Annotated in this window: 46 protein-coding genes, 1 tRNA gene and 3 pseudogenes (1 of these 50 running past the window's edge); 16 read left to right on the top strand and 34 right to left on the bottom strand. The window is 63.8% G+C overall.

All coding sequences use genetic code 11. The annotated features are described in order from the left end of the window. The 7 genes from tssM to ACJJVR_RS04730 all read right to left on the bottom strand — a co-directional run. On the bottom strand, positions 1-362 hold the 5' end (the start) of the coding sequence (tssM, locus tag ACJJVR_RS04760; RefSeq protein WP_405402653.1) for a type VI secretion system membrane subunit TssM. Its footprint begins 3,271 nt before the window's first position; 362 of the gene's 3,633 nt are visible here — the first part of the coding sequence; its start codon is at positions 360-362; its stop codon lies beyond the left edge, outside the window. Continuing rightward, positions 359-2,053, bottom strand: a complete 1,695-nt coding sequence (gene icmH, locus ACJJVR_RS04755) for a type IVB secretion system protein IcmH/DotU (RefSeq protein ID WP_405402651.1) — start codon at positions 2,051-2,053, stop codon at positions 359-361. The genes tssM and icmH overlap by 4 nt, the downstream gene beginning before the upstream one ends. Beyond that, positions 2,053-3,387: a type VI secretion system baseplate subunit TssK gene (gene tssK, locus ACJJVR_RS04750; protein ID WP_405402650.1), complete on the bottom strand. Its 1,335-nt coding sequence runs from the start codon at positions 3,385-3,387 to the stop codon at positions 2,053-2,055. The genes icmH and tssK overlap by 1 nt, the downstream gene beginning before the upstream one ends. A gap of 109 nt (positions 3,388-3,496) precedes the next feature. Next, complete coding sequence (locus ACJJVR_RS04745; RefSeq protein ID WP_405402649.1) at positions 3,497-12,550, bottom strand: hypothetical protein; 9,054 nt, start codon at positions 12,548-12,550, stop codon at positions 3,497-3,499. A gap of 135 nt (positions 12,551-12,685) precedes the next feature. Further along, on the bottom strand, positions 12,686-14,893 hold the full coding sequence (locus ACJJVR_RS04740; protein WP_405402647.1) for a peptidoglycan DD-metalloendopeptidase family protein: 2,208 nt from the start codon (positions 14,891-14,893) through the stop codon (positions 12,686-12,688). Further along, a complete protein-coding gene (locus tag ACJJVR_RS04735; protein ID WP_405402645.1) occupies positions 14,893-15,711 on the bottom strand; it encodes a hypothetical protein in 819 nt (272 codons plus the stop codon). The genes ACJJVR_RS04740 and ACJJVR_RS04735 overlap by 1 nt, the downstream gene beginning before the upstream one ends. Positions 15,712-15,719: 8 nt before the next feature. After that, positions 15,720-16,136 (bottom strand): DUF1036 domain-containing protein, encoded by a 417-nt coding sequence (locus tag ACJJVR_RS04730; RefSeq protein WP_405402643.1) that lies wholly within the window; start codon positions 16,134-16,136, stop codon positions 15,720-15,722. A gap of 176 nt (positions 16,137-16,312) precedes the next feature. Here ACJJVR_RS04730 and ACJJVR_RS04725 point away from each other — a divergent pair, with 176 nt between their 5' ends. Genes ACJJVR_RS04725 through ACJJVR_RS04700 form a run of 6 tightly spaced genes read left to right on the top strand, consistent with a single transcriptional unit; the run spans position 16,313 to position 19,756 of the window. Further along, positions 16,313-16,651: a hypothetical protein gene (locus ACJJVR_RS04725; RefSeq protein ID WP_405402641.1), complete on the top strand. Its 339-nt coding sequence runs from the start codon at positions 16,313-16,315 to the stop codon at positions 16,649-16,651. A 20-nt stretch (positions 16,652-16,671) separates the two neighbouring features. Next, a complete protein-coding gene (locus ACJJVR_RS04720; RefSeq protein WP_405402640.1) occupies positions 16,672-17,187 on the top strand; it encodes a hypothetical protein in 516 nt (171 codons plus the stop codon). Positions 17,188-17,191: 4 nt separating this feature from the next. Next, on the top strand, positions 17,192-17,833 hold the full coding sequence (locus ACJJVR_RS04715; RefSeq protein WP_405402639.1) for a MotA/TolQ/ExbB proton channel family protein: 642 nt from the start codon (positions 17,192-17,194) through the stop codon (positions 17,831-17,833). A 5-nt stretch (positions 17,834-17,838) separates the two neighbouring features. Further along, on the top strand, positions 17,839-18,306 hold the full coding sequence (locus tag ACJJVR_RS04710; RefSeq protein WP_405402637.1) for an ExbD/TolR family protein: 468 nt from the start codon (positions 17,839-17,841) through the stop codon (positions 18,304-18,306). Beyond that, positions 18,303-18,695 (top strand): ExbD/TolR family protein, encoded by a 393-nt coding sequence (locus ACJJVR_RS04705; RefSeq protein ID WP_405402636.1) that lies wholly within the window; start codon positions 18,303-18,305, stop codon positions 18,693-18,695. The genes ACJJVR_RS04710 and ACJJVR_RS04705 overlap by 4 nt, the downstream gene beginning before the upstream one ends. Then, the gene (locus tag ACJJVR_RS04700) at positions 18,692-19,756 is read left to right on the top strand and encodes a hypothetical protein (protein WP_405402635.1); all 1,065 of its coding nucleotides are present in this window, start codon (positions 18,692-18,694) and stop codon (positions 19,754-19,756) included. Before ACJJVR_RS04705 ends, ACJJVR_RS04700 begins: the two co-directional genes overlap by 4 nt. A gap of 39 nt (positions 19,757-19,795) precedes the next feature. Here ACJJVR_RS04700 and tssH read toward each other — a convergent pair whose 3' ends face one another. The 20 genes and pseudogenes from tssH to ACJJVR_RS04600 all read right to left on the bottom strand — a co-directional run bounded on the left by tssH (position 19,796) and on the right by ACJJVR_RS04600 (position 41,710). Next, entirely contained in the window at positions 19,796-22,429 is a 2,634-nt protein-coding gene (gene tssH / locus ACJJVR_RS04695; RefSeq protein ID WP_405402633.1) for a type VI secretion system ATPase TssH, read from the bottom strand. Continuing rightward, a complete protein-coding gene (gene tssG, locus ACJJVR_RS04690) occupies positions 22,426-23,409 on the bottom strand; it encodes a type VI secretion system baseplate subunit TssG (RefSeq protein WP_405402631.1) in 984 nt (327 codons plus the stop codon). The genes tssH and tssG overlap by 4 nt, the downstream gene beginning before the upstream one ends. Further along, positions 23,406-25,316 (bottom strand): type VI secretion system baseplate subunit TssF, encoded by a 1,911-nt coding sequence (gene tssF / locus ACJJVR_RS04685; RefSeq protein ID WP_405402630.1) that lies wholly within the window; start codon positions 25,314-25,316, stop codon positions 23,406-23,408. Before tssF ends, tssG begins: the two co-directional genes overlap by 4 nt. Continuing rightward, on the bottom strand, positions 25,313-25,837 hold the full coding sequence (locus ACJJVR_RS04680; protein WP_405402628.1) for a GPW/gp25 family protein: 525 nt from the start codon (positions 25,835-25,837) through the stop codon (positions 25,313-25,315). The genes tssF and ACJJVR_RS04680 overlap by 4 nt, the downstream gene beginning before the upstream one ends. Positions 25,838-26,036: 199 nt before the next feature. Then, positions 26,037-26,534: an Hcp family type VI secretion system effector gene (locus ACJJVR_RS04675; RefSeq protein WP_405402627.1), complete on the bottom strand. Its 498-nt coding sequence runs from the start codon at positions 26,532-26,534 to the stop codon at positions 26,037-26,039. 34 nt (positions 26,535-26,568) lie between these two features. Beyond that, the gene (gene tssC, locus ACJJVR_RS04670) at positions 26,569-28,062 is read right to left on the bottom strand and encodes a type VI secretion system contractile sheath large subunit (RefSeq protein ID WP_405402626.1); all 1,494 of its coding nucleotides are present in this window, start codon (positions 28,060-28,062) and stop codon (positions 26,569-26,571) included. A 2-nt stretch (positions 28,063-28,064) separates the two neighbouring features. Beyond that, on the bottom strand, positions 28,065-28,589 hold the full coding sequence (gene tssB, locus ACJJVR_RS04665; protein WP_405402625.1) for a type VI secretion system contractile sheath small subunit: 525 nt from the start codon (positions 28,587-28,589) through the stop codon (positions 28,065-28,067). Positions 28,590-28,656: 67 nt separating this feature from the next. Further along, positions 28,657-29,985, bottom strand: a complete 1,329-nt coding sequence (locus tag ACJJVR_RS04660; RefSeq protein WP_405402624.1) for an ImpA family type VI secretion system protein — start codon at positions 29,983-29,985, stop codon at positions 28,657-28,659. Then, positions 29,982-31,244, bottom strand: a complete 1,263-nt coding sequence (gene tagH / locus ACJJVR_RS04655) for a type VI secretion system-associated FHA domain protein TagH (protein WP_405402622.1) — start codon at positions 31,242-31,244, stop codon at positions 29,982-29,984. The genes ACJJVR_RS04660 and tagH overlap by 4 nt, the downstream gene beginning before the upstream one ends. Before the next feature lie 9 nt (positions 31,245-31,253). Next, positions 31,254-31,841 (bottom strand): DUF6931 family protein, encoded by a 588-nt coding sequence (locus ACJJVR_RS04650; protein WP_405402621.1) that lies wholly within the window; start codon positions 31,839-31,841, stop codon positions 31,254-31,256. 297 nt (positions 31,842-32,138) lie between these two features. Beyond that, a pseudogene (locus ACJJVR_RS04645) lies at positions 32,139-32,321 on the bottom strand (transposase); the annotation flags it as partial. A gap of 60 nt (positions 32,322-32,381) precedes the next feature. Then, positions 32,382-33,368, bottom strand: a complete 987-nt coding sequence (locus tag ACJJVR_RS04640) for a type VI immunity family protein (protein WP_405402619.1) — start codon at positions 33,366-33,368, stop codon at positions 32,382-32,384. Positions 33,369-33,395: 27 nt separating this feature from the next. Further along, entirely contained in the window at positions 33,396-34,358 is a 963-nt protein-coding gene (locus tag ACJJVR_RS04635) for a PAAR-like domain-containing protein (protein WP_405402618.1), read from the bottom strand. 4 nt (positions 34,359-34,362) lie between these two features. Next, complete coding sequence (locus tag ACJJVR_RS04630; RefSeq protein WP_405402616.1) at positions 34,363-35,346, bottom strand: hypothetical protein; 984 nt, start codon at positions 35,344-35,346, stop codon at positions 34,363-34,365. Next, complete coding sequence (locus ACJJVR_RS04625) at positions 35,343-36,368, bottom strand: DUF2169 domain-containing protein (RefSeq protein WP_405402615.1); 1,026 nt, start codon at positions 36,366-36,368, stop codon at positions 35,343-35,345. Before ACJJVR_RS04625 ends, ACJJVR_RS04630 begins: the two co-directional genes overlap by 4 nt. Positions 36,369-36,379: 11 nt before the next feature. Next, positions 36,380-36,631, bottom strand: coding sequence for a hypothetical protein (locus ACJJVR_RS04620; RefSeq protein WP_405402614.1), 252 nt, complete (start codon positions 36,629-36,631; stop codon positions 36,380-36,382). 33 nt (positions 36,632-36,664) lie between these two features. Next, entirely contained in the window at positions 36,665-37,849 is a 1,185-nt protein-coding gene (locus ACJJVR_RS04615; RefSeq protein WP_405402613.1) for a hypothetical protein, read from the bottom strand. Continuing rightward, positions 37,840-38,931, bottom strand: coding sequence for a hypothetical protein (locus ACJJVR_RS04610; RefSeq protein ID WP_405402612.1), 1,092 nt, complete (start codon positions 38,929-38,931; stop codon positions 37,840-37,842). Before ACJJVR_RS04610 ends, ACJJVR_RS04615 begins: the two co-directional genes overlap by 10 nt. A gap of 122 nt (positions 38,932-39,053) precedes the next feature. Further along, positions 39,054-41,120 carry a type VI secretion system Vgr family protein gene (locus ACJJVR_RS04605; protein ID WP_405402611.1) on the bottom strand — a complete coding sequence of 689 codons (2,067 nt, stop codon included), beginning with the start codon at positions 41,118-41,120 and terminating at the stop codon, positions 39,054-39,056. Between the two features lie 242 nt (positions 41,121-41,362). Beyond that, the gene (locus tag ACJJVR_RS04600) at positions 41,363-41,710 is read right to left on the bottom strand and encodes a transposase domain-containing protein (RefSeq protein WP_405402669.1); all 348 of its coding nucleotides are present in this window, start codon (positions 41,708-41,710) and stop codon (positions 41,363-41,365) included. A 151-nt stretch (positions 41,711-41,861) separates the two neighbouring features. Between ACJJVR_RS04600 and ACJJVR_RS04595 the strand changes: the two are divergent. After that, a pseudogene (locus tag ACJJVR_RS04595) lies at positions 41,862-43,048 on the top strand (IS110 family transposase). Here ACJJVR_RS04595 and tnpC read toward each other — a convergent pair. Then, positions 42,952-43,935, bottom strand: coding sequence for an IS66 family transposase (gene tnpC / locus ACJJVR_RS04590; protein WP_405402610.1), 984 nt, complete (start codon positions 43,933-43,935; stop codon positions 42,952-42,954). The pseudogene ACJJVR_RS04595 and the gene tnpC overlap by 97 nt on opposite strands. Positions 43,936-43,954: 19 nt before the next feature. On the opposite strand from tnpC, the pseudogene dnaE2 reads away from it, so the two are divergent. Continuing rightward, positions 43,955-44,703: pseudogene (dnaE2, locus tag ACJJVR_RS04585) on the top strand (error-prone DNA polymerase); the annotation flags it as partial. 59 nt (positions 44,704-44,762) lie between these two features. Here the strand turns inward: dnaE2 and ACJJVR_RS04580 are convergent. Further along, positions 44,763-45,248 (bottom strand): hypothetical protein, encoded by a 486-nt coding sequence (locus ACJJVR_RS04580; RefSeq protein WP_405402670.1) that lies wholly within the window; start codon positions 45,246-45,248, stop codon positions 44,763-44,765. Positions 45,249-45,332: 84 nt separating this feature from the next. On the opposite strand from ACJJVR_RS04580, the gene ACJJVR_RS04575 reads away from it, so the two are divergent. Beyond that, on the top strand, positions 45,333-45,611 hold the full coding sequence (locus tag ACJJVR_RS04575; RefSeq protein ID WP_405402609.1) for a helix-turn-helix transcriptional regulator: 279 nt from the start codon (positions 45,333-45,335) through the stop codon (positions 45,609-45,611). Between the two features lie 31 nt (positions 45,612-45,642). Here ACJJVR_RS04575 and ACJJVR_RS04570 read toward each other — a convergent pair whose 3' ends face one another. Then, entirely contained in the window at positions 45,643-45,876 is a 234-nt protein-coding gene (locus ACJJVR_RS04570; RefSeq protein WP_405402608.1) for a hypothetical protein, read from the bottom strand. A 59-nt stretch (positions 45,877-45,935) separates the two neighbouring features. On the opposite strand from ACJJVR_RS04570, the gene ACJJVR_RS04565 reads away from it, so the two are divergent. From ACJJVR_RS04565 to ACJJVR_RS04550, 4 genes are all read left to right on the top strand, one after another. Continuing rightward, positions 45,936-46,547 carry a hypothetical protein gene (locus ACJJVR_RS04565; protein WP_405402606.1) on the top strand — a complete coding sequence of 204 codons (612 nt, stop codon included), beginning with the start codon at positions 45,936-45,938 and terminating at the stop codon, positions 46,545-46,547. 410 nt (positions 46,548-46,957) lie between these two features. Then, complete coding sequence (locus ACJJVR_RS04560; protein ID WP_405402604.1) at positions 46,958-48,103, top strand: hypothetical protein; 1,146 nt, start codon at positions 46,958-46,960, stop codon at positions 48,101-48,103. 56 nt (positions 48,104-48,159) lie between these two features. Then, entirely contained in the window at positions 48,160-48,387 is a 228-nt protein-coding gene (locus ACJJVR_RS04555) for a hypothetical protein (RefSeq protein WP_405402603.1), read from the top strand. Positions 48,388-49,046: 659 nt separating this feature from the next. Further along, positions 49,047-50,216, top strand: a complete 1,170-nt coding sequence (locus tag ACJJVR_RS04550; protein WP_405402602.1) for an AAA family ATPase — start codon at positions 49,047-49,049, stop codon at positions 50,214-50,216. Between the two features lie 463 nt (positions 50,217-50,679). Here the strand turns inward: ACJJVR_RS04550 and ACJJVR_RS04545 are convergent, their stop codons facing one another. The 3 genes from ACJJVR_RS04545 to ACJJVR_RS04535 are packed head-to-tail and all read right to left on the bottom strand — an operon-like array spanning position 50,680 to position 53,371. Then, a complete protein-coding gene (locus ACJJVR_RS04545) occupies positions 50,680-50,844 on the bottom strand; it encodes a hypothetical protein (RefSeq protein WP_405402601.1) in 165 nt (54 codons plus the stop codon). Further along, positions 50,841-52,985, bottom strand: a complete 2,145-nt coding sequence (locus ACJJVR_RS04540) for an LPD7 domain-containing protein (protein ID WP_405402600.1) — start codon at positions 52,983-52,985, stop codon at positions 50,841-50,843. The genes ACJJVR_RS04545 and ACJJVR_RS04540 overlap by 4 nt, the downstream gene beginning before the upstream one ends. After that, complete coding sequence (locus tag ACJJVR_RS04535; protein ID WP_405402599.1) at positions 52,985-53,371, bottom strand: plasmid mobilization protein; 387 nt, start codon at positions 53,369-53,371, stop codon at positions 52,985-52,987. The genes ACJJVR_RS04540 and ACJJVR_RS04535 overlap by 1 nt, the downstream gene beginning before the upstream one ends. Positions 53,372-53,784: 413 nt before the next feature. Here ACJJVR_RS04535 and ACJJVR_RS04530 point away from each other — a divergent pair, with 413 nt between their 5' ends. The 3 genes from ACJJVR_RS04530 to ACJJVR_RS04520 all read left to right on the top strand — a co-directional run bounded on the left by ACJJVR_RS04530 (position 53,785) and on the right by ACJJVR_RS04520 (position 57,589). Next, entirely contained in the window at positions 53,785-54,114 is a 330-nt protein-coding gene (locus ACJJVR_RS04530) for a hypothetical protein (RefSeq protein WP_405402598.1), read from the top strand. Between the two features lie 27 nt (positions 54,115-54,141). Beyond that, a complete protein-coding gene (locus ACJJVR_RS04525; RefSeq protein ID WP_405402595.1) occupies positions 54,142-55,128 on the top strand; it encodes a thermonuclease family protein in 987 nt (328 codons plus the stop codon). 730 nt (positions 55,129-55,858) lie between these two features. Continuing rightward, positions 55,859-57,589 carry a recombinase family protein gene (locus ACJJVR_RS04520; protein WP_405402667.1) on the top strand — a complete coding sequence of 577 codons (1,731 nt, stop codon included), beginning with the start codon at positions 55,859-55,861 and terminating at the stop codon, positions 57,587-57,589. On the opposite strand, the gene ACJJVR_RS04515 is transcribed toward ACJJVR_RS04520, so the two are convergent. Then, a tRNA-Met gene (locus tag ACJJVR_RS04515) sits at positions 57,546-57,622 on the bottom strand. The genes ACJJVR_RS04520 and ACJJVR_RS04515 overlap by 44 nt on opposite strands. Positions 57,623-57,671 lie beyond the last annotated feature (49 nt).

The raw sequence follows: 57,671 nt of genomic DNA, 5'->3' as shown, positions 1-57,671 counted from the left end.
AGGTCATAAAGCGATGAGGCGCCGCCTGATTTCTTCAGCACCGCCAGCGCCCCGGCCATCTTCTCGGCCAGAACGGCGCCGTCGCCGGTGGGCTCGGTCGGGACCAGCGCCTCCTCGATCCGGCGTGCCGCGCGCACGCGGCGACGCCAGCGGATCAGCAGAACCGTGGCAAACATCGCGAGGACGCCCACGATGATCCACACCCGCACCGTGACGCGGGCCAGCGGCGGCCATCCGGTCATCGGACCGCCGAACCAGATCGCCGCGCATAACGCGCCCAGCCCCAGCAGCGTGAAAAGCCAGCGCATCCAACCGGAATTGCGCAGGCGGGGCGTCGGGACATAGAGGCCAAACAGGTTCAATTCGCCGTCTCCGTCGGTTCTTGGGGCGCCACGTTTTCGCCGTCCGGGGACGCGGGTGCAGGGTCATAGCTGCCTTCGCGGGCCAGCAGGATCTCGACCCGGCGATTGGCCGACTGGCCCTCTTCAGTGGCATTGTCCGCGACCGGATCATCCTCGCCGCGCCCTTCGACGCGCATCCGGGCGGGGTCGGACAAAAGCGGCCCCAGAACCTCGGCCACGCCCTCGGCCCGGGCGGTGGACAGCTGATAATTGTCCTTGAACTGGCCACGTCCGGTCAGGGGCACGCTGTCGGTATGCCCCTCGATCAGGATGGGGCCACCTTCGGCATTGAGAACCTCGGCGATACGCGCGGCCAGATCGGCAAAGCCCGGCTTGACCTCCACCTGACCCAGATCGAACAGCTGCAGGTTGCCGACCCGGATCGCGATGTAATCGCCCTTGACCTCGACCCCCACCCGGCCATCGGCGATCTCGGACTGAAAGGCGGTGCGGATTCGGTCCAGTTGCGGGACCTCGGCGACGAAGGCGGGACCGGGATCGGTGCGGTCGATCTGCAAAGCCGGGGCGCCGCGATGAATGGCGCGCATCGTCTCGGCGGCGGCGGCACCATCGCGATTGATCAGCGTGGCGAACACCGCGAACAGGGCGACCAGCGCCGCCACCCCGACCCCCAACACCGCCGGCAGGGGGATGGCCGCGAACCGCCGCCCGCGATCCTGAACGACCGGCGTCCACATGACCGAGATATCCTCGTCCGGTCGCGGATTGACGCGGCGCAGGCTTTCATAGATGGCGCTGCGGATCCGCGACAGTTCGGCGGCCCCGTTCGGCATGGTGCGGAACTGCCCCTCGAATCCCAGCGACAGGCAGACCAGCATCAGTTCCAGCAGATTGTATTGCTGGGCGGGGGCGTGCATGGCCTTTTCGGCCTCCTGGAAAAAGCCCACGCCGGAATCGCGCTTGTGAAAGAACCGGGCGACCATCGAATATTGTTGCCAGTTGCCGCGATCGCTGCCGGGCAGGTTCTGCACGATGTCGTCGGCGGTGCCGGACAGCGCATATTTGGCCACCAGAGCCTCGTGCGGCGAGACGCCTGCAGCGACGGCATTGCGTTCGAAGCGGTCGATCTCGCGTGTCACATGCTCCATCAGCGGTGCGACCTGCAACTCCACCATGCCGGTGCGCAGCCGTCCCAGCAGGATCAGAAGGCTGGCCGCAGACGCAAGGATCGGGTTCGAGGATGACCCCGCCCCCAGATCGCGGACCTGCAACGCCTCGAACAGTGGAATGCGCGGAGCCTCGCGCGTCGGGGTCGACTGCGGCGCGGCGATGTCGGGGAAAAAGCCGCGATCCGGACCAGCCGCGCGACCGATCTGCCCCGCGTTGCTGCCCGGGACCGGCGCAGGGGCGGGACGGCCCAGCCAGGTTTGGCCCGGGCCAGCCGCGCCCATGCCCGGCCCCCCGAAGGGAGAGGCGCCATCGCCCTGCGGCGCGCTTGATCCCGGTGCGGGATACGGCGGAGAAAAGGGTGCCAGCGGTTGAGCCGAGGCAGGACTGCCATGTCCCCCGCCGCCCGGCACAGGCGGGCGGCCCCAGCCATCGGATGCCGGTCGCGGCCCCGGCTCGCGCGCCGGGTTGCTGCCCGGCAGCGGGCCGCCAAATACGGTTTTGTCGTCGTCCTCGCCTGCCATCAGCCCCTCTCAGGAACAGCCCAAAGGTCCAGCTTGAGATGCGGCCAGTCGCCCGCAAAATGCATGCCGATCGCCGGCGCGGTCGAAAACTCCCGCCACAGGGGCGAGGTTTTCTCCAGCTGGAAATAGACGTTCGTCGACAGCACCCTGATCTGGCGCGGCGGATTGGGCAGATGCTGCAACCCGATCCCCGGCAGGTTGTTGTTCACGATTTCGGACATGCGGGTGTTGGGGCCGACCTTGCACAATTCGGGGAACTGGCTTTGCACCTGTGTCAGCGGCTTGGCGCTTTCGACCTCGATCACGAACGTCGCCTCGCGGAACAGATTGCGGTCGGCCACCTCGGCCAGATACGAATTCTGGCGCACCTCGCGCAGCGGCAGACGGATCGCCCGGCCCACATCGCGCGACAGCAGCCGCTGGATATCGGCGACAAGGGGGCCGAAAGCCTCTTTCGGATTGTCGTGGTCATAGGCCGGATAATCGGGCGCATGGCGGCTGCCGATATCGAATGTCGCCAATTCGCCCGCCAAAGACAGCAGCGCGCAGTAAAGCCGTTCGGGATGGATGGCGAAGGCGCGAGACAGGTGGCGCAAGGGTCCGATACTGCGGTTCAGCGTCATCAGCATCAGATAATCGCTGGCCTGCAGCCCGCCCCCCGCCGAGGGATCGGTGGCATAGCGCGCCAGACTTTCCAGGCGCGCCTCGATCCAGCCGATGACCCGGGTCAGATAGCCCAGAATCTGCGGATGAGCGGCGATGACCAGCGCAGGGGGCGGAGAGGTCTCGTCCAGGGTCACGACACCGTCGCGCACTTCGGTGATGCGTGCCAGACGCAGGTTCTGATAGCCCGGACGCGGGGTCTTGCGGATTGCCACCTCAAGCCGGGGCACGGCAAGTTCCAGAACCTGTTCGGTGCGCATCGACGACGCGCTGTCGCTGACCGTTTCGGTCACGATCCCCCACCGTGTCGTCGCGCCTTCGTCTTCATAGGGCGACGCGTCCCGCATGTTGGGCGACACATCCGGCAATGTCAGCCAGACGAACTGGCCCGCTGCATCTTCGGGAACAGGCACCGCCAACGGCAGCGGACCCGTTCCCGGCGCGTCAAAGGGCGTCCCGTCGGGCAGGATGCCCGCCACGGCGCGCAGGGCCAGCATCCCTTGCTGTGCCTGATCGCGATCGATCGACAGCTCTGACAGACCCCATGGATAGGGCGTGATCAGACGCGTGCGCGCGTGGATGAGATTTTCGTGATATCGGTCGCCCTGTTGCAGATGCTGGGGTTGCAGAAACAACCCTTCTTTCCAGGCGACTTTGCTGAACCAGGACATGCGCGCGGTCTTCCTTTGGCGTTCGATTCCGTTTGGGGCAACAGGCCCCCTAAAGGCTATTGGCCGGCCTATGACCGGCCGCTCAGGTGGCGCCGGTCATGGTAACGGCTCAGAATTGCCAGCGAACCTGCCCCGTCACGCCAATGCTGTCCAGCGAATTGCCGTAGCGGACATCGAGGCGGGAACTGGTGCTGAACTGGCGCGCCCGATACCCCTCGCCTATGATCTTGATATAGTTCGCCCCCAGACTGAACTCGCCATAAGAGCCCAGATTGTCCGAGACCAGCCGTTGCGCATCGAACGTCGGGTCGCTTTCGTTCGAAAAGACGGACACGGTCGGATCGGCAAAATCCTTGTAGAATGTCGTCGTAGCGAACGCGTAGAGCGCCGTGTTCTGGTCCGGCTGCACATAGGTCCTTGCCAGCGTTCCGCCGATAAAGCCGATCTGACGTTCGCTGTCGTCGAAGCTGAGGCGATAATCATCGTCAAAGCGCACCGGGTCGGTAGACAGTCTGGACCAGGCAAAACCTGCGGTCGGCACAAAGCTCCAGCCGCTGTCCTGTCCAAGCGGAACGACATAGCTGAACGAGCCCGAAAGCGTATTTGCCGCACTGCTGAATTCGGCATTGTCCAGACCCAACCCGCTGCCGGTCGCAGCCACCGCACGGTTGCTGATGTCGAAATCGGTCAGCTCGTGGCGCAGCTGCAGGTCGGCCTGCATCCGCCCTCGGGTCGCTGTGGCATAGACCCCGGCATAGCCTTGCGTGAAATCGGCGGTCGTCACGCTGCTGAGGGTCGTCGAAAGGTTCTGGGAATTACGTCCATCGATGGCATAAATGGGTTGGGTGGTGCTGCCCTGGTTGACGCCGCCCAGCACGCCGAAAGCGGTATTCCAGCCTGCGAAGCGGCCGTCGAAACAAGCCAGATCACTGCCGACCTGAAGGCCATAATAAGTGGCGCTGATCTTGCTGTCGACGCTGCTGACGCCATTGTCGGTGGCGCCCTCTGCGGTGGCTGTCCCGCCCGTCATCCGGCCCCAGGCCCCCGCGCCACACGGCTTTTCTGGGTCCTCGAATGCCAGTCCGGTCACGAAGGGGCTGGTCGGTCGGTTGACGACCGACCCGATCAGGGACTGCGTCAGAGCGACATTGCCGAACAGCGCCCCGATGGCCGGGTTCGTCTGGCTGACCAAGGTCAGATCGCCGTTATTCGCAAGCTGTTCGACCGAAAAGACGATCCGCTCGGACGCCGCGAAATCGGTATTCGCAGAATAGCTGAACGTGTTTTCAGCCGCAAAACGTTCGTCCACGTCCAGCAGCGTCACCCGCCGACCGGGCTGCGAGACGGTCCCAGGTGTGGCCTGATTGAACTCCAGTCGCACGAAACCGTCCGCAGCCCCGCCGCGCACCTCGATCCGGTCCGCCGTCACCTGAGAAAGATCGACGTCCAGACTTACCGTCCCGTCGCCGCTCAGCCCGCCGACCTGCAGCACGTCGCCAACCCGGTTGCCGCCGGTCAGATCCAACTCACCGTTATTGGTCACCGTGCCTGTCACCGATGCCTGATCGCCCGAGACCGCCACGGTGCCTGCATTCGACAACGCGCCGTCCAGCCTGCCGCCAAGCGACAGGGTCGTGTCATCGGCTATGATCGTCCGCCCGGCCTCAAGTGTGCGCCCCGCGTCCACGGCATAATCCTGGCGAAGCGTCAGATCACCGCCGATCCGCACGTCATCGGCCAGGGTCAGTTGGCCCGAGACATAGTCCAGATTGCCGGTGACGCTGCCGAGGATCTGCGCTTGCCCGCGCGTCACAACCGATCCCTGCAGGACACCTGATTGCAGATAATATCCGCGATTGTCCAAGTCTCCAACAATGCGCCCGTCATTGATCAAGGTCGCGCCCGTCTCATTGGCGATCCCGCCATCGGCGGTCAGGACAGTGCCCTGGCTTACGGCCAGCGCAGCGCCATCGCCTTCGGCTGCGATGCCGACGTTCGCCGCGCTCGCGGCCCCTGCCGCGTTTATGAGGGTGCCACCAACGGACAGATCGCCGGTGGTGGTCATGCGGCCCTCGTTACGGACATTGCCGCCGACGGTGCCCGACAACCGCGCCACATCGGTGCTGAGCAGTCCGCCACCGATGCTGCCGGTCCAGATCAGCTGGCCGCGGCTTTCGACGCTGCCTGTGATCTGGCCGCTGCCCCCCAGAGTGCCGCTGCTGGCCACCGATCCGTCCAGCATCCCCGCCACCGACATCGTGCCGCTGCTTATGACAGGGCTGTCCGATGTCAGCCGGTCACCCGCATTGATGCTGGTCTGACTAGAGTTGACCAGCCCCGCGACCGCAAGATCGCCAGCCGTCTGCAGGCTGCCGCTGTTGTCCACGGCCACCGCGTTGCCTTGGATGATCGCGGTGCCGGTATTGACAAGGCTGCCGACGATGCTGCCGTCGCCCGACAGCAGACCGTCATTGCGGATGTTGCCGCCGATGGTCCCGCCGGTCAGGCCGATCTGCGCCCCGACGGCATTCTGCACATTGCCGCCCAGACTTCCGGCGACGGTGATCGTACCGCCCTGATTGTTCTGCGTGTTCACGGCGGCGACGGTGCTGCCCGCGCCGATCTGCACATCGCCCTCATTCACCAAGGAACCCAGGCCCGTTACGCTGCCGGTGACGCCGGATTGACCGACGATCAGGCTACCATTGTTGACGATGTCGTTGCCCGCGCCGTCCAGATCGGCCAGCACGCCAACCGAACCTTCGGTGCCGTTGCGCAGATCGCCGTCCAGAGCCGCATCGCGCCGATAGACTAGATCGCCGTCATTCGAGACGGCGCCGACCAGATCGACCCGGCTGTTATCCACCTGCGAGCCGTCCTCCAGCACAATCTCGTCAGCCTCGATGGTCAGGAAACCGCTGCCGCTGACCTGCACCACACCCGAGTTGGTAAAGGTCCCGTTCTGCACGCTCAGCGTGACATCGGGCGCGGTGCCGGTCAGATCGATCATGCCGCGATTGGTCAGATCACCCGCGATGCTACTGTCGCTGACGATCTGGATTAATCCGTCCGCCGCATTGGTCACGTCCGCCACGACAGTCGCGCCGTCCAGCGCAATCGTGCCGCCCGCATCGTTGCGCACGCCGTCCCCGGCAGTCAGCCTGCCGTCCAGCGCAATCGTGCCGGCATTGGTCACCGCGCCCTGAACATTCAGCGCCTGCCCAGCGCCGACCTGCACCGTGCCGCCATTTGCCAGCGAGTCGACCGCGAGCGCCCCGCTCATCGCAAGCGTGCCGATGTTGGTGACAGCGCCCACCGACCCCGAGATTTGCGCCGTGCCGCTGTTGGAAAGCGGCCCGGCCACAGTCGTGGACCCGCGCAGCGTTCCCGCATTCTGGACCGCGCCATCGATCCGGCTGCCGGTGGTCAGGGTGGTCGTGCCCCCTGCCCGGTTGCGCAGATCCCCCGCCAACGTTCCGCCAAGCGCCAGATCGCCGGTATTGGTGACCCCGTCCGACGCGGTCAGGACGTGACCCGCGGCCACGCGCGCCTCGGCGCTGTTATCCAGCCCATCCACGCTCAGATTGCCGGTGGTGGTCAGCCGACCGCTGTTGGACAGCCCGCCACCGATCGTGCCGCGCAACCGAGCCTCGGCCGCGTTCTGCACATTGCCGGTGATGGTGCCGTTCGTCAGATCCAGACGGCCCGTCGCGCCGTTGGTCAGATCGCCCTGCAAGGTGCCGCCGATGCTGGCCTGACCCCGGTTCTGAACGGCGCTGTCCACTTGCAGCGTCGTGCCCGAACCGACCACCAGATTTCCGCCCGAGATCAACGATCCGACATCCAGCCGACCCTGTGTGCTGAGAGTGCCGGAGTTGGTGACCACCCCGGCCTGCCCGCCCAGGGTGGCCGTTCCACTGTTCGACAGTGCCCCGGTGATCGTTCCGGTTCCGGACAGCGCGCCCGCATTGGTTACCGGGCCCTCGATGGTGCCGCCGCTCAGGCTGATCTCCCCACCCTCACCGTTGCTGAGCGACCCGGTCAGCGTTCCACCGACGGCGATCTCGCCCCCCGTCGCGTTGCTTGTCTGGGTGGCCTCCACACGGCTGCCTTGGGCGATGGTCAGACGACCACGGTTGGTCAACGTCGCGACATCACGCAATTGCCCGTCGCGCGCCGCATCGCCCACCTCGATCAACCCGTCATTCGTCACGTCGAAACCTGCGGCATCAAGATCGGCATAGATGCCGATGGATCCACCCTCGCCGTTGTTCAGTTCGGCCGTCAGACTGGAATCCTGATCGAAATCCAAACGCGTCACGTTCAGGACGCGTCCGATCAGTTCGACGAACCTGTTGCTGATCGGGCTTTCCAGAATGATGTCCTGTGCGATGATCGTCAGCCTTCCGCGGTTGATCGATTGCACCAGACCGCGATTGGTAAAGCTGCCCCCCTCGACCTCAAGGCTGGCTGTGCCGCCCTCGGTCATCTGGATGGTCCCGGAATTGACCACGTTGCCGCTGACGCTGGACGTGCCGCTGACCGTGACGACGCCGTCCTGATCATTCAGCAACGTGCCTTCGACCCGTCCACCGGAGAGATTCAGTTGCGCATCCGCCAGGTTGCGGAACTGCCCCGCAGCCGAGGTGACCTGCATCGTGCCGGACAGATCGACCCGTCCGGCATTGGCGATGTCGCTGGCCGATCGCAGCGTCGCATCAGCCTCGACCACTGTCAGGCCAGAGGCCGTGTTTTCCAGACCCGCGAGGTCCAGCAAGCCGGTGGCACGAACCTGACCGGTATTGACGACAAGACCCTGGACGAGTCCCGCGCCGCGCAGCACACCATCATTCTCAATGTCGCCCGAGACCGTGCCGCCCGCCATCACCGCAGTGCCGCCCTGATCAATGCGCAAGCCGCTGTCCAGGCCACCACCGACCGACAGGTCGCCGCCATCCGCAACCCGGCTGGACTGCGCCTGCAGGCGCGTCCCGGCTGTGATCACCGTGGACCCGGACGAGACGAAATCGCCGACATTGACGACCTCGGCCGGAACGCCCGTCGCGGGACCCGTCGCGATGGTCAGCGTGCCGTCATTCGTGATGTCCTGATCTGACGCATCGAGTTGCGCCGACACCTGAATGGTCCCACCGTCGAGGTTGATCAACCCATCGCTGAGGCGTGTCGCCGCGGTGACCAGAAACTGACCCGCATTGTCGATCCGCCCGACCAGTTCGATCAGGGCCGTATCGATGACCGAGCCCTGCTGAAGCTGGAACAGGTCAGCAAGGATACGCGCCGTCCCGTCCCCCCGCCGGATGATCTGGCCCGAATTGCGGAAGGTAAAGCCGGTCAGATCCAGCTCGGTTTCGTCGTCTGCTGCGATGGCTAGCATGGCGCGATTGTCCAGATCGCCCGCGATGCGGCTGCTGGCCGCGATGGTCAGTTGGTCGTCGTTGACGACATCGCCATTGATCTGCGCGTTTGTCAGCGTCAACGCACCGCGATTGGTAAGGACCGACCCGGAGCCCTGCAAAGTGGCCGTCCCGGCAATCTGCATGACAGCTTCGTTGAAGATCTGACCGGTTGCGGTCAGCGCGTCCCCCGTTCCCACCGTCACGCGACCCACGCCCGTGTTGGTCAGATCGCCAAGCTGCAACTGCCCGTTGACGTCCAGCGTCCCCAGATTGGAGATATCGCCAGCCATACCGGCCAAGACCGCATTCCCGCTATTGCTCAGCGTGCCGTCGATCCGGCTGGCCGGGTCCATGGTCAGGCGGGCATTCAGCGTGTTGCTGACATCGCCGTCGATAACGCCCCCTTGCAGCGTAACGACCCCGTCGCCCAGGTTGCTCAGCGTCTCTGTTGTCGAGACGCGGCCACTGACGGTCAGGGTGCCGCTGGTCGTCAACGGGCCTGCGACGGCCAGCGTGTCGGCGGCATCGACGGTGACCGCGCCAATGCTCGTAACGCTGTCGGCCCGCAGCAGACCGGTCAGATCCAGATCGCCATTGTTCGTCAGCGCGCCGACCGTGCCCGCAAGATCTGCCGTGCCGTCATTGCTCAGATCGCCATCGATGGTGCCCCGGCTGGTCAGCAGGCCGGCATTGCTCACGGCTCCGACGATACGCCCCGACCCGGCAATAACCGTATCGCCGCCCGCCTGATTGACCAGATTGCCGCGCAGCCGTCCGTCGATCGTCACACTGCCCGTGTTATCCACCCATTCGGAGGTCGTCAGTTCACTGCCAGTGGCGATGGTCACCTGCCCGGAATTGCTGATCAGATCCGCGTCGAGCAGCCCTGTTGTCCGCAGCGTGCCGCTGGTCGTCACATTGTCCAACCTGCCCCGGCCAATCAGTTGCCCCCGGTTGTCCAACGACCCGGCCAGCGCTCCGCCCTGCATGTCCAGGGTTCCCACCGCCGTATTGACCACGGAACCGGTCAACTCGCCCCGCAGGATGGCTGTGCCGTCGTTCTGCATGCCGTTTTCAACACTCAACTGATGACCGGCACCCACGGTCACCTGACCCGTATTGCTAAGCGTGCCAGCCGCCAGATCGCCCGAGGTGGTCAGCGTTCCCGACGATGCGATATCCTGGACCGATCCGGCAAGCGCTGCCGTGCCCGCATTGACCAGCTGGCCCGCAATCTCGCCCTCGCCGGTCAGCCCGCCCGCATTGTCGACAGGGCCGGTGACGACGCCCCCGTCCAGCACCAGATCACCGCCAGCCGCGTTCCGGACCTCGCCTGTGATTTCACCGCCGATGGTCGTCGTGGCACCATCCTGGTTGGTCAGCAGCTCGGTCGCCAGCGTGCTGTCTTCGCGGACCGTCAGATCGCCGGAATTGTCAAAAACGGCGACGCCGGCCAGGTTGCCGTCATCGCCGTTGGCGCCGATCTGGAAATCGCCCTCGTTCGTGACGTTGAAACCGTCGGCATCGACATCGGCCATGACCCGGACGCGGCTGCCATCCGCGTTGTTCAGATCGCCCCTCAGCACGGTGTCGGCGGTATAGTCCAGACCTGCCGCATTAAAAATCTGCCCAATCAGATTGACCAAAGCCGAATCGATATCCGTCAGCAGCTCGATCCGGTCGGCGATGATCGTCAGTTGCCCGCCATCGGTCGACGTGACCAGACCACTGTTCGTGAAGGTGCCACTTTCCAGCTCCAGCGTCGTGTCGTCCGAGCCGGAATTCACCATCGTGCCGTTGTTCACGACATTGCCGGCCACGGTCGAGTTGCCCGCCAGATCGACGGTCCCGTCCTCGTCGTTGATCAGATCGCCCTGCAGACGCCCGCCGTTGAAATTCACCTGCTGCGTCGCCTGATTGACCAGCCGACCGGCACCCGTCGCGATGTCCAGAGTCCCTGTCAGGTTGATCACACCGGCATTCAGGATATCGGTCGCCGCGCGCAGGATCGCCCCCGTGTCGATGGAAACCGTGCCGCTATTGTCCAAAGCCGCGACACTCAGATCGCCGGTCGCCGTCACAACACCCAGATTGGTCAGCGTCCCGTCGATCAGTCCGTCGCCCTGCAGCTCGCCTTCGTTGGTGACAGCGCCCGCGATGACGCCGCCCTGCAGCTCGACCTCGGCATCGCCGTCGATCTGCAGCGTGGTCTCCAGCCGTCCGGCGACCTCCAGAATCCCCTCATCCTCGATCAGCGTATTGTCCGCCTGCACCCGCGTGCCTTCACCGATCTGGATCTGGCCGTCCGAGGTCAGATCGGTCAGGCCGGTGATGGCACCTGCCGTTCCGGCAAGCGCATCGGCCTCGGTCCTGATCACACCGTTGTTTTGAATCGACAGGCCGTTCGCGTCCAACTGGTCAGACAGGATCAGCTGACCGTCTGCGTCGTTCAGCATATCCTCGGTCAATTGCCGCGCGGCCGTCACCAGCAACGTGCCGTTGTTCTCGATCCGGCCGATCAGTTCGACCACACCCATATTCAGGGTCGAGCCCTGTTCCAAAGCAAAGAGATTGGCGAGAATACGAACCGTGCCCGACCCCGTGCCATGGACCTGACCCAGGTTGGTGAAGGTCGCATCACCCAGATCCAGCTCCATCGGGCCCGATCCGGTCACGGCAATCTCGCCCTCGTTGATCAGATCACCTGCAAGGGTGGTCGTCGTCAATGTCTCCAGATCCGATGCGAATTGCAGGACGCCGTCCTGTTCGTTGCGCAGGCCCCCGGCCAGCGATCCGCCCTCCAGCACGATGGTGCCAGTATTCGTCGTCTCTTCCGCGTCACCGTCGAACGTCACCGCGCCCGAGAGAAACAGCGTGCCCGCATTGACCAGCCCGTCGCGCGCGATGTCCATCGATCCGCCGCTTTCGATCCGCAATTCTCCCTGCTGATCGGTCAGGCGATCAACCCGAAGATCCCCGGTCACTCTGGCCGTCCCGGTTTCGGAAATCGACAGATCCTCAAGGGTGCCGTTCAGCAGGGCTGTACCGTCAAGGTCCAGATCGCCCTCGATCACTCCGGTGCTGATCAGGGTGATCGTCGCATTCTCGGCGACGGTCGCATTGCCATCATGCCGGTTCCTGACGATTGCGGTCGCGCTGTCCTGAACCCTGAGTGTGCCGGTGGTCTCTCCGCTGCTGTCCAGCGTCGCGTCTTCCGTGACGGTCATGCTACGATTGGCAGTCTGCTCTCCGGTAAAATAGACGATTCCGTTGCCGGCCACGATGGCCCGGCCACCCAAATCGCTGCTGACAGTGAGGGTTGATTCCGAGACAAGCTCAAAGGTCACCGCGTTGAGAAAGTCCCCGATCGTGCCGCCGTTCAGCGTGAAGCCCGAACCCTCGGCCCGGATCGTGCCGGGCAGGACGGTGCCCTCGATGTCCAGCACGATGCCGGCGGGATCAGCGAGCTCTGCGGGTCGCAAAACGGCGGTGTCCCCGCGTGACAGACTGTCGTGGTTGTTGCCGTCGATATCAGACCAGATCACCGATCCCGACGCCCATGTCCCGGACCCGGGATTGATCCCGCTGTCGGCGCTTTGATCCACGTTATCAAGATAAAGGACATCCTGCCCCAAAGCCGGGCCTGGCAGAAAGATGACCGGCGCGGCGCTTATCAGCGCGGTGCTGATCAGAAGTCTGGCAAGGCAAGCCTGCGACACGGCGCGGGACGAAGAGGAGGTCATCATGAATGTCTCTTCCAGATCTTAACGAAGGGAACCAATGATCGGCATCGGCGGCAATTGCGCGATTTGCACATTCGGCACAAACCACGGTCTTCTTCTCAGTCAAACAGCAAATTTTCATCAACTGTTAACTTTTCTCTAACCGTCGCGATCTTGCCGCAGCCGGTCGATGGCCGCGACATAGGCGCGGATCCGGGCCGGCACTTCGACGGGCGCCGGAACCGCTGCGGTCGCACGACCCGTCATCTTGCGGTCCGCCCAATGCTGCAGATCGCCGATGGTATAGCCGCGCAGGAAGGGGTTCGCCCCGACCACGGCGGCCCCCATGACCTGCTGAACGCTGGCCTGCGGATCAGCCCGCAGTGCCATATCGGCGCCCGCAGGTCCCAGAAAATGGGCCAGATACAATCGCCCCGGGGTGATCGCATGATTGCGGCTGCGCAGGAATGCCTCGTTCTCCTGCGCCAAGTGGCGGACCATCTGGCGCGACAGATCGGGATCAAAGCGCAGATCCAGCAAGGCTGCCCGATCAAGGCTCTGCGCCAGATCAGGGCGATAGCTGGCCATCATCCGCAGCCATGTCGATTCGATGAATTGCCCCAGCCCGGTCGCACTGGACAGCGGATTGCGCGCACGCGCATTGCCCGCGCTTTCCACGGTGATGATGCGCCCGATCAGCGATTCGACCGCATCCGAGGCAAGAACCTCGCCCGCGCCGCTGAGATAGGGGATCGGATCGACCGGCACGCCGTCGGACAGCAGCTGAAATCCTAACCCCGGTTCGGCTTGCCCCGCAGCCCGGGAGACGGTGCCGATCACTGTCCCGCGCGTGACCTGCCCGGATTGTGCCACCTGCACGGCCACCGGCCCGACCCCGTCATAGCGTGTCGCAAAGCCGCCCTCATGGGTGATCTCGATGCCTGCGGGGGCTGCACCGGATGCTGCAATCCGGGTGATGCGCCCATCGCCTGCGGCGGTGACCGGCGTGCCCTCGGGCGCCGACCAGACGACCCGGCCACGCCCCGGATCATCCGCGTCAGCCCCGGGTGCCGGGGGCACGAAGCGCTGCGTCAGCACCCCGGCAACCGGGGGGGACAGGGTCGCGCCCGCGCTGCGGATCTGGACGCGGGACGAAGGCACATAGCATTCTGTCTGGCCCTGCGCCGCCGCCACGACATAGCAGCGCCGCTCTCCTCCGGGGCCGCTGATGCCGATGAACAGGATGCCGCCGGGGCGGATCAGCTCTCCCTCCCCGGCCAGGATCAGCGTCAGCCTGTCATCCGGGTCCGCAAGGCTGTCCAGATCATGGACCTGGGCCATCATCGCGATCGCCTCGCCCACGACGTCCGAGGAGAGGCTGTTGCGCAACGCCGCCGCATAGATCAGATCCAGCAACCGCTGCTGCGCCCCGGCCCCGTCGGGCGCGCCCTCGCGGCGGGCCATCAACTCGTCCAGCAGTGGCTGGTCGGCCCAAGCATCGGCGGCTGGAACCAGTTGCCCCGCCGCCGACAGCGCGAGCGAGCCGACATAGCCCTGCATGTCATAGACCGACAGCTGGATCACCTCGCGCCTGCCGTCGCGGCTGCGATAGCGCAGCGCCAGCACCGCGCCGGGGGGCAGCTCGTCCGGCAAGGACAGCCGGTCGGCGATCCGATCCGACAGCAGCTCTGCCGCCGTCGCATCGAACCCGTTCTGGACCAGCAGATCGGACAGAGGCGTGGCGCGGGTCGTCTCCAGAATAAGCTCTCGCCACAGCCCCACGCGCTGCGGCGTGTCGCGCAAAAAGCTGACGCTGCTGGTCGCACGCTGATCTGCGGGCACGCCGACCTGATCGGCTTGTGCCGACTGGGACAGCCGGCCCTGACCGCGCTCGGCCCGGAACAGCGCGAATTCCTCGCGCGTCGAGGGCAGGCTGGGCACAAGCCTGCGGTCGCGCGGCATCAGCGGGCTGTCCATCACGGTCACCATCGATCCCAGACCGATCAGGCGGGGTTCAGCCATCAGATCGGCGGGCAGGACCTCGGCTGCGATCTCGCCGGCCTCATCGCCCTCCGGTGCCGGGATGATAAGCGGATCGCCGCGGATGTCGGCGAAGGTGTCGCGGCGCACGACCGGAGCGATGTCGAATTGCGATTCGACCTGCACCAGCTGCTGATCCAGATCGCCGCCCGGCCACAGATCCGCCAGCCGCGACAGGTCGGGCTGCCAGACCCGCCCGACCAGCACGACAGCAATGGCCAGACCCGCCAGCAGGCTTCCCGTGCGCAACGCCGCCACACGCCTGCGCCGCTGCCGCGCGTGGCGGCCCATCTGGCGAAAGCGCGGATCGATCTGGTCCGGTTTCATCAGCGGAAGACGCCGGTGCCCATCAACCCCGGATTGATCTGCCGCGGCGCGCCTGGGGATTGCGACGGCGCAGCTGCGGGCGCCGTGCCGCCACTGCCCGCCGGTGCCGCCCGGGGCGTAGAGGTCTGGCGCGCGGCTGGCTGAGACGGCTGGGACGGGCTGGGGGCCGAGGTCGCAGCCACCGGCGCAGGCGGGGGACAGGTCACGCTGTCGGCGCCGATGATCGCACGAAACAGCGCAAGATCAGGCTGGAGATTGGCCTCTGCCGCGCCTCCCGCCTGAGCATAGCGCGCCAGCGCCGCCACCGACCCGCCGCCCCAATCGCCGTCGATGGCCCCTGAATAGCACGCCATCCGGGCCAGTTCAGACTGGATCGCGGCCTCTTCCTGACCCGGATCGGGATCAAAGGCGCCCTGCCCCAGAAGCCGCGCGAACATCGCGGCGTCGCGATTGCGGATCGCGTCTCGCGCGGGGTGCGGAAGGCCATAGGGGCCGCGCGGCCCCGCCGTCAGCAGCACCGCCATATCGCCCACAACAATCGAAGGACGCGGCAATCCGGGGCGCAGTGGTTGCGGCTGATCGAATCCCGCCAGAGGCAGCGCCAGGGCCGCAGGATCGGGCGCAAGGCTGGCGGTGATGACCCCGTCGCCCGTGGCCGGCAGCCCCGTCTCCAGCGGCATGGCCGAGATGACCAGCCCGCCCAAGGGGTCTTCGGCCCCCTGCTGCGCCCAACCGCCTGCCGGACCGATCATTATGATCGCCACGGCGAGCCCGGTCAGGGGGCCGCAAGAAGGGGTGCGGGGGCGAAGACGGCTCATCTGCGAAATCAATCCGGTCTTGGTGTCACGAACACGGTCCAGTTTTTCTGACCCATGGTATCGATCTCGATGAAACGCGCATCCAGAAAGCCACGCAACAGGCAATCCTGCTGGCCAGAGATATCAAAGCGTCGCGGCGCGACGCACATCGGGATCGATCCGGTCAGAACCTCGTTGCCAAAAACATCGGCGGCAAAGACGTGATATCGACGCTCGTGCAACGTCTGGCGCAGGAGGGTCGCGCATTGGTTGGGCGCGACACGCCACCAGCCCCGCGTCTGCACCTGACCCGCCCCTTGCGGCGTGCCAATGGCGACATTCAGCACATCGAACGACTGGTTGCACAGGCGCAACCCCGCAGCATGACCCACCGCCGGACAGGCGGCGATCCACGCCGTCGCAACAATCAGGGGGATAGCGCGCATTTGGAATTCCCCGTACAGACGAATTGAGCGAATAGCGGATCGATGCTAGGCTGTGAAGCGGTTGCAAAGGGATGGGCCCCATGAATGCAGTGATGATTGGCGCAGCGATGCTTGTCACAGGGGGCGCGGCCCTGGGCGTTGCCTTCGGGATGGATCATCTTGCGACAAGCAGCAAGATGGACCTGACCCTGCCCACCAGCAGCACTCCCTTTCTGACAGAGCGTCAGCCAGTCAGGGCCGCAGTTGCGCCGAAACCCGCCATGGCCGCGCCGATGCCCGATGTTCCCGCGCCACCCGTCATCGAACAGGCCGCAATCCCGACGGCATCAAAACCTGGCCTTGCCGTATCCGATCCGCTCACCACGCCCCTTCTTGCCCGCGACAGCTTTGCCGCCTTTGACCAAGCCGGTGCGGTCAACACGCTGCTGCCAATCATCCCCACGCCCCTTGACGCGGGCGCCCCGGCGCAACGCAATGCGTTCACAGAGATGCCGTTGATCGGTGTCTATCGCTGATTTCAGAAAGAGGATTTCCAATGACAGCCTTTGCCAGGGCGCTGACGCTTGCCGCGCTGACGTGGGGATTGCCCATGACGGCCGCAGCGCAGACCGCGACCTCGACCGAAACCCCGGCTTCGACTGATGCCACCTTGCCGGACGCTGCAGATCAGACTGCCGCCACGGCTGCGGGATCGGGCAGCGTCCTTCTTGACCTGAACGGCGCCACAGCGACCGAGGCGGGCAATTGCCGCCTAACCATGGTCACCACCAACCGGCTGGACAAGGGCCTGACGCGTGCCGCATGGCAGGTTGCCGTGTTCGATGCCGAGGGCGTGGTGCAGGCCTTGCCGATTCTGGATTTCGGCGCACTGGCCCAAGGCAAGACCAAGGTCGCCCTGTTCGAACTGCCGGGCTCGGGCTGCGACGCGATCAGCCGGATCATCGTCAACGATGTCGCCGAATGCCGGGCCGAGGATGACAGCGACCTGCGCGAGGTCTGTCTGACCGGTCTGGCGACCCAGACCCGCACCGCAATCGATTTCGGGCTCTGATCCCGTGTTCGCGTCCCTGTTCGCCGACCTTCCGGTGGTCAGCTATGTCGTGTTCGCGGCCCTTGCGGCGCTGTCGCTTCTGACCCTGACGGTCGCGATCTTCAAGATCGCACAGTTCACGCGCATGGGCGTCGGACGCCGCAAACCGGCGCAGGACATGCTGGACGACTGGCTGAACGGTCGCCCCGACGAGGCGCAGCGCAAGGCCAATGCCGGCGGCTCGGTTCTGGCACGGGTGCTGGCCGCCGTCATGTCGGGCCTGCGGGCCCGCCCGGCCGAGCCCGCCTATGGCGAGGAACTGGCGCGGCAGGTGGCCCTGGCCGAGCTGATCCAGATGGGCGCCCGCATGCGGCTGTTGGAGGCCGTCGTGCAGATGGCGCCGATGTTGGGCCTGCTGGGCACCGTGATCGGGATGATCGACGCCTTCGGCAGTCTGGCTCAGACACAGGAAATCGCCGATCCGCGCCTGCTGGCCTCGGGGATCTGGACCGCGCTGATGACCACGGCGGCGGGGCTGGCCATCGCGCTGGTGGCGTATTTCGCCGCCGCCTGGCTGGAAGGCCGGATCGAAGAAGAACGCCAGTCGATCGAACTGGCCGTCTCGACTGCGATCCACGGTCGGATCGCAAGCCCCGCGCGGGCCTGAGGCGCATGCCCGTCCTGACCGTGACCCCACGCCTGAAGGTCGGGCTGAACCTGCCGCAACGCAAGCTGCGGGCGGGGTTCTCGGTCACCGCGATGGCGGACATGCTGTTCCAGCTGCTGATCTTTTTCATGCTGTCGGCGAACCTGACCGCATTCGCCCTGCTGGACATCCGGTCGGGCGCGCTGAGCGGCGGCAGCGGCGGGTCCGACCCATTGACCGAAACCGGACGGATCACCGACGCAGCCAGCACCGCCGTCTGGACGATCTCGGGCGATGCCGTGGTGGCCAGTGGCCAGCGGTTCGGGCTGGACCGGCTGGACAATCTGGCAGCGGCGCTGGCCGATCAGGGCACCGCGAATGTCCTTTTGGTGCTGCGCCCGGATGTCCCCGTGCACCGGGTGATTGCGGTGCTGGAGGCATTGCAGGCGCGCGGCATCACCTCGGTCCAGATCGCGGATGGGGGCGGGACATGAGCCTGAACCTGCCGGTCCGCACAGCGCGCGTCCGCATCGACCCGGCATTGGCCATCGTCAATGTGGTTCTGCTGCTGATCTTTTTCTTTCTTGTGTCGGGTCGGGAGCAAAGGGCGCTTGGCGACCTGGAGCTGTCCCAGACATCGCAATTGCCGAATGCCGCCCTGCCCTCGCCCGTGCTAGAGTTGCATCCGTCGGGCGACTGGCTGCTGGACGGTCAGCCCGTCCAGCCGGATCTGCTGGCCGCAGCACTGCCCGACGGCGAAGCGCCTGTGCATGTGATGATCGACCGCGACGCGCCGGCCCACCAGCTGATGGATCTGTTGCGGCGGCCGGAACTGGCCGCGCGCCCGCTGCGGCTGGTCACGCTGCGCGCGGTGGACCCATGACGGGCGGCACCGGGCGATGGGGGCGGTTGTGGGTTCTGGCAACGCTGGCCTCGATTGCCCTCCATGGCGGCGCGCTGGCGGCGTTGGTCTGGCGGCCCGACTGGCACATGGCCCCTGCCCCCCCACCACCCGGAGAGCTGCGGCTGGATGTGACCAGCATCGCCGCCGACTCCGTCGACGCGTCGACGCAGGTGATGACGTCGGTCGCCGATCTGTCCGAGGGACTGCCCGATCCCGCGATGGACCAGACGCTGACACCGATGGCGGACAACCCACTGCCTACGCTTGCCGAAGGCAGCCCGATCCTGTCACCGCTGAACGATGCGATCAGCATCGCCAGCAGCACCGCGCCGGCCGCTCCGCCCGGTCCCGGTGCCGACCCCACGACCGAAGGTGGACCAGACGCCGAGGCTTCCACCGCCACCGCCGAGGACCTGCCGCCACCCGATCCGCGCATCGCCGAGCTGTTCGCCCGCATCCGCGCCCAACTGGCCCAGACCTGCCTGTTCGCCCGCCCGGCTTTGCTTGGGACGGATCAGGTCCAGCTTTCGGTCTTTGCCACCGACGACCGGCAGATCTCGGCCCTGATGCAGGATCTGACCAAGGGGCTGGACACTCCCGTCACCGAACAGAACGTCCTGCTGGATCCGCGCCAATGTCCGGCCCTTGGATTTGCGCGCCGCGATCCCGCCTATCCGCTGCCCGGGCTGTCGCTGCAACTGGACGATCAGGACATCGCCAGCGGCGCCAACCTGTCGGGGCGTGTGTCGGGGGGGGCGGGCTTTTACACGACGCTGCTGCTGATCGATGACGAAGGCGTGGTCCATGACCTGCGTCGCTTTCTGATCGGATCGTCTGCGGGCAGCCGGTTCGACATCCCCCTCGCCCGCTTCGGCGTGGCCCGCGACACCCACCAGCTGATCCTGGCACTGGCCACGCCGGTGCGCCCTGACAGCGTGACACGTCTGGCGGGGTCTGCGGCCGAGGCGTTCTTCGACGGTCTAGGCGCCGAGACGGGTCAGGATCTGAGGGTCGGGCTGGCCAGCATATACGTGCGCTGACCGCCCCCGCATGGCCACATTGCGCAACCCGGTCGGTTTTCAGCCAAAATCATAGATAAGCCCGCCATCGCCGACGCGGATCGCAACGTCCGACATGGCCTCGCCGGAGACCATCCGCCCCAGAACCTGCCGCGACAGATCGGGCAGGATCGAATTGGTGATGATGTTGTCGATCATCCGACCACCGCTGTCCGGGTCGCGGCATTGATCCACGATATGGCCGATCACGGCATCGTCCCAGACAAGCTGCGCATTCTGCGCCTCGCGCATGCGGCGCGCCACTGCGCCCAACTTCAGCGCGGCGATCCCTGCCAGCACCGTCGACGACAACGGCACATAGGGGATGGTCACGATCCGGCCCAGCAGGGCGGGGGGAAAGACGCCCAGCAACTCCTCTTTCAACGAGGCGTCCAGCGTGTCGGTATCCGTAATGGTGCCTTCGGGCGCCAGCGCCATGATCGTGCCCGTCCCGACATTCGAGGTCATCAGGATCAGCGTGTTGCGAAAATTGATCGGACGTCCATTCCCATCCTCCATCCGGCCCTTGTCAAAGACCTGGAAGAACAGCTCGTGCACGTCGGGATGGGCCTTCTCCATCTCGTCCAGCAGGACCACCGAATAGGGTTTGCGCCGCACCGCTTCGGTCAGGCGCCCGCCCTCGCCATAGCCGACATAGCCCGGCGGCGCGCCCTTGAGCAGGCTGACGGAATGCGCCTCCTGAAACTCGGACATGTTGATGGTGATGACATTCTGCTCGCCGCCATACAGCGTCTCGGCCAGGGCCAGCGCCGTTTCGGTCTTGCCCACGCCGGATGGACCGCACAGCATGAAGACGCCGATGGGCTTGTCTGGATTGCCAAGGCCCGCCCGCGCGGTCTCGACCCGTCGGGCGATCATCTGCAGGCCCGCATCCTGTCCGATCACCCGTTCGCGCAGGTGATCGGCCATCCCCAGCACGGCCTGCAACTCGTCGGCGACCATCCGCCCCGCCGGAATGCCGGTCCAGTCGCTGATGACACTGGCAACCGCCTGATCGTCGACATGCGGCCAGATCATCCGGTCATCGCCATGGATCGCCTGCAGCCGCGCCATCCCCTCGGTCAGTTCGGCCCGCAGGGCGTCGCGGTCGGGCGCCTCGCCCTCAGCCTCGGCCAGCCGGGCGCGCAGGTCCAGAATATTGTCGACGATTGCCTTTTCAGCGTCGAAAGCCTCGTTCAGTGCGGACAGGCGATTGCGCGCGTCCTGCAAATCGGCCCCGGCCTCGGCCAGCCGGACGTCATCCCTATGACCCAGATCGGATTCGGCGGTCTTGGCACGGATCTCCACCTGCAGCGCGTCAATCGCGGCCTGCAAATCGGCGATCCGCGCCGGGGTCGAGGATTGGCTGACCGCCACCCGCGCGCAGGCCGTGTCCAGCAGGCTGACCGACTTGTCGGGCAACTGCCGGGCAGGCAGATAACGCGCCGACAGCTTGACCGCCGCCTCGACCGCGCCGTCCGAAATGCGGACCTTGTGATGCGCCTCCATCGGCGCCAGCAAACCGCGCATCATGAAGCAGGCCGTCTCGATCGAGGGTTCCTCGATACTGACGGGCTGAAAGCGGCGGGTCAGCGCCGGGTCCTTTTCGAAATAGGTCCGGTATTCGGCCCAGGTGGTCGCCCCGATGGTGCGCAGCGTGCCCCGTGCCAAGGCCGGTTTCAGCAGATTGGCCGCATCCCCCGTGCCCGCCGCGCCACCAGCCCCGATCAGGGTATGCGCCTCGTCGATGAACAGGATGATCGGAACGGGCGAGGATTGCACCTCGTCGATGACCGATCGCAGACGCTGCTCGAACTCTCCCTTCATGCTGGCCCCGGCCTGCATCGCGGCGATATCCAGCATGTGCAGCCGCATTCCCTGCAAGGCGGGGGGAACCGCACCCGAGGCCAGCCGCTGCGCAAACCCCTCGACCACGGCGGTCTTACCCACGCCCGCCTCGCCGGTCAGGATCGGATTGTTCTGACGGCGGCGCATCAGCACGTCGACGATCTGGCGGATCTCGTCATCGCGGCCCACGACCGGGTCCATGCCACCGGCCTGCGCCTGGGCGGTCATATCGACCGAAAAACGGCCGAGCGCCGTCTGGGCACCCGCGCCCTCGCGCCCCGCGCCGCCCGGCGCGCGCAGACCCGAGCCATCCATCGGGCGCATGTCCTCTTCCTCGGAAGCGGCCCACAGGGTGCGCGCGTCGGCACCGATGCGGTCGGCCGACAGCTGCTCGAAAACCGGCGAATACATGTGCAGCGCCTGACGCAGGGCGGCATCGTTCAGCAGCGCGACCAGCAGATGCCCGGTGCGGATCTGCGCCTCGCCGAAAAACAGCGAGGCATAGGTCCATGCATGGTTCAGCCCGTCCGCCAGACGTTCCGAAATGCCGGGCGTTTCTGTCACGTTCTTCTGCAATCCGGCGCAGGCGCGGTCCAGATCCTTCAGCACCCGCCCCCGGTCCAGCCCGGCATCGCGCAGAGTCAGCGAGATATCGCAATCCTGATGCGAGATGGCGTGAAACAGCCAGTGGCACAGATCGACATGCCGGTTTCCGTCGCAGCGGGCCTGCCGCATCGCCGACAGGAAGGCGTCATAGCCCAGCCGGTTCATCTTGCCCGCGAATTTTTCGATGGTGATGGCGGTCATGCGGCCTCGCGCTGTTGTTCGTCCGGGCCCCGGCTCAGGGCGAACCGGGCGATCTCGATATGGGGAAGGGGTGCATCCGTGTAGGGGCTGACAGCTGCCAGCCAACCCAGTGCCATGCCGCCGCCCAGTTGCGCCGGCGGAACCCGCTTAGGCGGAAGGGTCAGGGCAAGATCGACGTCATAGCTGCGCCCGAGATACCAGAAGACCAGATCCGACATCCGGGCATAGCTGTCGGCCCCCGGCAGAAAGGCCTGGTAGCTTTCAACATCGGGCACATGCAGATGCACGCAGATCTTTTCACCGACCGAGCGTAACCGTGCCCCGAGATACAGATCGCGGCCAAGCGAGCCGCCCATGCCGAGACCGCGCTGATCGTCGGCCTCGAATTCCAGCCAGGCCGGGACATGCTCTTCGACCTCGACCGGAAGGTTGAAATGGTTTTCCAGGATTTGACGCAGACGCACCGCGCTGCGAACGCGTCCGCCAAAAACCGAAACCAGAGGCAACCGCGCCATGTCCGGAAAGCCGTCGTGATCGCGATAGGCCGGGCTGCCGATGCCTGCGGTGGACGCGACATAGGTGGCAAAGCGATCCTCGCCCGGTCGATCATGCTGGCTGATCGCATGAGAGTCGGACCACGCGCGGAAGAACAGCTGATAAAAGCGCCCCGCGAAGATATCTGCAAAGCGGACAAAGGCGTCCTCGCCCTCGGCCTGCCAGCGCAGGACCTCTTCGGACAGGTTCAGCGGCAGCGCGCCTTGTGACCCGAAATAGCCCATGAACTGCGCCCGGATCCGGGGCCGAGACGCGGCAAAATCGGCCTCGGGCAGCACGATCTCTTCGGCGGGAAAGGCCAGATCGGGATCCTGACCGATATCGACCAGGTCGTCTGCCCGCCGGGTGGACCGCCCGATGCGCGGCTTGCCCGGCGTTTCGCGCTCCAATCGCCGCAACAGGGCCAGAAAGCCCGCATCGCTCATATCAATGGCCCCTGTCCGGTCCGGGGTGGCCACACCTTGAGGATGCCGCGCTGCTTGCTGACGACCACCATCTGGCTGAAGCTGTTGATGCTGACATATTCGGCGAAGAACCGATCCAGCACGGCGGCCAGCAGAATGATGCCGCTGCCCTCGAACGCGGCTTCATCGAAGGTCACCGTGATTTCAAGGCCCCGGGCGGGAAAGAACCCCTCGGGGCGGCGGATGGATCGGGTCACGGGGCGGACCTTCAGCCCGGTCACGCCGGCGATCTGCGTCTCGGTCACGCTGTCGGACAGGTCGGCGAACAGCGTCAGGATCTCGCGCAGGCTGGCGGCGCCGTCGCGCCCAAAGCGGTCGTCCAGGCCGAAATGGTTCAGCGCCAGATACGACACCAGCCGCCAATACACATCGCCCTGCCCGGTGCGATGGGGTCCGGCACGTTCGGTCTCGGTCATGGCTTCGCGCGGGGCACTGGGGCCGTTCACGCAATTCAGCATCAGGGTCTGGTCGGACACCATGTTGAAATCGTCCGATCCTGCCAGAGGCAGAGCCGCAGGCAGGCCGCGGTTCGAACACAGCGCCCGGACATGCAGCCGCTGCGCGCGCCTGCCGATGATATCATCGGGCGGCTCGTAGACCGACAGGAACGTTTCCGACCCGCGATAATCGGCGCGCGCGCCACTGCGGCGTTCGGTTTCGGTCAGACGCCGGGGCTTGCGTCGGGTGGTGAAATAATAGGTCGCCCGCTGCAGGGCCGGGCCCTGTGGCAGCGCATAGAGCGGAAAGACCTCGACCCTGTCAGAGGCGGTGCCATAGCTGGCATGGACGCGCAGGATCTTTTGAATCTCGTAATGCGTGATCGGGCTTGAATCGGGCGTCACGACATATTCGTGGCGCCGGTCATCCAGCCGGATCTGGTTCGAGCTTTCCTCGAACAGGTTGATCGCCGTGGCGCAGTTCAAACGGATGTCGCGCGGGCCTGTCTGGCGGGCCAGATCCTCGTTTACACGATCGAATTCTAGGATCAGCTGAACATCCTGAGCATGGACGGGGCGCAGGGCGTCGCCCAGATCCGTGACGCGAAAGCCAAGAAACTTGCGGGGAAACGCGAACAGCTCGCGCAGCAGAGAAAAGCCCTCGAACATGGCCGAGGCACGGTCGAACAGCAATTCGTCGCGCGAAAAGCCGATCTGGGCGATCTGGTCGGGGCGCAGCCGCAAAAAGACCGGGTCGCCGTTGGGCTGCAACCAGCGCAGGCTGACCCGCGTGATGTTGCAATGCAGCTGCTCGTACAGCATCAGCGCGCGCAGCATGTCGCCGGTCAGCCGGAACTCCAACCGGTCGCTGCCAAGGGCGGACAGCGACGTGCCATCCGTCGCCTGCAGATCCAGAACCAGACCGGCCCGTGTCGCCTTGTCCGGGTCCTGACCCAGACCGCCCAATGTCGTCGTGCGGTCGTGATAGGTCACGCCCCGGATGGCCAACGGCAACTGCACCAAATCAGATGTCAGCCGGAACCGGCACGAAACCCGCTTGTCTGCATCGCGGAACCGCGCATCCAGATATTCCCCGCGTGCATAAACGCGCGGCCGCCCATCGGCGGGCGGCATGCTGGGGGGCGGTGCCTCGACCACCAGGCAGCTGGGCACCGGCGCCAGCGCGTCGGGAAAAATCTGTTCGAGCAGCTCCATGGTGAAGCCGCGGAATTCCTCGTCCAGCTTCAGCTGCACGCGGGCCGCCAGAAAAGCGGCGCCCTCCAGCAGTCCGGCGATGGTGGGGTCGATATTCTCGCGCAGCACGCCGCCAAGCCGGTCGGCCAGACCGGGAAATTCCTCGGCAAATTCGGCAGAGCGTTCGTAGAGAATATCCAGTTCCCGCTCGTAGGCGTCGCGAAAGGCCTTCTTCATGCCGCGCCCTGCATGCGCCGCATCGCGATCTTGCCGGCGGCCGGGTCGATCTCGGCCACGAACTGCAATGGAATGTCGTTGGGGTCCGAGATCATCTCGGCCACGATCTCGAATGACAGGCGCTGGTCCACGGTCGGCTCCGCCTCGTCCAGGCGCACCTCGATGGTTTCGGCGCGCAGGCGCGGCTCGGCCCCGATCAGTGCCTCGCGGATCGCCTCGGCCAGCGATCCGGGGGTCCGGTGGCTGCGCCACAGACTGTCCATGTCCTGAAAGCCGTGATTGATGACCGAAGCGCTGATCCGGGGATAGTCCTCCAGCGGGACGCAGACATCGAGGCGGATCGTGTTCATCAGGCTGGCGATATCCTGTGCCAGATTGCGGCGCAGCGAGTCCTCGCTGGCGCCTTCGCGGCGCTTCTGGCTGACCAGCGTCAGATCGCGCTCGCCGTCGACATAGTTTCGGTTGCCATCGCGACCGTCCCGCCTTGCCACGGAATCGCGAAAAATGTGCAGCAGCGACATTTCCCGCAATCCGCCCCGCGCTGCGTGACCGCGAGATCCGGGGATTGCGTCAGGTCTGCGAGACACGATGAACTTCCCGATTTGCGTCCGGTTAGACGGACAGATGTGGTTGTGACGCAAACAACAGGGCCGGCACGATGGCCGACCCTGTCGGGTTCAGATCCGGCCCGTCACGACGGCGAGCCGGGCGGACGACCGATTACGAGTTCCACTCGCGATTTTCGGCGATGTCCCAACCAGCCATCGTTTCAGCGCCAGGGGCACCCGAATCTTCCTGCAGCGCATAGAGCACCTCGAACTTGCGGAAGTTCAGCGTCAGCGTTTCCTGAATGCGGTCCAGACCATCCTTGGAGCCGCCGGTGGAGTAGCTGGTGATCATGATGTTTTGCATCTTGATCCGGAAATACTCGACCGGGGAGGTGCCGCCCGATTTGCGCACGATCAATTCGCCCGTCTCGATATGCTCGCCCGAGGTGCAGCGCTTGATCAGGTCGTTGGTCGCCAGATCCACATATTTGGTCAGGGTGATGTCTTCGACATTCACCTTGCCGCCGCCGCCACCCTTGCCGATATGGGTGGTGCCGGACTGGGTCAGACCCCAGTTCCAGGCCAGTACATCGATTTCATCGCGATGACGATCGTCCTGCGATTCACCTTTGATGCTATTCGACAGCTTCAGAAAAATATCGACAGCCATGAGAAACCTCCGTTGCGGCAATCATTCGAAAAAGTCATTTACCTTTCGGCAATTTGGAGACGAGAGACATCCCGACGTCCATGCCTTCCAATTGGAAATGAGGTTTGAGGAAAAATTTGCCCATGTAGTATCCCGGGTTTTCCTCGTCTTCCACCACTTCCACCTTGGCACCTGCCAAGGGTTTCTTGGCCTTCTCCCGCTCGCTTGCGCTTTCCGGGTTGCCCGACACGTATTTGTTGACCCATGTCTGCAATTGCGTCTGCAATTGCAGCCGGTCCGGGCTTTGGCCAATCTTGTCGCGAACCATACATTTCAGATAGTGACTGAAGCGTGACACGGCGAAGATATAGGGCAACCGCGACGACATATTGTCCGAGGCCGTCGCCTGTTCATCGACATATTTCTTGGGGCGATACAGCGTTTGCGCGCCGATGAAGGCGGCCTTGTCGGTGTGCTTGCGATGGATCAGGCCGATCAACCCGGCCTTTGACAGCTCTGCCTCGCGCCGGTCGGTGATCGACACTTCCGTTGGGCATTTCAGGTCCTTGTTGCCTTCACCCGTCTCAAAATTATGGGTGGGCAGGTTCAGCACTTCGCCGCCGGATTGAACGCCGCGGATCTGCACGGTCCAGCCATGCTCCTTGTGGGCGCGATTGACGTTCACGGCGAGGGTATGGGCCGCATTCATCCAGGCATATTTGGTGCCAGCATGTCCGTCGGTCTCTTCCTCGAATCCAAACTCTTCGACCACCGAATTGGAATTCTGGCCATAGGGTTCGCGCGCCAGCACCTTGGGCAGTGTCAAGGCGATGTAGCGAGAGTTCTCGGAATCGCGCAGGCCATTCCAGGCCGCATAATCGGGCGTGTCGAAGATTTCCGACAGATCCGGCGGGGTCGACAGCTCGGTCCAGCTGTCCAGACCCAGCAGTTCGGGCGCGGCGGCCGAGATGAACGGTGCATGGGCTGCAGCCGCGACCTTGCCGATATCGCGCAGCAGGGCCACGTCGGCGGTGCCGTGATCGAAATAGAAATCGCCGACCAAGGCGCCAAAGGGCTTGCCGCCCAAGGTACCGAACTCGGCTTCGTAGACAATCTTGTTCAGCGGGGACTTGTCCCATTTCGCGCCGGGATAGCGGCGCATCATCTGCTGCAGTTCTTTCTTCGAGACATTCATCACTTTGACGCGCAAGGACGCATCCGTCTCGGAGTTGTTGACGGTGTAGGCCAGGCCACGCCAGGAGGATTCCAGCTTTTGAAATTCTTCGTGATGGATCACCGCATTGAGCTGTTCGGTCAGCTTCTGATCAAGCTTGGACAGCATCGCGTCGATTGTGTCGATCACGTCTTCTGCGATCAGCGTCTGATCGTCCAACGCTTCGCGGACCAGCGCCACGACGGCATTGTCGACTTCCTTGGCAGCGACATCGGTGCGTGGCTTGATGGTCTGACGCAGGATGTCGGAAAATTCGCTCAGTTCGGCGAGCGGCGCGGATTCGGATGCGGCCGGAGCCTGATGTTCCTGCGCCATGATCAGTGATCCTCTTCCGGGGTAAGCTTGGCGCTGTCGCGCTCGGCCAGCGCGGCCATCAGTTCGGGATCGTTCAGCAGCTTTCGGATCTGGTCCTGCGCCTTGGGCTTGGAATTCATATAGCGTTGCAGGTTTGCCAGATGCTGACGCGCTTCCAGCAGCTTTTTCAAGGCCGGGATCTGTCGGGCCACCGCCGCGGGATTGAAATCGTCCAAGCTTTGCAGCTGCAGCGACACGCCAAGCCGACCGTCGCCGCCACCCATCTTGTTTTCAACATTGAAGGACAGACCGGGCGCGATGCTTTTCATGTAATCGTCCAGCGTCGCGGCCGTTACATCCGTAAAGTCGCGCTCTTCCATGTCGGGCTTGTCGACCTCGGAGGCGTTTCCGGACAGATCGGACATCACGCCCATCACGAAGGGCAGTTCGACGATCTTTTCCGAATCGTAGGGGTCTTCGTAGGAAATACTGACCCGCGGCGGGCGGTTCCGCTTGATAAAATCGGTGGATTTGTCAGACGCCATCATCACAATCCTTTGTTGGCCCCAAAAAACTCGGTTTCGCGGTTCAAGTCAATCGCGCAGCACAGACATATTAGCCATTTCCTGCCGACGGCATCAGCAGGTCGGCCATAATGGCATCAAATCGCTGATCCAGCATGGACGTGGCCTTTGCCAGTAGCAAGGGAACCGGACTGGCGGGCTCGAAGGCGGTGAAATAACCCTCGACGCTGGCAATCAGACCGATCAGATCGCCCCGGCCGGTGACAGGACGGGTAGCTGTGGCTGCAATCAGCGCCGGTTCCGCCTGCCCAAGGGCCGCGGTGGTCAGTTCACGCAGCCGCTGCATCGGCAGGGCAAATCCGCTGCCCTGCCCCACATTCAACGTGATCGCTGAGGCGCGATCGGGCATCAGCGCCTCGATGGCATCGACCAGGGGCAGGCCCACCAGCAGGCGCGCCTGCACGATCAGCAACAGCGCCGCCGAAGAGGGCTCGTTGCGGACAAGCCATTCTTGCGCCGCATCCAGCGCTGCGGCGGCTTCGGCGCGTTCGGTTACGGCCTGTCCGCCTGTCGGCATCTGGGCAGGGGCCGTTCGGGCGGCCCCTGTGCTTGGTGGCACCGGATCCCTGCCGGGCGTTGCGACAGCGGCCCCCTGATCGGACCAGACCCGCAGATCGGGCCGCGCCCGGGCGATCATGGCCTGCAGATCGGCCAGCACCCCGCGCACCGATCCCAGCTCGGGCGTGAACCCGCCCGGCGCCTGGGCCGAATGTCGTTGCAGCCGGAACAGCGCATCCGAGGCCCGGCACAACATGCCATGGACCGCCGTCACATGCCGCAGATTGCCATCGGCGCGCAAAGGCTCGGCGACATCCTGACCCAACTCGATCTCTTCCGACAGGCGCGGCGGCACCTTGCCCGTGGCCACCATCGACCGCCGCAGTGTGACGTCGCTGCCTGGCACCAACGGCAGATGAGTCAGCGGCATCACGACGGTCGTCTGGCTGTTCAGCGCCTCGAGGGCGGCGCGGCGATCGCCCGTGCCGCGATCAAGGCGCGGATGCAGATCCTCGGGCCATTGGGTCAGCAGGGCCGCCATGATCTCGACCGTATCGACGAAATCCTCGAGCCGTCCCGCCAAAATCTGGAACTGCGCAAGCAAGGCCAGCAGCCGAAGATCGCGGCTCTGATCAAGAAGGGACAGGATCGAAGCGCGCTCCTGCGCCAGATCGACCGTGCGTGGATCGAACAGCCGGTCCTCGCGACCGTCGCTGGCGGAACCGGGGATAAAGTATCGCTCTGGCAGGCGGGATTCGGCCTCGAAGTAGTAATCGAGGAAACCGGCATCATCGCCGCGTTCCAGATCGGGCCCGCAGGGCTGATCGTCCGAGACCGGTTCAAGAAGATCGTCCAGTTTCATCGCCTGCCCTTTGTGTCGCCGTGCTCTGCCCGATCATCCGCCTTGCGATAAGCCTGGGCGAACAGCCTGATGAATTCGTCCAGAATGCCGTTCTCGCTGGCGGTCTTTGCGTCCCATCGTGACACAAAACCATCCCAGGCCCGCGATTTTCGGTTGCCGGTCAAGCCGGGCTTGGCCTCTGCCTCGATCTGGCTCGGGTCAAGATCCGCCAGCAATTCGATCAGGGCTGGCTGAAGGGCCGCGAACAATGCCGCCTGATGACGGCGCAGATCGCCCAACGCCTCGTCAAAGCCCGCAGCCCCGGTCAGGAACCCCGCGCGCGGGCGCAGAAACAACGCCTCCAGCGCCTGCGTCCCGTCCGGCAGGAACTTCAACGGATTGTTGTCCGTGGCGCCCCGCATCGTCCGTTCCCCCGAACGGGTGAAGTGCCGCGCGGTCGAGCGGTCCTGCAGGGCCGCCATGATCTGCTCGGCACTGACGCGCAGGGCCTCGCCCAGCTGGCGGCCCAGAACTTGCGGATCGACTCCTTCCGCAGCGGCAGGCGTCAGACCCGCACCGTCACAAAAGCCTTGCAGGAATGCCGCCCCGGACGCGGCCGGGGCCGGACGCATCGGCGGGACGGACATCGGCTGCACCGGATGAGAAGTCGCAGGCACAGCCGAGCCGTCACCGCCCGAGGGTGGGCTGACCGGCGAGACCTGAGCGGGGGCCACGGCAGACGTCCGGACAGCCTGTCCCGGATCAGGCGCGGGCGCCATCGGCAGATCAATGAAATCGTCGCTGAAATCGGGCTGGCGTCCTTGCCGGGACAAGGGCAGCGGGTTGATCGGTTGAGCCGCCACCCCGCCCAGAGCCCAAGGGTCGTCCTGACCGACTTCGTCCACCACCCGCTCGATCCGATGCTCGGGCAGCGATCCCGGCGACAGGGCCGAGACGCTTTGCGGCAAATCAAAGATCGCCACGATCAGATATTGCCCGACCTGAAAGCGATCGCCATGGCTCAGCGCATGGGGGCGGTCCAGCCGGTGGCGGTGACCTTGCAGGAACGTGCCGTTCGTGGACACATCGCGCAGCCACCAAGTCACGCCGTCATGGCTGACATCGAAATGATGGCCCGAGATATACCGGCTGGCATCGGGCAGCACCCATCCCATCCCCGACCGGCGTCCGACCTGCAACCCACCCTGAGGCACCAGCACGCTGACCGGGCCGCCATCATCCAGCATGTGGAAATTCTCGATCTGCAAGGTCAGGGTCATGCGCTCTCCTCAGACCCGGAACAGGGTTTCGGCCAGATCGAGAATGCGGGCCAAAAAAAAGGACCGCCGATCTAACGGCGCGCGGGCCAGACAGGACAGGATTGCGGAATTGATGGCAACGGGACTTTTGTAGGCCGGAACGGATTCGGGTTCGTTGGGCGCAGGCCCCCCGGTCGACCAGCCGACCGCCAGTCCCAGCAGGACCGACGGGTTGCGCGCCGGGGCCCACAGCGCCTCTCGCATGATCTCGTGGCGCAGCCGGGTTGTCGGGTTCCCCAGCCAGCCAGAGATCTGCTGCATCATCTCGCGTTCCTGCGGTTGCAGGTATTCGGCCATCAGACGCAGACATTCATAGCCCCAGCCCGCCGCATCGGTCGGCACGGCCGCGAAAGCAGTGTAGGTCACAGCCTCTTCTGGCGTGGTCGAAGATCGCAGACGAAACAGGAACCGCAGAGGGTCGTCACCCGGCTGCGGGCGCAGCTTGACCAGCTCACCCAGCCTTTGGGTCTGGGCAAAATGGTCCTCAGGTGTGCCCGGCCGCAGGCTGCGGCGCGGGCGGCGGGTCGTCTCGTCGGAGCCAGGATCGCCAGTCTGCATGGGGTCGGAAGGTCCTCGTCAGCGCAGGGGGACTATGAAAAGAACGGGCCGGGTTCACAAGGGGTCACTCTGACCGAACTGAGCTGCTGCCGGTTTCGTGGAAAGCAGGTTAAGCTAGCATGGCGCGCGCCTCGATGGGACGGTGCCTACCGATCAAGGCGAACCTCATGTCGCCTCAGGCACGAAAATTGCGTTCGACCATTGTCCCTGAACCAATGGCGGAAAATGGTCTCGGTGGGTTCAACCGGTCAGCGCAAGATCTTTGGTTTGAGATATTCTGAAAGGACCCACGATGGCACGTATCTGCCCGTTCCCGGGAAAGGCAGCAGCCGGGGTTGCGCTTAGCTCCCTCATCCAGCGGCGCAGCACACTTTCGGACAGGTCGAGGTCGCGTGCGGCCTGCGACACCGCTACGCCCCGATCGGTTACAAGCCTCACGGCCTCTGTCTTGAACTCACGGCTGAACTTTCGTCTCGTCATATCCACTCTCCAGTTCCTTGGTCACGACCTTATCTTCGTGTCCACGAAACCGGCAGCGGCTCAGTCATAGCGTCTAACCCACTCCAGCGTTGCTTCCAGCGCATCGAGAGGCTCCGGAGCATCCAGAACGGGGACGATATAACTCTCAAAGCGAAGGTTCCGGATCGCGGCATTTACCGCGCGATAATCTTGCAGGATCAGTCCCTGATTGACGTCACCAAGTTGCGGGTGTTGACCTGCCTGGATTATTATACCGCCATCGAAGCGCGATATCGGGATGCTGTCTCCCAGATGCTGTTGAAGCTGTTCAGCGGGCACAAGCTCGGCAAGTAAGTCGTCACTAAGAAGTGTCAGCCAGTTTAGCGAGAAATAGCGGTTCGCCCGTTGCCTGCGAACGGACAGCTCGGCCGCAAAACGATCGTCCAGACCGCAGTGGAGGCCGGGAAACCGGGCAAGATAGGGATAGGTTCCGGCGGTGGACGCGTAAATCCGGTCGTACTGAAGGGCAAAACCCGCCATACCAAAACTTGCCCTAAGCGTTGAGGCAGCTTTGCGGGCCCTTTCGGCGTGGCGGCGGAACATGGTCTGCGCATCCCAGAACAGGCTGGTCGAAAACTCGAGGACCGAAATATCCGCCGTTCCCTCCAGCCCGCCCCCGGCGATCACGCTGCCGCCGAAGGGCGTGACGCCCGTATTGTTAGGGGGGCGGAACTCGGCACCGAACAGGCCCAGATCGATCCCCGAGGCAGAGAGACCCGCGGTGTGACGCTTGCGGATCGCTTGTTCAGACCTTTGGCGGAATGCAATCAGGTCGAACTGCTCGGGCCTAGCGGTATCGCCTGCGCATTGCATGAAGGCCAGATGCGGCGCCACGTCTTCGGCAAGATCGGCGAGTGCGGTCAGCGCGTTCAGCTGGCCCTCAAGCGTATTGCCACCCTCAAAGAACAGGACGAGCTTGAAGACGATCCGCGCCGTTTCGTCGCCTTGCGGCGACAGAATGCGCACATCGTCAATATCCCTCGTCGTCCGCAGCATCTCCGGTGTCATCTGGTTTGCGCCTGTCATTTTTATGCCTCATGTTCCCGCTGCCGCCGTGGCGCCTGCCCCGCCCAGCACCAGGCCACAAATCCCCGCCGAGAAATAGATGCAGGCACCCGCCGCAACGACGCCCGCGGCACCAAGAAGCCACCAGCCGAGATTCGGGTCGGTCTGTGGAGCGGCGTCCGGCTGATTGGTCTGGCGAAGACCTTCGCAATTGTTGCAATCCTGAGGAATGTTCATCATCTGAAGTTGCTTCCCGTTCATTCGCGCGATTTGCGAATATCGCCGCTGCTGCGTTCCTCTCAGCCGGTCGCCGGGAAACTTCATCTCGATAAATTCGACCGGCTGGCCAGCTGCTACGGACGTCAAATCAAGCCGGGACCCGGGAACCCCATAGCGCGTCTGCGGCGACTGATCGGGATTGCGATACATGACACCGGCATTCGAGAATGTGACCTCTGCGTAAAGCCCGTCGGTCGGGGTGCGTGGCAGGCCGGAAATGGCGGCGGCGACGCAGGTCTGATGCTGGCCGGACGCCAGACAGCGGCAGGCAATATCGCACAGCAGGTCCAAAGTCGTCTTGCTGGCACCCGTCACCGGACCCGTGAAATAGCCCGCTGCCGAGATAGTGTTGCCTTGATTCATCAGCATCCGGTCGGTCAGTCGGGTGACAGGTCTACCCTCCATGAAGACGTCCGGTGACCAGCTAAGAAATGTCGCGCGATCACCGTTCACTCCGGATTTGACACCGCCGCCAGTGCCCGGTTCATCACCATAGGAGATAGAGAACTCGGATCCCTTGATCCCGCACATTGCACCGTCATGCGACCTGACCGTCGAGGTGCCTTTGGCAAGATCGCGTGCAAAGGCAATGTTGACAAAGGGCACAGGCATGGACGGAGCCTTGCAGACATCCGGAAGGGTCGAGCGCACAAAACCAGTTGCCTTTTTGTGACACAGCGTTAACCCGTTGATCCGGACGGTTTCTGTAGACATGGTCTTATCCCCTGCCAGAGACGTTTGCAGCGATGCGTGTTCCGTCAAAGTGACTTATCAGCACCAAGCTATCCCCCGGCATTTCGGGTGCGGATCTCGCCCCCCGGCAAGCAAGTGCCAGCAAGAGCCCAGAGACCGCCACGCCGGAATAGCCCGTCTGGCAGGCCGGAGCTTCGATGTCAGCCAGTACCTCGATCGGAAGCCGATCTGCACAACGGCTGGCGACGACTGCGGCTTCTTCGGATCTCCAACGTTCGCCGTTCAGGTCGCACAGGACGCGCTGTGGCATCTCCGACCCGAACAGTACCGCTCTTGCCAAATTTGCAAGAACCAGCCCCATCAGCGTTGCGGGCTGGCGCGGATCGACCTCGTCTACCCCGCGCTGCAGCGCGGTGATCGCGTATCCGCGCTGGCCTTCTGTAGGGCCAAGATAAAGCGCCACGGCCGCCTCCGATGGCACAAGCCCGTGCGGCTGGTAGCTTGACAGCACGCGATCTGCAGCCGTCAAGCTATCAAGCAGCTCTGCTAAAAGATAGGTCTCGGCGACCAGAAGGATCTGAGGCGAGGAGCTGTCTTGGGCCGCAAACACCAGATCCAAGATAGTCGTTTGGTCAGCGAACGACAGCATTATCGCCTTGGTTGGCAATGACCAGCGCTCGGCCAGCCTTGCCCGCAGCGAATCACCATGCCGTCCCTGGTGCACCCAAGCTGGCAGGCACAGAGTAATGCCGACCATCCCGGTAGTGTCAAAACCCTTATCCGCAAGGTCAAGCAAGGCGACGGTGGCCAGCCGCGCTAGCCGCTCAAGCGGATTATGGATCTCGTGCAGCGGCCAGACGGGGGCAAGTGTCATGGGCAGGCCGTCCACCCCAATGGCCTTACGATCGCGATGCAGCCCTATCTTGCCCCCGTCCAAAGCTTCGATAGTTTTGTGCCAGTTTTCACCGACAGAGGTGATCGCGCCGATGCCAAGGATTTTGGTTGTCATGACATAACCAGCCCCGAGACTTGCGTCAGCAGTATAGTTGAAAGCGATACCTTTGCATCCTGACCCTGACACGGAACCGCAACATTCCAAACCATCGTTCCCCGGCGCTCAACAGCATCAACGGTCAGCGCGATGAGACGCATGCGGTTTGATGATGTTACATGGCCGATACGCGTCCGCACATCGGAGATGATCTGCGGAATCCTAAAGGTTAATGGTGGCCCTGAACTCGCGTTCCGGACATGCACCGCCTCGCCACCGCGAAGGTCAGCCCTCTGTCCGGGGGGGGCGGACTGGTGGAAGCTATTGTCAAAGTCGGTAGGGGGCAGGGGGTGGCGTGTGCTCGCCCACCTCTCGTCATAGGTGCCGGCCAACAGACGTCGGCTGCGCCAAGAATGGGCAATTGCACCAAAACCAGTTGGAAGGGGCGGTCCGGCCGCCTGCGCCGCAGTATGGGGCGCGTCGTCCAGCGGCGCCAGCGTCAGGTTGTCGCCGCGCCTCATTTTGCCGGGGTCGGCGCACCAGCCAACGCCAATTGGATTGTCGGGATGCGGCTCGGCTTCTGCCTTACCGAACAGACAATCGCGTCCGCCCGTCGCGTAACGCCAAGACAGGGGGGTTTCGGCAGCAGGGCCAAGATACTCGACCTTGTGGCCAAACCGGGTCCGAACAAGCCGGCGGCGTCCATGGCAATGGATGGTCCGCTCCAGATTTCCGACCGACAGGCTGACGGGGAAGCTGAGCAACGGGCTTGGCGTGTTCGGAGTGGCCGTGCCGCGAAGGAGGATGTCGCAGTGCGGGCGGAATGGGGCAAGGTCGCTGTCCTCCAACAACTCCTCACCGGATGCATCCACAACCGGCAGCAGGGCGACTTGTTGTTGCCGGGCTGCTAGCGCCGGTAGCGCGTTATGCGGCAAGTCCAGCGTTGCGCGCATGGCGACGACCCAGTGCTCGGCACCTTGGGCATCGCGGAGGAAGTATCCCGCCGTCTCGAAGGGCGTCTGGTTGACAATCTGCCACATGGCCCAGCCTTTCAGTTTAGGTCGATCCAAGCGGCGGACAAGGTGATATCCTTGTCAGCGGATTGTACGATCCTCATGCCTTCAAGCCGGATCGTTCCGTCCGCGAGCAGGTGAATCGCTGCCTGTCCGTTTCGGAAGGAAAGGCGCTGGCGGGGTTCGTCCCAACTGATCCGCTCAAGCAGGGCAGACAGCTTCTGCATCATCTCCGTGCTGTCGCCGGCGATAGATTGCAGGAACGAATTGCCGTCGAAATGCTGTGTCATTTGTCCCTCCGTGATGCGAGGCGTTCATAGCGGTCAATCTGTCTTTTGTCCAATTTGTTGGCGCATAGCGTCAAGAATAAGGCGATCAACGAAGGTGGAATGCATCGCAAGGCCCATCGCTTCCAGCGTCTCCGGGTAGGCGCTGAGCGACGAATAACCGACAACATCACGCCCGGCGCCAACAAAGAAACTGCGCGCCCCCATCCGGCGGCCTTCCTCCCAGTCCAGACGATCAAGATACAGCCCCTGCACGGCGTCGGGGGCAAAGCCCTGCATGCTGTTCTCATTCATCGGCTGGCGCCGGAACCGGACCTGTGGGGCCAGATTTTCCATCAGCAGATCCGACATCGCGGACGCGATGGTGCGCAGCGGTGCGTCCTCGGTCTTGGCGCCTTCCGGCACGGCTGCGCCGAAGATACCGATGGCGCTGTTGCCGCCTTCGTCGGCACCATCAAGCCATATCGCGGCAGACATGGGAGTCTCGGTAGCCGCATTCGCGCCAAAGTTTTTCCAGTGGGAGGGCAGTAGATAAGACAGTGTCGCGCCTGACGGCAGGCGAAACTGATGTTGCTCCAGTGCTTCGATGATGGCATCGGGGCTCTGCATTACGAAGTCCAGCGAGCCGATCATCGCGGCAAGCTTTGGCGCCTGCGTGTCAAAATCGTCAAGTGTCGTATCGGCGCGCACGACCAGCAAGTCCGCCCCGCGCCGCCAAACGCTGATCCGCGTGCGGCGGGCATAGCCGCTGTCATCCTCGCCGGTCATGACCTCGCCGAAATCGCGCTCGTCGCCAGAGACACCGTAATTCTTCGGCCCCCAGAGCCGCGCCAGCAGGCGGGCATAGTCGGCGGCGACGGCCACACGTTCGGGCACAATGCGGGCGCAATAGATCGTCACTTCAAGCCTGTCGCGATCTTCGGGTGCATAGCCCAGCCAGACGCGATCGAATCTCGTGAACATCCCCGCATCGTCAAAACCGGCCACCGGCTCCGGGCTCTCGAACCATTCCAGCCCATCCGGCAGCGCCGTGCGGAACTCCAGAGCTGGAAAATCCGGAAGCGCGAGGACGCGATCCGACACCGTGGCCCTGCTGCGCGTCAGCGCACCGGTTCCCGAACTGTCCTGCGCCATTCCAATTCTCCCGTTCAATATCATCATGCCTGCGGCGGAAACGGCCCATGCCAAAACGCGCCTTCGTTGCATCTTCATCAATCCCATAGCGCGTTCCACCCATCCTTGATCCTTGCCCAGGCCTTGTCGAGACCGGTCAGCCCTCCGCCGACTTTCACGCCGGCGCCCACACCAAGACCCAGCTTTGCACCCGCCTCGGCCCGCAACCTGCCATTCGTGTATCCCGCCTCGGCCTCGCCTTCGGCCTGTGCGCCGACCGCGCCGCTGACCTCACCGTTGATGACGATTCCGAAATCCCAGTCATCGCTCAGCGCGGTGGCGTCCTCGTCATACAGCCAGTTGTACAAAGAGACAGCGGCGCGGCTGATCCGTGTGGGCGTGATGCTGAATTCTCCGCCGACCTTGCCTTCCACCAGATTGGCCGACGCCCCCAATGTGCCGCCCAATGTCGCCTGTTCGGCAGTCAGAATCACCTCGCCTTTGGCTTCTGCTTCGGCCTTCAGGACCGCGCCCTCGGCTTCGGCGCTGATCAGGCCGTCATCTGCGGTCTCGATCTGTCCCTGCGCGACATAGGCCGAGGCTTGCGCATCAGCCGAGGCCTCCAGGCCTTCGCTGGACAGCGACCCCTTGTAGCCCGCATCGGCCTCGGCCCCCAAGACCTGGCCATCGCCTGAGAACAGCGAGTCGGCATCGCCAAAGCTGCCATCGGCCACCGAAACCTCGGCCTTTTCGGTCCGGTCAGAGACTTCTGCGATGGTGATGTCGGTGTCGAGCCACTTGCCGCGCCAGTCGTTGTCCACCTCGTGAGTGCCGTCGGGATTTCGCCTCGTATAGCCCGAGCTGACATATTCGCGAATGCCCCGGCGCCATTCCTCGTTCGTCCCGCCATCCTCGGTCTTGCGCTCTGCCTGACCGAACGTCCATTCTGGGCCTTCGTCACTGTCCTCCTGTGGCGCCGGAACAAGATGGTTCGCGCCGATACCTTGAAGATATGCGCTCAGGTCGCCGATCGCATGGGGATCAAAGGTGTCAGGGCCCTTGGCGCCGCCGACCGGTGACCAGGGGGCGGTCCCTGCCGGCTGTTCCGGCACCCGCCATGGCGGTCCCTTCCAAGGCTCGGGTGCCGGTGTCAGCCACTTGGTGAACAGGCGCGTGTCGCTGCGCAGCATGTTTTGCGCGGGCGGGCGGCCTTGGGGAAAATTGCCGGTTGCAGCCGTGAATGGCCATAGTGATGTCGCGCCGGTTCTGCGCACCTCGTCCCTGCCGTCTTCCGTGCCGCCCATATCCTTGCTCAGTTCTGCGATATCTTGTCGGCCTTAAGCCGGATATGCTTGCCTTGAATGACGATATCGCCCTCTTTCGACATGGTCAGCATCGAGTTTTCGCCCACCTTGATGGTCAGTTGGTCGCCAACGCGGATGTTATGAATTTTGCCGATGTCGGTATCGGCTCTGCCGCGCACGATCAAGCTGTGCGACTTGCCGACGCTGGTCTGGAACGTGTGACCGACCATGACCGACTTTGCAGCACCCACAATCTCGGATGATCCGACGCCAATGATTTCAGAGCGGTTCTTCTCGACGAAGAGCTGATAGTTCCCTTTTGCAAAGTTGAACGGATCGGGGATTTTCAGCTTTCCTAGGGCTCTCCCAACCTTATCAAAAATCAACTTTGACTTGCTGCGGAGCAGGTCCGACAAAGGGTTCTCGCCCACCGCGATGGACATATTGCCCGCGACAAGCTCATCGTGATCGCCGCCGACCTCAATCGACTTGTCGTTGCCGACAGACTCAGCCTGATTGCGGCCGACCTCCTTGGCACGGTCGTTGAGAACCTCGATATTCATGTCCTTCTGTGCATGGGCAAATATCTCTTCCTCACCCTGCTTATCCTCGAAACGCAATTCATTGAAACCACGCCCGGTACGATTACCGTCGTGGCTGTTGGTGCGGAATGTGCTCCGCGTCTTGTGCTTGGGAAGGTCATAGGGCACGTTATTCTTCCCGTTGAAGACGTTCCCCGAAACGAGCGGTTTGTCGGGATCGCCTTCGAGGAATTCGACAACGACCTCCATGCCGATGCGGGGGATGACCATGCCGCCCCAGCCATTGCCCGCCCAGTTCTGCGACACGCGGCAGCGCATCGAATGCGCGCCGTCCATATCCCAGTGGAACCGCACCAGGATGCGGCCGAATTCGTCGCAGTCGATCTCGCCCTCGCCCACCACCATCGCGGTCTGCGGGCCGTGGACCACCGGCACCGCCGTGCGGCGCGGCGGGGCCATCGGGGCCGTGTCGGGCATCAGCGTATAGCGCCCGGTAAAGGAGTATCCGTCGCTGCCCTGACCTCCCGAACCATACGCCTCAGACACGAAGCTGTGCACGGCGGACAGGCACAGATAGGCCTCACCGGTGCCCGGCACCCGGTCGCCGGACAGGGTCACCCGGCGGCCCGCGCGCAAGCTGACGCAATCGCCCACCGCCCGGTTCCGCCGGTCGGTGCCGCGCTCCTGTGCCGTGCGCAGCCCGGCCACGATCCGGCCCACATCCTGCGCGGGATAATCGCCGGGATAATCAAAGCTTTCAATCGCGCCTTGCGGATGCGCCGCATCGCCCAGCTTGTCGGCCTGCATCGCCTGATCGGGGCGTTTGAAATTATAGTCCGTCAGCCGGATCGCGCCGGTGGTCAGGTTGCGCTCGGGTGCCCAGTCCCAGAAATGCTCGCCCTCGGCCTGGTGGTGGCCGTCATAGCTTTTGAAGGGCCGCTCACCGAGCGTCTCATGCGCCAGCACGTCATCGGTCAAGACCAGCGTGTGGCTGCCCGGTGCATGGGTGAAGTGAAAGCTGATGCCGTGCCGCTCCATCTGGCGGCGGGCGAAGTCGAGGTCAGATTCACGATACTGCACGGTATATTCCAGCACCGGATAATCCTGCGACAGCTGGACCTGCAGCGCCGGATCGCCCAGCTGGGCATAGTCCGACAGCAGTTCCTGCAGGATCTGGATCACGGTCATGTTATGGAAGATCCGCTGATTGCGTCGGCGGCTTGCGAGCCAGAACCACGGTCGCAGGGTCAGGTCATAGCGATGCCCGTTTTCGCCGACACCCGCCCATCGGGCCTGCGTGACTATGCCGTCGAAAGACTGCGGTCCCTCGCGTCCTTCGATCTCGACCGTGGCATGGGTGCCGATGAGAGCATCGAAATCCAGATCATCACGGCTGGCCAGCGCCTCGACGCGATAGTCGAAAAGGTCATTGAGATGGTCCGCGCCGTCAAAGCGCAACAGCGACAGCGCATCGGCACCAAGATCGGTGCTCAGGCGGCCAAGGCGATCCGCCTGGCGGAGGGGGACGTTCATGGGAAGCCTCCGGAAGGAAAATGCTCAGACAAATAATGAGAATGACTATGGATGCCTCGAACGTAGATGCCAAGCTTCAAGTTTGCGACGATGGGCAGTCTGGCACACTGCCGCTGAACCGCAGGCGAGCGACGGCTACCGGGGTCTGTCGGAGATTATATCTGCCCTTTTCTGCCATTTTTGGAAGGGCGCAGCGACGTCCGCTCCGGCACCATTGCCAGCTATTGAGCGTAAGCGTCCGGTCATGCCGCGTGGTTTGAACGGTTCCACGGTAGGAGGTCTTTCACTCGGGTGATCTTGTAGTCTGGGATGCAGGCCAGCGTATCCGCGAGCCATCCCTGCGGGTCCACACCATTCAGCTTGGCGGTTTCGATCAGGGTGTATGCGATGGCGGCGGCGCGGCCTCCGGTCTGCGAGCCGACAAACAGGTAGTTCTTCCGTCCAATGGCCACGGATCGCATGGCGCGCTCAGCCGTGTTGTTATCGGGCATGCTGATATCGGCGCTCCTTAAACCTACTGCAGCTTTGACTTTGTCATGGTAGAGTTGCCGTGTCGGGACAGGGGCGTCGGAGTGCGAAGAAGCGGGCAGGCCGAATTGACTTTGAGCTGCGAGCTCGCGTTGTTATCTGGCCGCCCCTGCGACTATCCCGTCTGCGCTGCGAGCGCGTATCCGTAGATGTCGCACAGCCCGCGCACTCCCCCATCGACAACAGAGAGGATTTTGCATGCGGTCGATCGGAATGGATGTGCATCGAAGCTTTGCTCAGGTCGCGGTTTTTGATCGGGGCAAGGTCACGGCAGAATTCCGGGTGGAACTTGATTACGACGCAGTTGTGGCTTCGGGCAGAAGCTTCGAAAAGATGACGAAGTGATCCTGGAGGCGACCGGGAACACCTCGGCCATCGTAAGGTTGCTGACGCCGTTCGTGGCCAGGGTCGTGATCGCGAACCCGCTTTAGGTGAAGGCCATCGCCCACGCGGGCGTGAAGACCGACAAGGTAGACGCAAAGATACTGGCACAGCTTCATGCCGCCGGCTTCTTGCCAGAGGTCTGGGCCGCGGATGACGATACCCTAAACCTGCGTCGTCTCGTGTCAGAGCGCGCGGCGCTCGTTCGATCGGTGCGACGGGTGAAGAGCCGGGTTCAGGCCGTTCTCCACGCCAATCTCGTACCCAAATACTCGGGCCATCTGTTCGGCAAGGGCGGCCGGGACTGGCTCTCGACGGCCCCGTTGCCCAAGACAGAGCGGGACCTCCTCGCCCGTCATCTCGATGAACTGGACTGGCTGAACGGCAAGCTGGAAAAGCTGGATGGCACCATGGCGCAAATCTCGCTCGACGACGCTCGCACGCGTAAGCTGATGACGATCGCCGGCATCAGTTCCGTGGTTGCCACGGCGGTGATCGCCGCCATTGGCGACATCTCCCGGTTCTCGACGCCCGACAGGCTTGCGAGCTACTTTGGCTTGACCCCGCGGGTGCGCCAATCCGGCGATCGCGGAGCAATCCATGGCCGCATTTCGAAGCAGGGAAACGCGGTCGCCAGAACGATGCTGATCGAAGCCGCCTGGTCGGCCGCGTCGGTTCCGGGACCGTTGCGTGCCTTCTTTCTCCGGATCAAGGACCGCAAGGGCCTCAACGTCGCGGCGGTCGCCACTGCGCGCAAGATCGCAAATCTGATTTGGCAGTTATTGACCAAGGAGGCACCCTACAGATGGGCTCGGCCCGCCTTTGTCGCCATGAAGATGCGCAAGCTTGAACTGCGTGCAGGCGCAGCCAGAGCACATGGGCCAGCAGGTCCCGGCCGCGACTACTGGATCAAGGAAATCCGTCATCGAGAGCTGGAGCTTGTCGCACAGGCAGAGGCAGCCTGCGCGGCCATGGTCGCAGCCTGGAGAGACAGGCCACCAAAACCGCAAAAGGATTGAGAAAGGGGCTGTTCAACAACATCCGTGTCGAGTTCGAGGAAGCCGTGGTTGAGATAGGGCCGAAGCCGCTTCATACGCGTCAGGCCATATCGGATCGCCACGGCCAGCGGTGCCTTGCCGGAGATCGTCGGCAGTTGCTCGTGAAGCCAGCTCTCCAACCCGTCGACGATCGGCGCCGCCTTTGCCTGGCGGATCTCGACCCGCCGGTCCGGCGGTGATCCCCGCGCTTCCTTCTCGACCGCGTAGAGCTGCGCGATGCGCCGGATGGCCTCGTCTGCAATGGCTGACCCTTGGGCCCTGTGGACGTCGACGAACTTGCGCCGGACATGGGCCATGCAGGCGACCTCGTGGATGTCGCTGGACCGGTAGAGGTCTTCAAACCCGGAGTAGCCATCGGCATGCATCCAGCCCCGATAGCAGACCAGATGATCCTTCGGATGCTGTCCCTTCCGGTCAGGCGAGAACCTATACCAGCTGGCGGGCGGGGCATCGCCATTCCAGGGCCGCTCGTCGCGACCATAGGCCCAGAGACGCGCTGTCGCCGTCTTGCCGGTGCCGGGCGTCAGCATCTTCACCGGGGTGTCGTCCGCGAAGATCGCCTGTCCGGCCAGCACATGTCGGCCGATGGCATCTGCAAGCGGTTCCAACAGCGTCGTGGACTTACCGACCCAATCGGCCAGCGTCGAGCGGTCGAGATCGTGCCCCTCGCGCTCGAAGATCTGGCTCTGCCGGTAGAGCGGCAGATGATCGGCGTATTTGGAGACCAGGACGTGGGCCAGCAGACCGGGGCCGGGACGGCCGCGCTCGATCGGGCGGGATGGCAAAGAGGCTTGGGTAAAGGCTTCGCAGCCGGAACAGGCAATGCGTGGCCGAACAATCCGGTTCACGATGAACCGACCTGGCACATATGTGCCCTACTTCCCGACCGTGAACAGCATCGTCCGCTTCGCCCGCTCCCGCGGCATCCTCTGTCAGGGCCGCGGCTCGGCGGCGAACTCGGCGGTCTGTTACGTGCTGGGCATCACCTCCATCGATCCGGGCCGCAACGACCTCCTGTTCGAGCGCTTCATCAGCGAGGAGCGCCGCGAGCCGCCCGACATCGACGTGGATTTCGAGCACGAGCGCCGCGAGGAGGTCATCCAGTGGGTCTACAAGACCTATGGCCGCGGCCATGCGGCACTAACCGCCGTAGTGATCCGCTACCGCTCCAAGGGCGCGCTGCGCGATGTCGGCAAGGCCCTGGGGCTGCCCGAGGATCTAATCCGCGCCGTCTCCGGGCAGATCTGGTCCTGGGGCGAAGAGGGCATCACCGACGACCAACTTCGCGAACTGGGCCTGAACCCCGCCGACCGCCGGTTGCGGCTAGCGCTGGATCTGGCCTCGTAACTGCGCGGCGCGCCCCGGCATCTGTCCCAGCACCGGGGCGGGTTCGTGCTCACCCATGACTGCCTGGACAATCTGGTCCCCATCGAGCCTGCCGCCATGGCCGATCGGCAGATCATCGAGTGGGACAAGGACGACATCGATGCGCTGAAGTTCATGAAGGTCGATGTGCTGGCGCTGGGAGTGCTGACCTGCATGCGCCGGGGCTGGACCTGATCGCCGCGCACAAGGGCATCCGCTACGATCTGGCCACCATCCCGGCTGAGGATGCGATGCGTCATGGGCAAGATCCAAAGGTTCGGGTGATGAAGATGAAGAGATCAGGCGGGGGTCAGAAGGACAGCTCGGCACCCAGCAGAGCGGCGACCAGCATCGGACCGAAGAGGAAGAGCACCAGCCACAGCGCCGCACCGGCGACGATCAAAAAGCCGCCGGAGGCCATGGTGATCATCAGCGCCGGAAGCACGAAGAGCGCCGCGCCGAGGGCGAAGGCGGCCATGATCTTGGCGAACACGGCGGCGATGCCGGTGGCGATCAGCATGATGCCGATCCCCAGCCGGGGCAGGATGCCGACGTTGCAGGCGGCGATATAGATCCCGGCGGCCACGGCCCAGGCCAGGATCACCGGCAGCGCGACCCAATGCGGCAGCGGGGTCTCGCGCCCGAAGAGCCCGTTAAAGTCGTTGACAACGATGTCGAGGGAGAAGAGCGGCAGGGCGAGGATAGCCACTCCCACCGCTCCGATGACGACATCCTTGATGGTGGCGCGAAAGAACTTGGCCACCCGCCATCGCTGGCCGGTCGTGTCTTGCGACATGGGCGCCTCCCAAGGTAAATGATGATGTATGCTGCATCATGATATGCAGTATGCTTCACATACTTCAAGGGCAAAAAATTGGTGGTGCCAAAAGAAAAAGATGCATCCCCGGCGCCGATCGTCCGGGCATATGCCGAGACGCTGAAGCGCAAGCGGTTGCACGCGGGGCTGTCACAGACCCGGCTGGCGGAAAAGGCAGGGGTGAGCCTGCGCTATGTCGCGGCACTCGAGGCCGGCAGCTATCAGCCTACCATCACGGTGATGCTGGCAGTGGCGCAAGCGGTGGGGCTGACGCTGGCAGAAATGATGGAGAACGTTGAGGAGTCGATGAAGGCTGATCCCGCCGCAGGCGATCGCGCCTGAGATCAGGGCCCGGTCGTCGGCCTTCCGCAGGCTACTTTCCGGCCTTCGTCATTTCGAGCCATTGCACCAGCGCGCGGCGGATCATCTCCGGGCGGGTGGGCAGGTCCGGCTCGTCCCTCCGACGATCGTCGATGAGCAGGATAATGTCGTTAGGCAGCCGAACATTGATCGCGCTCGTATCGACAGATGGTCGCCCACGCTTATTTTCGGCCATAACGTCGATCTCACTTGATTTATGGTTTAATGGCGCTATATAATCAGGCATGGCAAGGGGCTGCAACCCCAAGTCCATGCCCTAATCGCAGCCATCCGTAGGAGATGACCATGACTGCTCACGCCAATACCAGCTTCACCGTCACGGCGGAAGCCGCCCTGCCCGCCTTCACCCACAGCCCGGTCTCGCTGGCCTTCGCGTCGATGTCGCGCGCGCTTGCGGATCATATCGAGGCGGAACGCGATCTTATCCATTCCGGCAGTTGGGACATCGCCTGCGATGCCTGGTTGCGCGACGCCGAGGCCGTCCGCGAGACGCTGCTCACCGCCCTGGACCAAATTACCGCCCTGCCCGTTCAGCGCGTCGAAGACAAACCCATGCGCGACATGGCGTCTGTCATTCGGGCACTGGTCGTGAGTGGCAATGCCCTCGAGGCGTTGCAGCTGGAGGTTCTCGCGGTGGACCATGGGCCGCTGCTGCGCTGTCATGACGATCATCTCCTCGCCGGCCGCGTGAACCTGTGGCTCCAGACCGCAGAGCAACAGCTGATCGCCCTGCGCGCCCTGCCGGACTATGCCGATACGATCGACGGCAGCTGCACCGAGGTCGGGATCGAACCGAACGATCCGGAGGACGTCTTCGAGGTCCCCGAGGACATCGACTTGCGCGAGTCCGACAACGCCGTCGACGTTGTCCTCGACGAGGCGTCGATGCCGCTCTGATCCGGACGGCGCCGGACCTGGACGCCGTCAGCAGCCTGCATCCTTCAACCGTCGCCGATTTGGGGGACCCACCCCGGGGTCGACCGACCCGTCGGGTGCGCCGTCCCCGGACGGTGGCGACGACCGGCGGACGCCGTCTCCGGCTGGCCGACGCCCGCCGACCATGCGGTGTTGAGGTCGTCGGGTCAGGCGCGCCTTTCAGTGAAGGCAACGGCTCCCGGGGGCCTGCTGCCCAAATCGGCAGACATCTTCGTCGGCTGCCATCGGCTCCCCTCGGCGGCCGTTCAGTCGCAGATCTGCCTCCGGCCGAGGTCAGCCTTTAGCACCATCGCCCAACCCGGAATGTACAAGCAACAGGCGCCCCAAACCACACCCTGCCCAGTTCACCCTGTCCAAGGGAAGGATATGCTATGCCCAAACCTCACCCGCTCGCCACGTCCTCAGCCAGGCAGCCCAACCCGTGCCTTGCCACGCCTCCGATCTCGACCGTGCCAGACAACCTCGGTGTCCTGCCGGTCTTCGCCGGTCCGATCCGCCCGCACTGGCAGGCCGCCGCCCGGGCCAAAGGCTTCGACATCGTGGCGCGGGTCCTTGACCGCTATCACCTTCGCCTGCGTTGCCAGACCTGTGGCGGCAACATGGTCTCCAAGCTCTACGTGGTGACCAGCAGCTGCCCGATCTGTCCGCACTGCCTGACGGCCCGCCGGCAGGCCACGGCCAATGCGGCGGGCGTCAACTTCCTCGGCCAAGATGCAGATCGCCCCGCCTACGGCTTCTTCCGCGCCGACTGCGGCCACACGCTCCGCCGCCAGTTCGAAATTGTAGAGCGCGCCGCCCGTGGCACCACCGGCCTGCGCTGCGAGATCTGCCTGATCCGGCGCGAGGAGGTCGAGGCCCGCCGCCTTGGCTGGCAGCGCGTCGGCAACGACACCGGGCGGTCCGGATACTATCGCCTATACCGGCACCGGTGCGGCCATGTGCAAAGCATCGCCCCGGTCAACATGGCGTGGGGTCAGTGCGACTGTGCCGGCTGCGGGCAAAGCTGGTCCTCCAGACCCAGCTTCATTTACCTCTTCGACATCCGCCTGCCCGCTGGCGCCGGTCAAGCGGCCCGCCACTATCTTAAGCTCGGCTACAGCGCCCACCCCGACAAGCGGCATCGCCATCAGCTGGGCCTGCCGCCCGGTGCAGAGGTCGAGGTGCTCCGCATCCTGCCCATGCCGACCGGCCACGCCGCCTGCGCCGCCGAGACCGCCGCCCATAGGCGCCTGACCCGTGCCCATCCCGGGGCGGTGGTCCCGGCGGACGAGTTCGCGGGGGTAATCAAGGTCACCCGCGAGATCTATCGCCCCGCCCTGCGCGCGGTGATCGAGGCCGAGATGGACAAGATCGAGGTCGGCGCAGACGCGGGTCGGTTGGGCAGCAGTGCCGCCGGCCCGAATGACACGATGGGCCAACAACCAGGGGAGGACAAAGACGACATGGCCGACGACCGTCGTCCAACGGCCCGCCGCACACGCCCCGACAGGGACGGCTCACGGCATGGCGCAGCCTGACCCACCCGCGCCAATGCCGCCAACCCCGAACCACCCCACATCACAGGAGGCCCGTCATGGCGCACCCGCTCCCTGATGACAGCACCACCGCCCTGCCCGACATCGCCACCGCGCTGGACGAGGCGGCGGTTCTTGCCGAGCTGCTCTGGCTCATCTTCCTGGCCGGCGAGGGTATGAGCAGCCGCGACGGCGGCGCCATCGCCCGGGCCGGCCTGATCGGCGTCGACCGGCTCACCACCCTGCAAAGCGCCCTGCGCCGGATTGAGGGGACCGGGCCCGGCTGATCGACCAGTCTTTCGACCTGTATGCAAATATTCAAAGGCATATTTGCATCTGTATTCATTTGCATATTTGAATACGGACGCCGCGCCAAAACCAGGGGCGTATGCAAATATGCTTCCGATAAGGATCTGGAGGTGATCCAAACCACCTCCGGCACCGTCGCCAAAACAAGGTCGCAGAAGCCCCCGTTTTAACCGAACGCCTAGTATATTTGCATATTTGCGCAAAGGCATATTTGAATACGCCCATTCCACAATGCGAGATCGCAAGCCGGACCGCGGGCGAGACGCGCCTCATATATGTCACTGATTATCAATTATATAATCTCGAACTATGGCGACAGCAGATCCAATCCATCCGCTCTTCAATCCTAATTCTGGCGGTCACCTTGCCCTCATCTCAGGAGCCTCACCCCAGCGCCCCTTTCCTTCATCACCCCATTTCAGACCTGATCCCTGTCGTATTCAAATATATATTTGCATACGGCCAGACAGGATAGATGGGCCGCCGCTCGGACCCGCTAAAACCCCTCGTCTCTCCCTGTTCAACATCCGCTCACCCCTGGGAACGCGATCTGCCCGCCGGTCCCTTCCGACCTCATCACCCTCCCCTACCCTCGTTCCGGACCGGCCCACCGGCCCGAATCCAAGGAGTCCGCGCCATGACCAACCCCACCCGCATCTTCGCCTCCTCCGTCATCACCTCCCCCGGCCTGTCGGTCAACGCAGTCACCCGGCGCCTCACGCGGCATCGGGAGCTGCTGCGCATCCGCGCCTCGGCCCGGACCGAGGAGAGTGACATGTCCTTTTCGCTAAGCGCCGACGACATTGGCATGCTGCGCGAACTCGATGCCTGCCTCGACATGGGTGATGACGTGGTCACGGACATGGCGGATGATATGGACCCGACCAGCCCGCAGATGCGCGCGGCGCTCTTCCATCACCACAGGCACAGCGCGCTCGAACGCCAGCTCGGCCATCTGCGCCCCACTGACCGCCCGCTGATCGAAGCAGCCATCAGCAAGGGCGAGGCCCTGGGCATCGTCACCCAGCATCGGATGCACGAGCGGATCGCGGCGCTGCATGCCGAGGCCCCTTGGATGGCCCCTGCGGCGGCGGCGGTGATGGAGGTCATGACGCGGGCCACCGCCCGTGGCCCGGCCCCGTTCCGGACGCCGCCGATGATCCTGCTGGGCGGCCCGGGCATCGGCAAGTCCCGATGGGCCCGCAGTCTGGCCAAGGCCTTCGATGTGCCGATGATCGATATCGACATCGGCAGCGCCAATGGCGCGACCTTCGCCCTGGCCGGGGTGGAGCGGGGCTACGGCAATGCCGCACCGGGCCGCGTCGTCCGCTCGATCCTCGGCAGCCATGTGGTCAACCCGCTGGTGATCATCGACGAGCTGGACAAGGTCCCCGAGACCGCTCTGACGACCCGGGGCAGCCTGCCGGGCATGGGCGAGGTCATCAAGAGCATGATCGAGCCCAGCACCGCCCGCGCCTGGACCTGCCCCTACTATCAGCTCCCCTTCGATCTGCGCCGGGTCAGCTGGATCATGACCACCAACAGCCTCGATCGCGTCCCCGCCCCGCTCATCGACCGCTGCCAGGTCATCCGCCTGCCCGACCCCACGCCCGCTGATCTGGAGGTCGCCGCCAGCCGGATGATCGGCGAGCGGACTAAGGATCCCGACCTGCGTCAGGTGCTGGAGGCCTTGGTGGGCGAGACCCTCCGGCAGCGCCGGAAGACCGGTCGCCGCACCTCGCTCCGGCAGTTGGAGAGAATGGTCGCGCGGCTGGAAGCGGCCGGGACGGCGCCCCAGCTGATGTGAGGAAAGGGCATTGGGCGGTGGCGCCAAGACTTAGGAATTGACGATGCCACGCCCAACACGGCGCCGGCCAGCGTTATCCGCACGTCGGAGCGAAGCCGCCGCCAGGCCCACTTCAGACCCCGTCGGAGTTCCCCCCGGTGAGGGCAGCCCACATAGGTCCGAGCCGCCGGCAGGGCCATTGGCCGCTCCGTCGGCACATCCGTTTCCCGGCTTTGACGGGCGTCTTTTCTTAATGGGTTCGAAGGGAAAGAATTTCCCTCGCAAGGTTCAATGTGGGGAAAAACGCAGTTTGTCCCTACATTGAGGAACCTTGCTCCGCTGAGTATCGCATTCCCACGGCCCCGCGCCCCTCCAAAAAACCGAGATCCCCATATTTGATCCTGACCATCTCGACGGAACGCATTCTTGAACCCGATGACCCGCTCGACCGCGTGGTCCGACCCGTCCGGGCCAGATGCTTCATTCAGCCGACCCGCACCTTCGAATTACCAGGGCTCGTGACCGTGGGCAGCCAGGCCGGAATTGCCTGGTCGGTCTGATACCAGCGGGGCGTTCCTGCCAGTCTTGTCCGGCCAGCCTTGGCCAGCCAGCCCTCTTCCATCGTGGCATCGGCATGACGATCGATCATGACGGACCCATCGACAGATCGTCGTCATCCGGCGTTGGCTCGGCCACCTGATCCCAGACGATGGCAGTCTCATCGGCGATGATATCAGCCATTTCCGCGTCGCGCCCCTCAAGCGGAAAGCCCTCCTTGATCGCAACACGGGTGGCAGCGCGCAGGAAGGTCTCGTCGCCACGGACGTTGAGGCCGGACCAGCCCTTGGCACGGGCCTGGGCGATGACTAGGCGGACGGTATCCTCGGTGGCCGCGCAAATCTCGATCCTGAATTCATGGTCAAGGACCGTGCTGCCATCCGCCAGCTGGAACCTGCGCCGTGTCGCATCTACCCGGCTGAGCTTCGGGCGGAGATCGGCGGGAAGCGTGTCCGGACCATAGATCCCGTCCCATGCCCGCGTCTCGGTGCTGTCGAACAGGTCCTCGGGCGCCACGCGATCATCGCCAGCCTCCTGTGGGTCGGGTTCCCCCGGTATCGACGGAAAGGCCTCGCCATACCCCGGGGCGGCGCGGTCAGGTTGGACAAGCTTGCCGACCTCGTCCTGCACGACGGCGTCCATGGCATCGTTGCGCCCGGCGATCTCGATGCCCTGCGCGACGGCATAGCGGGCGGCCTCGCGCAGAAACTCCTCGTCGCCCCGGACCGAGATGCGCGACCAGCCCTTGGCCGTGGCCTGCGCGAACATCAGCCGTAGCGTATCATGGGTTCGCTCGCGGACGGTCAGGCGGGCGCCCGTGTCCCGAATGGACGAGCCATCCTGAAGCCAGACGGTCCGCGTACGACCATCGACATAGCGCAGCTTTCCGGCAAGCTCGTCGGAAATGACGCCCCGATGATAAAGGTCCTGCCAGATTAACCGTCGAATCCGGGTGCGCATTGCCTCCTGCGGATCGTCGGCAACCTTTTCGTCAGCGTGCGAAGATGCGGATTCAAATGGCCCTCCCGACAGGTCATCAGGCGGTGCGATCAACGCCTTTGGCGCCAGTGGTGGTGATGGCGGCCGCGCCGGTTTCCGCCAGGCACAAACCAGTCCGTCCATCTCTGCCTCGGTCGACGCTCCGTCCGATATCACGGTGTCGTCCGTGATCTCAGCCGCAGGGTCCATTACGTCGTCGTCGGGCCAGCCCAGACGGATCTGGTGATGCCGCGCCCGCGCCGTCCGAAGCCGGGCAAGCTGAGCCTCGGCTCCGCTCATGTCCCGCCGCGCGGGCGGCAGACCGCCATCCTTATAGCCGCACTCCGTTAGCCACTCGAGGGAGGTGAAGCGGATATCGAACAGATCGCCACGCAGACGGATGGGCTTGCCATAGGTGAAGGGTCCCATCTGGGAGGACGTGCGGCGCAGAGACGGGCAGACCGAAATATAGTCCTTGCCAATCCGGTTGATCCGATAGTCCTGACCCTGCAGCCATGCGATGGCGTCATCGCGACAGGCAACGAGACCGTAATCAACGGCAGAGCCAATGTCGAACGAAATACTCTCGGCATCCTCGTATTCGCGTCCGCCTTCGATATTGCGACGTGGGTTCGCCAGCACGTTGTCCGGCAGCTTCAGATCCCGATGATGGGATTGGTCGAGGGGATCGTCCCATCCCTGCCGCGCATTCCAGCTGTCGCGAAACGCCGACCAGAGGTCATTGCCGTTCGATCCGGGCGGCTTGGGATTAATAGCCTTGACCCGCCCTGCCCCATCCGAGACCGCCCGCGCAAAAAGGAAGTTGAGTTCCAGCCTGCCCTTGTCGGTATGAGCAACCCAAAGCACCTCGGGTCGATAGTCCTGCGGAATTCCTGCGAAGGCCGTGTCTTCGAAGTCCTGCATGATGTCATCGCATACGCCACGGACCGCAAGATCCCCCTCCTCAAAAGCGTCGATCGCGATGTCGCCCTTCGCAAAGGCGATCACGCCCGACGCATAGCGATGTTTGAAGGTGAGGTTAGCGCAAAGCTGACGCAGACGCTTCTCGTCACCCGACAGCCGGACGGGCGGGCGGGCACGCCGGACCGGCTTTCTCTCTCCTGTATGATCAACCGGCTTCAGAACGATATCGGCGAGCAGATACCTGACCGCGCCTCTGGCATCGGTGTCCGGCTTCGTGATCCCGGCCTTCAGGTTCCGTGCGCCGGTATGGGGCAGGAATTTGACGAGCATCAGACGAGTGTCCGTAGATATGGCAGCGGATCGAAACTGGCCTTCGAGAGGTCCTCCAGTTCGCGTTGAATGCCGGCGATTCCAGTAAGCAACTTCTCAGTATCTGCAGCGCCCCGAAACCGGTTGGCATGCCGGGTCAACTGGTTGAGGTTGGTTCCGATCCGAGACAGCTCGAGAGCCAAGGCACGGTTCGCAGCGCGATCAACCCCGGGTGTTATGTCGGCGTCATTGATGAGGCCACGAAGAAAAGCACTGCTGCTGAGGCCCACGGCTTTCGCCTTACGCTCCAAATCCGCCTTTTCCTCGAACGTTAGTCTGAACTCAAAGGTTTTGGTGGCCGCTTCGGTCCTGCGGCCAGTCTTCCGGGTCGAAGTGGGTCTCGGCATGGGAAAGCTCCTGTTCCGCCTCCAGCATCGTTATCTGAATGTAAAAACCTAGGAAAAACTTTCAGCCCCGGCGACCTTCGGCACGCCATTGCAACGGCTAAGACGTGCTGAAATTGGGTGAAGAGAGGAAGCAATGGCGGAAGACCGTCTGACGGCGCTGCTCCATCAGCTTGAAGAGGACAATCACTCTGTCCGAGGCCAAGCGGGCACCCCTATCGTCGTGAAGGGCGGACAGCTGTCGCTCGCTGCAGGAGCCCACAGGCTTCGGCCACAAATGAAAAGCTGACATTGAACTTTATACACAGCGGAAGTACGCTTGAGAAACCTTGTTGCTATTGCAGGCCATATATTGTTGCTATTGCAGGCCATATACTGGCCGCGAAATTGCACTTCACACTCCAGCGGGGAACCGGATGGCGAAAAGCACGTTGGATAAGCTTTTACCAATTGCAAGAATTCCAGACGAAAATCGCGGCGAATGGCTGGAAAGCGCAAACCAGAGCGTCGAAATTCTCAAGGATAGCCTGAAAGCCGACGAGATCGTAATCTACGCATCCGGTCCGCACATGCTGATTCATTCGGTATTGACCCCCAATGAGCTACTAGACCCACGAAAGAAAAAATCCACGCACCGCGCCGGACCGAAGGTATGGCTGGCGGCAATCCTGACGGTCGGGGCGCTCTTAGCATTCGGTGACGACAATCCCGCATTTTTTCGATTGTTCCTAGAAGTTGTCAGTTAGTTTGTCCTGGATCAGCCGATCGCGCAGATGCTGGGGGGCGGTGCCCGCGTAATCGACGTGGACGGCAAGCGGATCCGTCTGCACGGCATCGACGCTCTGGAAAGTGGGCAGACCTGCCGGCGTCGGTCGAGGATCTGGGAGTGCGGCGTCGAGGCTACCAGAGCCCTTGAGCGGCTGATCGGCATATCCGCGGTCACATGCAAGAAACGGGCAACCGATCGATACGGGCTGATGGTCGCTATCTGCGATGCCGGAGGTCGCAACCTGAACGCTCGGATGGTGCGGCAGGGATATGCCGTGGCCTATTTTGAAGATGGTGGGCGGGCCTATGCCGCCGACGAGGCAATCGCCCGTGCAAGCCACGCTGGCATCTGGTCGGGCCGGTTTGTCACCCCGGCGGACTGGCGAAAGGGACGTCGGTTGGTCTCACCAGCTCTCATACCGCAGCGCGATCGGTGGATCGGCCCCACCCACCACCTGCATTCTCTGACGGTGACTTTGCCAAAGACCTGTGTGTCATGGCGACATACTTGCCAGGCTCAGATTGTAATTGGACGGTCTCCCCTGTCGTGCCGCGTCGGTGATATTCAAGACCATTCAACGCCCGACATTGACACAAAGACCCTCGGGCACACTGATGGCACCAATGTCGACGCAAAATCCCGGACGGAACAATCTGTGACCCTGCACACGCCCGATGGCCGCTATATCGTCGTCCGCGGACGGTTGTGGCGCGCCACCGACCCGGACCTGCCAGAGGCAGAGCAGAAGCGCCTCACCCGTGAACTGATGGATGCCCGACGGGCGGTGAAGGCCGCGCGTTCGGCTCACGATGGCACGGCAGAGGATGCTGCCCATCGCGCCGTCGATCGCGCAAAACAGGCGCTGGGCGAACGCGGCCCGGTCTGGTGGAGCGACGGCGCGCCGGACATGAACCGGAAGATGGCGCGGAACACGCCCTACGCGGAATGGTTCTGCGCGCAGACAGAGGGCGACGAACAGCCGGGATCCTGAACCCGAACGGCAACCTTTCATCGAACAAAGGCATTTGGTCAGCCGGGCGAGTTAACATCGATAGCGCCGCGCCGGTCTGCGGCAGCTCAATCCTTGTATTCTTCCACCGGTGCGGCTGGCTTGGCGTAGAGGATCCATTCTCATCGGTGCCAGACGTTGCCCATTGCCCGCCACGAGACTGATTCTGAGGCAGCACTACGAATGTGCTGTCGGAATGTGCTGTCGGATCATCCGCCGACTCCACCGGTTGAGTCTGACACGAAAACGTGATTTCGATCGGCCCTCGCGGGACCGGATCTGAGAACCGCACTCCCACAACCCGTCTGAGGGTAGGTCGAGACAATTGTTCGAACTTCCGTATCGGCCTCGCATTAAAGCGATAATTCGAGGCCGAAGTTACTGTTTCTTATCAGATTATTTCGGATAGGTGGTGGGGCCATGTCGTCCTAACGGTGATTCTCATCATGGCCCCTCTCAAATATCCCCTGCGTTCCCGCGTCGCGCAGAGCGGCCATTGTGCCAATGATCGTGCGCGTGAGGCGCCGTTCGAACTCCCGCCCCCTTCCAGCCTCGTCCGAGAGCACTGTATTCCCAAGCTTGATCTGAGGCAGGGTGCGTCCCCACCTCGACTGGACCCCCGCCTGATCGATCTGCTGCAGCGCGTGGCACATGCGGCGGCTCGGGCCGACCACCGGGCCGAGTTAAAGTCAACGAAGAGATGAGGTAAGCGATGCCCCCAGCCCCTGCCCTGCGCGCGGTGATTTACGCCCGCTTTTCGACCGACCTGCAGCGCGATGCCTCGATCGAAGACCAGATCCGCACGTGCCGGGACTATGCGGCGCGACAGGGGCTGGAAGTGGTCGAGATCTACTCCGATCGGGCGATATCGGGAGCTAGCCTGATGCGTTCGGGCGTCCAGAAGCTGATGCGCGACGCCCAGGGCGGTGGCTTTGACGTCATCATCTCCGAAGCACTGGACCGCCTCAGCCGCAATCAGGCCGATATCGCGGCGCTCTATCAGCAGTTCCAGTTTCAGGGGGTAATGATCGAGACGATCTCCGAGGGCCAGATCAGCGAGTTGCAGGTGGGGCTTGGCGGGTTGATGTCGGCGATGTTTCTCAAGGAGCTGGCCAAGAAGACCCATCGGGGGCTCAAGGGCCGGGCGCTGGCGGGCAAGTCCGCAGGAGGTCTCACCTATGGCTATGACGTGGTGCAGCAGTTCGACGCCCAAGGCGAACGGATCCGCGGGGATCGGACAATCAACGAGATCGAGGCCAATGTCGTGCGCCAGATCTTTCGCGACTACGCGAAGGGCGTCTCGCCGGGCAAGATTGCCGAGGCCCTGAACATCGAGAAGGTCCCGAGCCCATCGGGCGGTCCGTGGGGCTCTTCAACGATCCATGGCAACCGTGACCGGGGCACCGGCATCCTGAACAACGAGCTTTATATCGGGCGGCAGATCTGGAACCGGCTGCGCTACTTGAAAGACCCCGCCACCGGCAAGCGCATCTCGCGGCTGAACCCGGAAACGAAGTGGGTCATCACCGAGGCGCTCGCACTGCAGATAACCAACGACGCGCTCTGGCAGGCCGTCCGCGATCGCCAGGGGGCGCAGAAGGTCAAATCCACCGACGTCCCGATCTGGGACCGGCGTCGCCCGAAGTTCCTGTTCTCGAGCCTGATGGCCTGCGGAGCCTGCGGGTCCTGTTTTTCGAAGGTGAATCAGGACAGCTTCGGCTGCTCGGCTGCGCGCAAGAAGGGCGCGGCGATCTGCACAAACATGACGATCATCCAGCGGGCCGACCTGGAGGGCCGCGTGCTGGAGGCGCTGGAACATCACCTGATGGACGAAGAGGCGGTGCGAGTCTTCTGCGAGGCCTATGTTGCCGAGCGCAATCGCCTCGAAGGCTCGAAGGAGGCGAACCGCGGGCAGCTTGAAAAGGACCTGCGCAAGGCCGTGGTCGAGCACAAGACCTTGGTAGAGGCCATCATTGCCGGTGTGCCCCCCGAGCAGGTCAAGGACCGACTGGATGCGGCCTTCCGGCGCAAGACCGAGCTGGAGGCGCAGCTCTCCACGGCCCCTGCCCCGGAGCCGCTGCGGTTTCACCCAAGCATGTCGCAAACCTACCGAACGCGGGTGCGCCAGCTGATCCGGGGTCTTGGTGATGCCGAGGACCAAGAAGAGGCGAAGGAGGCTCTTCGGGCGCTGGTGGAGAAGATCGAGCTGGTGCCGGTTCAGGATGCCGACGGTAAACCGGCGCTGTCCGTCCACCTGCACGGAGCGCTGGCAGGACTGCTGCGCCTGGCGACGGGCCGTCCGGTTGCGGTCGCCAGCTCTGGCCATAACCGTATGCCCAAACGCCAAAGACCCGCGATTGCGGGTTCGGGCGGTGATGATGATGGTGGCGAATTAGTATTGGTTGCGGGGATAGGATTTGAACCTATGACCTTCAGGTTATGAGCCTGACGAGCTACCGGGCTGCTCTACCCCGCGCCATTGTTGTCCTGATCGGTTTTTTTCATCGTTTCAGAGAGATATATGC

This window comes from Paracoccus sp. Ld10 (genome assembly GCF_045064235.1).
In the GTDB taxonomy this organism is placed as follows: domain Bacteria; phylum Pseudomonadota; class Alphaproteobacteria; order Rhodobacterales; family Rhodobacteraceae; genus Paracoccus.
Note: the sequence above shows the minus strand (reverse complement) of the source record. Positions and strands in the feature narration are given on the sequence as shown.

What these genes read in the sequence shown, in the direction of transcription:
- ACJJVR_RS04680 (WP_405402628.1), bottom strand. Translation starts at nt 25,837, where the DNA reads ATGTCGCTGCTGCACATTTTTCGCGATTCCGTGGCAAGGCGGGACGGT.
- ACJJVR_RS04605 (WP_405402611.1), bottom strand. Translation starts at nt 41,120, where the DNA reads ATGAACGTCCCCCTCCGCCAGGCGGATCGCCTTGGCCGCCTGAGCACC.
- icmH (WP_405402651.1), bottom strand. Translation starts at nt 2,053, where the DNA reads ATGGCAGGCGAGGACGACGACAAAACCGTATTTGGCGGCCCGCTGCCG.
- ACJJVR_RS04550 (WP_405402602.1), top strand. Translation starts at nt 49,047, where the DNA reads ATGACCAACCCCACCCGCATCTTCGCCTCCTCCGTCATCACCTCCCCC.
- tssC (WP_405402626.1), bottom strand. Translation starts at nt 28,062, where the DNA reads ATGGCGCAGGAACATCAGGCTCCGGCCGCATCCGAATCCGCGCCGCTC.
- ACJJVR_RS04730 (WP_405402643.1), bottom strand. Translation starts at nt 16,136, where the DNA reads ATGCGCGCTATCCCCCTGATTGTTGCGACGGCGTGGATCGCCGCCTGT.
- ACJJVR_RS04555 (WP_405402603.1), top strand. Translation starts at nt 48,160, where the DNA reads ATGGCGCACCCGCTCCCTGATGACAGCACCACCGCCCTGCCCGACATC.
- tssK (WP_405402650.1), bottom strand. Translation starts at nt 3,387, where the DNA reads ATGTCCTGGTTCAGCAAAGTCGCCTGGAAAGAAGGGTTGTTTCTGCAA.
- ACJJVR_RS04745 (WP_405402649.1), bottom strand. Translation starts at nt 12,550, where the DNA reads ATGATGACCTCCTCTTCGTCCCGCGCCGTGTCGCAGGCTTGCCTTGCC.
- ACJJVR_RS04545 (WP_405402601.1), bottom strand. Translation starts at nt 50,844, where the DNA reads ATGATCGATCGTCATGCCGATGCCACGATGGAAGAGGGCTGGCTGGCC.
- ACJJVR_RS04735 (WP_405402645.1), bottom strand. Translation starts at nt 15,711, where the DNA reads ATGAGCCGTCTTCGCCCCCGCACCCCTTCTTGCGGCCCCCTGACCGGG.
- ACJJVR_RS04530 (WP_405402598.1), top strand. Translation starts at nt 53,785, where the DNA reads ATGGCGAAAAGCACGTTGGATAAGCTTTTACCAATTGCAAGAATTCCA.
- ACJJVR_RS04525 (WP_405402595.1), top strand. Translation starts at nt 54,142, where the DNA reads ATGCTGGGGGGCGGTGCCCGCGTAATCGACGTGGACGGCAAGCGGATC.
- tssF (WP_405402630.1), bottom strand. Translation starts at nt 25,316, where the DNA reads ATGAAGAAGGCCTTTCGCGACGCCTACGAGCGGGAACTGGATATTCTC.
- ACJJVR_RS04725 (WP_405402641.1), top strand. Translation starts at nt 16,313, where the DNA reads ATGGACCTGACCCTGCCCACCAGCAGCACTCCCTTTCTGACAGAGCGT.
- ACJJVR_RS04620 (WP_405402614.1), bottom strand. Translation starts at nt 36,631, where the DNA reads ATGACACAGCATTTCGACGGCAATTCGTTCCTGCAATCTATCGCCGGC.
- tssB (WP_405402625.1), bottom strand. Translation starts at nt 28,589, where the DNA reads ATGATGGCGTCTGACAAATCCACCGATTTTATCAAGCGGAACCGCCCG.
- ACJJVR_RS04660 (WP_405402624.1), bottom strand. Translation starts at nt 29,985, where the DNA reads ATGAAACTGGACGATCTTCTTGAACCGGTCTCGGACGATCAGCCCTGC.
- ACJJVR_RS04700 (WP_405402635.1), top strand. Translation starts at nt 18,692, where the DNA reads ATGACGGGCGGCACCGGGCGATGGGGGCGGTTGTGGGTTCTGGCAACG.
- ACJJVR_RS04630 (WP_405402616.1), bottom strand. Translation starts at nt 35,346, where the DNA reads ATGACAACCAAAATCCTTGGCATCGGCGCGATCACCTCTGTCGGTGAA.
- ACJJVR_RS04615 (WP_405402613.1), bottom strand. Translation starts at nt 37,849, where the DNA reads ATGGGATTGATGAAGATGCAACGAAGGCGCGTTTTGGCATGGGCCGTT.
- ACJJVR_RS04570 (WP_405402608.1), bottom strand. Translation starts at nt 45,876, where the DNA reads ATGCCTGATTATATAGCGCCATTAAACCATAAATCAAGTGAGATCGAC.
- ACJJVR_RS04635 (WP_405402618.1), bottom strand. Translation starts at nt 34,358, where the DNA reads ATGTCTACAGAAACCGTCCGGATCAACGGGTTAACGCTGTGTCACAAA.
- tagH (WP_405402622.1), bottom strand. Translation starts at nt 31,244, where the DNA reads ATGACCCTGACCTTGCAGATCGAGAATTTCCACATGCTGGATGATGGC.
- ACJJVR_RS04535 (WP_405402599.1), bottom strand. Translation starts at nt 53,371, where the DNA reads ATGCCGAGACCCACTTCGACCCGGAAGACTGGCCGCAGGACCGAAGCG.
- ACJJVR_RS04610 (WP_405402612.1), bottom strand. Translation starts at nt 38,931, where the DNA reads ATGCTGCGCAGCGACACGCGCCTGTTCACCAAGTGGCTGACACCGGCA.
- ACJJVR_RS04560 (WP_405402604.1), top strand. Translation starts at nt 46,958, where the DNA reads ATGCCCAAACCTCACCCGCTCGCCACGTCCTCAGCCAGGCAGCCCAAC.
- ACJJVR_RS04705 (WP_405402636.1), top strand. Translation starts at nt 18,303, where the DNA reads ATGAGCCTGAACCTGCCGGTCCGCACAGCGCGCGTCCGCATCGACCCG.
- tssH (WP_405402633.1), bottom strand. Translation starts at nt 22,429, where the DNA reads ATGACCGCCATCACCATCGAAAAATTCGCGGGCAAGATGAACCGGCTG.
- ACJJVR_RS04640 (WP_405402619.1), bottom strand. Translation starts at nt 33,368, where the DNA reads ATGACACCGGAGATGCTGCGGACGACGAGGGATATTGACGATGTGCGC.
- ACJJVR_RS04710 (WP_405402637.1), top strand. Translation starts at nt 17,839, where the DNA reads ATGCCCGTCCTGACCGTGACCCCACGCCTGAAGGTCGGGCTGAACCTG.
- ACJJVR_RS04520 (WP_405402667.1), top strand. Translation starts at nt 55,859, where the DNA reads ATGCCCCCAGCCCCTGCCCTGCGCGCGGTGATTTACGCCCGCTTTTCG.
- ACJJVR_RS04720 (WP_405402640.1), top strand. Translation starts at nt 16,672, where the DNA reads ATGACAGCCTTTGCCAGGGCGCTGACGCTTGCCGCGCTGACGTGGGGA.
- ACJJVR_RS04740 (WP_405402647.1), bottom strand. Translation starts at nt 14,893, where the DNA reads ATGAAACCGGACCAGATCGATCCGCGCTTTCGCCAGATGGGCCGCCAC.
- ACJJVR_RS04650 (WP_405402621.1), bottom strand. Translation starts at nt 31,841, where the DNA reads ATGCAGACTGGCGATCCTGGCTCCGACGAGACGACCCGCCGCCCGCGC.
- ACJJVR_RS04675 (WP_405402627.1), bottom strand. Translation starts at nt 26,534, where the DNA reads ATGGCTGTCGATATTTTTCTGAAGCTGTCGAATAGCATCAAAGGTGAA.
- ACJJVR_RS04540 (WP_405402600.1), bottom strand. Translation starts at nt 52,985, where the DNA reads ATGCTCGTCAAATTCCTGCCCCATACCGGCGCACGGAACCTGAAGGCC.
- ACJJVR_RS04625 (WP_405402615.1), bottom strand. Translation starts at nt 36,368, where the DNA reads ATGTGGCAGATTGTCAACCAGACGCCCTTCGAGACGGCGGGATACTTC.
- ACJJVR_RS04580 (WP_405402670.1), bottom strand. Translation starts at nt 45,248, where the DNA reads ATGTCGCAAGACACGACCGGCCAGCGATGGCGGGTGGCCAAGTTCTTT.
- tssG (WP_405402631.1), bottom strand. Translation starts at nt 23,409, where the DNA reads ATGAGCGATGCGGGCTTTCTGGCCCTGTTGCGGCGATTGGAGCGCGAA.
- ACJJVR_RS04565 (WP_405402606.1), top strand. Translation starts at nt 45,936, where the DNA reads ATGACTGCTCACGCCAATACCAGCTTCACCGTCACGGCGGAAGCCGCC.